Here is a 57,671-nt window from a genome sequence, read left to right as displayed (position 1 = left end):
GTACGCCGCCCCAGCCTGGACGACCTCTACCGCGCGCTGGAAGCCGGGAAGGCTCGTGATGTCGCCGCGTGAGTCCGTGTTCCGTACGGGTGTCCTGGTCCGTCACAACCTGCTGCTGATGCTCCGAGAGCCCGGCCCGCTGCTGAGCAGGATGATCCTGCCGCTCGCCTTCCTCACCCTGCTGCGCCCGCTCTACGTCGCCGCACAGGGGCGGGCCGCGGGCACGGAACAGGCCGTCGTCGGCACCCTGGTCACCTTCTCGCTGCTCGCCCTCGGCATCTCCGGCAACTCGATTCTCACCGAACGGCTCGGCCGGACCTGGGACCGCATGCGCGGAACGGCCCTCCACCCGGCGGAGATGCTCGTCGGCAAGGCCGTGCCCGTCTTCGCCGCTCTCCTCGCCCAGCAACTGCTCATCGTCGGATTCGGCGTGTGCGTCCTGGACATGAGCGTTCCCCATCCGCTCCCGCTGCTGGGCGTCCTGCTCTGCTGGAGTTGCACCCTGCTCGGCATCGGCGCGCTGCTCGGCGTGCTCGTACGGAGCATGGGCGAACTGTCGGCGGCCTACGACATCGGCGGCATGCTGCTCAGCAGCCTGGGCGGCGCGCTCGTCCCGCTCGGCGCCATGCCGGGGTGGATCGCCGCCGCGGCACCGGTCTCTCCCGGGTACTGGGCCGTCCAGGGCCTGCGCGCCGCCGTCGCCGGGGACACGCGCACCGTGGCGACGGCCTGCGGCGTGCTGCTCGTGGTCGCGTCGGCCTCCGGCGCCCTGGCCGCTGTCCGTCTCCAGGGGCGCGGCGGACGTCTGGTCGCGCTGTGATCCGTCCGCCTCCAACGGTCTCCGGGCAGGGTTTCCAGTCGAACAGCACGCTCGTAAGCCGGCTTCAAGGGGTACAGAAGTTCGGCGAGCCGGTCGAGAACGTCGCCGTGCTGCATGGTTGCCGGCGGCGTCACGACGACCTGCCCGAGACGAATCTCCGCCCGGTAACCGGCGTCGTTGAGTTGCATGAACAGTTGCAGCACCTCGTCTGGGAGCTCTTGGGGCTCCTCGTGCTTCCTGGCTTCCTGAGGCCTGTGCTCGTCAGGGACGGAGTCGTCCTGTTGCCGCGGGACGGGGTGGTCGTGCCTGCCGCGGCGGGTCGGCTTCGTAAGGGCCATGTCGCCATCCTCTCCTGCTCCTCAATGTCGATGGTACGGAACGCTCCTGTGCCGACACGGAAGGTAACCGATAAGTGATGGCACCGGTGCCTCAGGAGGCGGGCGAAGTGGAGGAAGCTCCACCGGGGGGGGCACTCCGGTGAATCGGTCATTTGCCGTAAATGTCATACCGACAGGTGGAAGATCTGTTCTGAGAATGATTGTCTCTTTTGTCGGCAGGGCCGGTTCGTGATCGGCTATGAATGGCTTATGTCTGTTCTGCGGATGGCGTTGGTGATGGCCGGTGTCGCGGCGGTGGCCGGGTGCTCGGCGGCGGCGAATCCGCCGGATACCACCCTGCCTCTGGACGCCTACAGTCTTGGTGCCAAGGACAGGGCCCAGGTCCTGCGCGCTCGATTCATGCTGGCCGAGGAGTGCATGCGTCGTGCCGGGCTCGATTTCCGGTTTCCCGCCGTCGAACCGGTGACCAACCTGCACAACATCGATTACATCGGGTGGTTTGATCCCGGACAGGCCCAGAAGTCGGGCTACGTAGGGGAACGCCGGAATGTGAGTGAGGACACGGGAATCCCCATCTACTCGGTCGGCGACGACGAGTTTCGTGTCCTGATGGGAAACGTTCGGCGGTACCACGGGCGGACGGTGCCGCCCGGGGGCTGCATGGCCGAGGCCGACGCGGTTCTGAACCGGGGAGCGCGGGGTGTGGCCCCGGCGGACATCCGGAAGAGGTTTGACGACGACGAGGTCCCGCGTTTCGCCGACAGCGCGTCCGACGCCGCCTCCCGGGACCCCCGGATCGCGGCGGCCGAGCGCGCGTGGAGCGAATGCATGGAGTCGAGGGGTTTCCACTACAGCGACACCGGCCAGGCCGGCGGAGACCCGCGCTGGGCGACGACCGCCAAGGACGACCAGATCGTCAAGCCTCGCGGCACTCAGGCCGAGATCGACACCGCGGTCGCGGACGCGCAGTGCCGGGCCGAGACCGGCTACTCCGACGTCCGCCGCACGGTTTATGTAGAGGCCCAGCAGCGGGTCATCGACCGTGATCGTGCCCGGCTCGGCGTCATCAGGTCGCTCAACGAGGCTCGCCTCGCCAACTCCGCGAAGGTTCTCGGCTCTCAGCGCAGGTAGTGGAACTCGGGCTTCGGGTGCATGAGGAAGTCGTGGTGGGAGATGTTCCAGGCGTACGCGCCGGCCATGGCGAAGGCCACGACGTCTCCGACGGCGAGTGCGGCGGGGACACCGGAGAGCACGGCGAAGCGCTCACGCGCCGTCGGGGCGGTCTGGCCGATGCGTTTCACTTGTAGAACCACGACTGCGACACCCCCAGGGCTCGGCAGGAGGTGGCGTGGTCGATGCCGTGGTCGGTCTTGAGCAGATGAAGGCCGCCACGCTCACCGGCCCATCGCCTCTTTCACCCACAAGACCACTGAGCGCTGGAGAACATCACGCTCGTCTTCCAGCTCAGCGCGGTCCTTCTCCCACGCGGCCTTTGGCGTCTCATGAGTCGTGAAGGGTGCCGGTGTGTGTGTCACGCCGTGCGTCCCGTCGCCGGCACTGGAGTATCGGTGGACCCTGGCCGTTGGGCCACCTGACGCGGCTTGTTTCGGGTTTGTTGCGTCTGTTGTATTTGTCCATCAGCCGCCTGAGCGGCGAAAATCTCGCTCTGGTCGGTTCGACCTGAGCTTGGCACTGAACCAACCCGATTCACGGACCCCGCCGCGCCACGTTGAGGCGTAAATACCGTGTTGCGCGTGAGCGCCCGTTCACAGCGAGTTAACTGCGCCTAGCCGCGCGTGAAACATCCGGCTGGCGTCATCGATCTCACCCCACTTCAGGAGGAGTTTATGCATTCTCCCCCACGCGGCATTCTCGCCGCCCGACGCCGGGCCAGTCGACGGCGACTGGCTTGGCTGCTGACCCCCATCCTTGCTCTCGTAACAATTGGGGTCAGTCCTTCCTCATCCCAGGCGCTTCCGATCGGTGTAGGAACGCCGGTGCAGTTCACGCTAACCGACAACCAGGGTGCGTGGTTCGACACCGGTGCGACGCTGTTCGGCACGCGGTCGCTCGGCGTCGCCGTGACGCCGCGGACCAAGCTCGCGTCGCTGCCGCTGAGCACCGACACACTGCTCAACGGCGATCTCGGCGGCGGCCTGCTCAACCTGCCGCTGCTCAACGGCGACGCACCGCTGATCGGCCAGCTCGGTGTGAACGTCAACAGCCTGCTCAACCTCGACCAGCTCAACTCGGCGGTCGACGCGGCGGGCGGCGCGCTCGGATTCCTGAACCCGACGATCCAGCGTGCCAAGACGCAGATCAACCAGCTCAGCCAGCAGCTGTCGACGGTGCCGGACAGCAGCGCCACCCCGCTCGGCAGCCTGCCCGTGGGGCTCGACCTGATGCGCACGCTCAAGGAGGTCGCCGCGCTGGCGCCCTCGGACCTGAGCCTCGCGCCGAAGGCGAAGTTCGCGGTGGCGGCACCGGCGGCCGCCTCGGCCCACTCGGTGACCAGCCTGATCTGGCCGGTCGGCGCGCAGCCGATCGACCAGAACAGTGCGTTCATCGGCAACGTCGAGGCCAACCTGACCGAACCGGGCCTGTACGCGTGGGCCTGCAAGATCCACCCGTACATGCTCGGCGCTGTGGTCGTGGACGACCCGCTCACGCCCGGCCTGGACTTCGGCAAGAAGCTCAACGTCAACGTCAAGGGCGGCATCGTCGTGCCCAGCTCGGCCGACGTGGTGCAGCAGCTCGTGCAGAAGTTCTTCCGGATCACGACGCCCGACAACTGGCAGGTCTTCAGCAACACGCAGACCAAGAACTGGAACCCCTACTACCCGCCCGCGCCGATCCTGGAGTACGACGCGAACGAGCAGCCGGTGATCATCCCGAGCCTCGACGCGTACTACAACAGCAAGTTCAACGAGGGCGTCACGCTGCCCGCGCTGACCCAGCGGCCGAGCACGCCCGGCGTCGGTGAGCTCTGGGTCGACACCCAGATGGAGCAGTACGCCGGCAAGGTCAAGTCCGGCGCGGCGACCAAGGTCGACGTGCAGAACTGGACCGTAGACCGGAAGGTGGCGCTACCACAGATCAACCTCAACAACCCGCACAATATGTGGTCGGATCGCGCCGGAAAGTACATCTATCAGACGGAATGGTTCTCCGACCGCCTGACCGTGTTCGACCGGACCACGGGCAAGCTCGTGCGAACTATCCAGGTCGGCCCGGACCCATCCCATGTGATGACCCGGACCGACACCGACCAGCTCCACGTCGCCATCAACGCCGGCAACGCGGTGGTCGAACTGAGTCCGGGTGCCACGCAGATCGACAGACGCATCCTGGTGCAGGGTCCCGGCCAGACACCGGCCCACCCGCACGCGCACTGGATGAGCGCCGACGGGCACACCATGGTCACGCCGAACGTCAACCACAACAACTCGACGATCGTCGACGTGCCGTCGGGCTCGATCCAGGAGGTGCAGACCGAGCAGCTGCCCATCGCGACCGGCATGATGCCGGACTCCTCGAAGTACTACGTGGCCAACTTCCTCGGCCAGAGCGTCTCCTGCATCTCGCTGGACGGGCCGGCGTGCCACTCCGACAGCGGCACGAACGTCGGCTACAAGGCCATCAACCTGTGGGCGAACTACGACATGGTGACCGGGGCGACGACCGGGGGCTTCGGCGGCCTGCCGATCCAGATCCCGGTCAGCCCTGACGGCAACGTGGCGTTCGTGGCGAACACGCTCACGAGCAACATCGCCGTCATCGACACCAAGACCGACAAGGTCATCAAGTACCTGCCGTGCGACTCCGGCTGTCACGGCATCAACTTCGGTGCCAAGCGCGGCGGCGGCTACTACGCCTACGTGTCGAGCAAGTTCGCCAACACCCTCGCCGTGATCGACCCCGACCCCAACGGCGACGGCAGCCCCGCCGACTCCACAATCGTCGGCAAGATGGTTCTCGACTCGGCCGCGGGCACCAGCGTGGACGACGTCGTGACCGGCTACAACGGCATGGGCGGGCAGGGCGTCTTCCCCTACCCGATCGTCTACAACGGCTGGGTGCAGAACGCCACGCCGGAGATGGCGGACAAGCTCACGTGTGCCCAGCTCAACCCCATCAACCAGGGGGTCTGCGAGTAACTGCGGGCCCGCACTGCGGGGGAGGGACCGTAAAGCGGACGGTCCCTCCCCCTGACCAGGGCCCCCGATCGCGCACCACCCACGCCGGTCCATTCGGCCGCCGACACGTGGGCGCGTGCATCCCACAGTAGACGAGGAAGTACACCCATGTCTGATACGACCGCGCCGGAGCCCTTCGCGGCCCTCCGGCGTGCCCTCTCCGACGCCTCGCCACCGGTACGGCGGCTGATGCTGATCGGCGTGATCGCGCTCTCGATCCTGGTCCCCGGCGCGGCACTGTTCGCGCCGAAGGCCGCGGGCGCGACGAACCACACGATCGCGATCAAGAACTTCGCGTTCACGCCGGACGTGCTCACGCTGGCACCCGGCGACACGGTCACGTTCGTCAACCAGGAGACAGACGGTACCGTCCACGCCATCCGCGGCGACTTCACGTCCCCGGACCTGCCGCCCGGGGCGAGCTTCATGGTCACCGTCGCCACCGCCGGCTCGTACAACTACTACTGCAGTTTCCACCCGTACATGACCGGCATCATCAACGCCGGAACGGCACCGCCGTCGCCGTCGCCGTCCCGGTCACCGAGCGCAAGCCCGTCGCCGTCCCGCTCACCGAGCGTGAGCCCGTCGCCGAGCGGCAGCCCGGGCACGAGCCCGAGCCCGAGCGTCACTCCGACGACGCCGCCGCCCGGCTCCGCGCCCTGCGACAACCCGGCCCTCGGCGCCGACCAGGGCGATGGCACCCGGCTGGCCGCCTACAGCCTGGTCGGCACCGTCAAGGTGTTCAAGCTGTGCATGTCGCAGACCGACTGGGAGGTCTCGCCCGGGGTGGTGAAGCAGGCGTACACGTTCAACGGCATAGTGCCCGGCCCCACCATCAAGGTCAACGAGGGCGACCAGGTGCGGGTCATCGTGCAGAACGACCTGCCGGAGCACACGGCGGTGCACTGGCACGGCATGCAACTGCCGAACGCGCAGGACGGCGTGCCGGACATCACGCAGCCGCACATCATGCCCGGCAACACCTACACGTACGAGTGGACCGCCAAGTCGACCGGCACGCACTGGTACCACTCGCACATGGGTGGCGGCCAGGTCGGCCGGGGCCTCTACGGCGCGCTCCTGGTGACCCCGACGTTGGGCGACATCGCCGCCGACAAGCACTACACCCTCGAGATCGGCGACGGTTCCAACGGGTTCACCTTAAACGGCAAGTCGTACCCGGCGACCGTGCCGCTGACGGCGGCGGTCAACCAGAAGGTCCACGTCCGGCTGATCGGCACGGGCCCCGAGATGATCCACCCGATGCACCTGCACGGGGTGCCGTTCCAGGTCGTGGCCCAAGACGGCAACAAGCTCGCCTCACCGTACACCGTGGACACGCTCAACGTCGGCGTCGGACAGACGTACGACATCGTGTTCCAGCCCAAAGAGCCCGGGAAGTGGTTGCTGCACTGCCACATCTTCTCCCACTCCGAGGGACCCAACGGCATGATCGGCCTCGTGACGATCATCAATGTAACGCCGTAATCGCCGGCTGAACCCGCCTCCGAACCCGTGCCGGTCAGCCGTGAGCGCACCTGACCGGCACGGGCTCCACATACCGATACGCGCAAGGAGTCCGCGCATGAAGCCCATCCGTGTCGTCGCCGCGACGCTCGTCGCCGGCGTCGCCGTCCTGCTCGCCCCCACCTCGCCGGCGTGGGCCCACGTCACCGTTTCCCCCTCGGTCGCCACCACCGGCGGCTACGGCACGTTCGCGTTCAAGGTGCCCGACGAGCGCGCGGACGCGAAAACGACCCGCGTCGAGGTCGTCTTCCCGGAGAACGCCCAGCTCACCAGCGTCTCCCTGCGCCCCGTCCCGGGCTGGAAGGCCACTGTCGCCACCCGGCAACTGCCGAACGCCGCGTCCGCCGGGCACGACGACGACGAGGCCGCCAACAAGGCCGTCACGGGCATCGTGTGGGAGGGCGGCGCCATCAAGCCCGGCGAGTTCCAGCTCTTCGAGGTGTCCCTCGGTCCGCTGCCCACCACGCCCGGCCAGCTCGTGTTCAAGGCGCTGCAGACCTACAGCGACGGTGAGGTCGTCCGCTGGATCGACATCCCGGAGGCCGGCGCGCCACGGCCCGAACACCCGGCGCCGATGATCGACGTCAAGCCGGTGGACGCGCAGGCCAACGCGCCCGCCGCGCCCGCCGCGCCCGCCGCGCCCGCCGCGCCCGCCGAGGCCACCCCCACCGGCGACAGCGTCGCTCGCCTGCTCGGCTGGGCCGGCCTCGCGCTCGGCGCCCTCGCGCTGCTGACGGCGGCCGCGACCGGGCTGCGCCGGCGCACCCCGGCGCCAGCCTCGGCGCCGCTCGCGGAGGCGGACACCGCGGCGCGGCTCTCGCGATGACCCTCACCAGGACGCGCGGCGCGGGGCTCGCCGTCCTCCTCGCAGGGTTCGCCACCGCCGTGTCCCTCGTGATGGCGAGCCCTGCCTGGGCGCACGCGGAACTGGTCGACGCCGCGCCGGCCAACGGCCAGATCTACCAGGACTCCCCTCGGACGCTGCTGCTGCAGTTCACCGACCCGGTGACCGTGCCGCCGGACGGCCTGCGGCTGTTCGGCCCAGACGGCGCCCGCATCGGCATCGGCGCACCGGTCCACCGCGTGGGCGACGACACGTCGGTGGAGGCCCCGCTGAACGGGAAACTCGCCGACGGCGTCTACACCGTCTCGTGGCGGGTGGTGTCCTCCGACAGCCACCCGGTGCAGGGCGCCTACACGTTCACCGTCGGTACGCCGGGCAGCCGCCCGGCCGCCGTCACGCCCCCGGGCGATCGTTCCGGCGATGCCGCGACGGCGTACGGCGCCGCCCGGTGGGCCGCGTTCGCAGGGTTCGCCGTGCTGCTCGGCACCGCGTTCTACCTGGCGTGGTGCTGGCCGGCCGGTGCGCGGCGACGGCCGGCCCGGCGGGTGTTGTGGGCCGGCTGGGGCGCCAGCCTCGCCGCCGCGATCGCCTCCGGCCTGTTGTACGGGCCGTACGTGGCCGACGGCGATGTGGCGGGCGCCTTCGACCCGCGGCTGCTGTCCACGACGTGGGCCACCGGTCTGGGCCGTGCCCTCGGGATTCGCGTCGCTCTGCTGCTCGCCGCGGCGCCCGCGCTCGTCTGGCTGCTGAACCGCTACCCGGACGCGCCGGACCGCCGCACACGGTGGACGGTCGCGGCGGCGGTGCTCGCGGCCGCCGCGGCGCTCGCCGTGACCTGGAGCATCGCGAACCACAGCGTGACGGGCGAGGCCGGCGGGTTCGCCGTGCCGGTCGACGTCGTGCACCTCGTCGCCGGCTCGGTCTGGCTCGGAGGTCTCGTCGCGCTCGCCATGACGCACGTGCCGACCCGCGACGCCGTCACCCTGCGCGTGGCGGTGCCCCGGTTCTCGCACACGGCGCTGGTGTGCGTGGCGCTCATGGTCGCCACCGGCCTGTTCCAGGCATGGCGGCAGGTCGGGTCGCCGCCGACGCTGTTCGCCACCGCGTACGGCCAGGTTCTGCTGGCGAAGGTCGCCCTCGTGGTCGTGCTGGTCGCGTTAGGCGCCGCCGCCCGCGGATGGGTCGCCCGCCACTACGGCGCGGGCGGCAAGCGGCACCGCGGCGGCCCTGACCCGCACCAGCTCTACGCGTTCTACCGGCGGCTGCTGACCGAGACGGGGGTGGGCGCCGTCGTGCTCGGCCTGTCCGCCGCGTTGGTCGCCATGGAGCCGGCCCGCTCGGCGTTCGCCGAGCACCGCTCGACGGTGGCGGCCGCGAATACGGCGGCGCCCGCGAATCGAGCGGTGCCGGCCGTGCCCACACCCGTGCCGTTCTCGGCCGGCTCCGGCCCCGCCTCGCGCGGTGCGGTGCTGCTCGTGGTATTTCCGCCCAAGGTGGGGCCGGCGCAGCTGCACCTGTCGGTGCTCGACCCGAACGGCGCGCCGCTCAACGTGCCGGAGGTGCACGCCGCCATGACCCTCCCAGACCGGGACCTCGGGCCGATCCCGGTGGAGCTCCAGGGCGCCGGCGGGCACTACATCGGCCAGCTGAACCTGCCGTTCCCGGGTCGCTGGCAGGCCGTTCTCACGGTCCGCACCACGGAGACGGACCAGGCCACGGTTCGCGTCGTGGTCGACGTGAGCGCCTGAAGAACGCGGCCCGCCTCGCCGACTCCGCGAAGGTTCTCGGCTCTCAGCGCAGGTAGTGGAACTCGGGCTTCGGGTGCATGAGGAAGTCGTGGTGGGAGATGTTCCAGGCGTACGCGCCGGCCATGGCGAAGGCGACGACGTCGCCGACGGCGAGTGCGGCGGGGACGCGGCGGGAGAAGACGTCCTTGGGGGTGCAGAGCCGTCCCACCAGGGTCACCGGGCCGTGCTCGCCATCCTCACTTCGGGGCAGTACGGCGAACGGCTGGTCGTGTCCCTTCGTCACGGGGGTCCGCAGGTGGTGGGTTCCGCCGGAGAGTACGGCGAAGCGCTCGCCGTGGACTCGCTTCACGTCGAGCACGGTCGTCAGGTACCACCCGCAGTAGGCGGTCAGGGCCCGTCCCGGTTCCACGCGCAGCGTCTCGCCCGGCCGGGCGAGCGCCCGCAGGCCCGCGCCGTACGCCGCCCAGTCGAACCGCTCCTCGGGACGGGTGTAGGAGACGGCCATCCCGCCGCCGAGGTTGAACTCCCGCAGGCCCAGGCTCCTGCCGTACCCGAGCACGGCCTCGGCGAGGGTGAGCAGGTCGGGGGCGGCCAGGCCGCTCGCGAGGTGGGCGTGGACGCCCCGCAGCCGCAGCGCCCCCCGCCCGCCCGGCAGCCGCTCTGAAAGCCCGCCTGAGGCGGCGTCGGCGGGGGTGGGACGGCCGAGGAGGGCCAGGCATTCGGCGACCCCGTCCGGGTCCATGCCGAACGGCGTGGCGCCGCCGCCCATCGCGAGGGCCGCGCCGGTGACGGGCACGTCGAGGTTGACCCGCAGCAGCACGTCCGCCGGCCCACGCAGGCGCCGCAGTTCGGCCGGGCTCTCGACATGCCACCGGTGTGCCGAGGGGGCCAGGGCCAGCTCCGCGCCGGTCTTGCCCGGCCCGCCGAAGCTCAGCCGAGCGTCCGGCAGCAGCGCCCTGACGTGCTCGAACTCGCCGCCGGAGGAGACCTCGAACCCGTCCGCGTAGGGCGCGAGTGCACGCAGCACCTCAGGGTCGGGGTTGGCCTTGACGGCGTAGCAGAGCTCGGTCCCCGCCAGGGCAGCCCGTACAGCCGCCGCGTGGCGGGCGAGCCCGGCGAGGTCGTAGACGTAGGCGGGCACGTCGTCCAGCGACTCGGCGGCCCGCCGCACGCCCGATGGGACGTCCATGCTCATCCGCGCCCCCTGGCGTGGGTCGGCTCGGGCCAGAGCGGGCCGAGGCGGGGCCCGGGCGGCGCGAGCGGGTTGGCGACGTGCACGTATCCGGCATCCCGGTCGGCCGCTCTCGCCCACCGTACGGTGAGGTTCGCCTTGGCGGGCAGCGGCGCCCCCGCCAGCAGCCGGGTCAGCGGCACGAGGGCCTCACAATCGGCAGCGTGGCTGGGCGCGTGGTCAGCCACGTAGCGCTCCAGGGACGCGCGGGCGGCGGCCCACAGGTCCCGCAGGAGACGGTCACCTCCCGCGTCCGCAGTCCGGTCCGTCGCCGCGTCGGCCACGGTGGCGGCCACGGTGGCGGCGACCTCCGCGAGATGGTTGACGAAGAGGCAGTAGGCCACCCGGTCCCAGCCGCGCCCGGCGTCGTACGACAGGGAGCCGGCGACCTCGTCCCGCAGGCCGGTCAGGTCGTGGCGGCCGGTGACCAGCTTGGTGCCCTCCAGGTCGCGGAAGACGACCTCGGCGGGCAGGCCGTCCGCGTCGAACCCGACGAGCACGTTCTGCACGTGTGGTTCGAGCACGACGCCGTGCCGGACGTACGAGTCGAGCACCGGGTATGCCACACGCTCGACGTATGCCTCGAACCAGGCGACCGGGTCGGCCGCCCGGCGGACCAGGACGGCCTCCGGCACCCCTTCGCCGCCCGCGGCCAGGGCCGCGGCGAGGACCGGGGTGACTCCCGGCCCGCACAAGGCCCACGGCCCGGTACGGACGATCACCGAGAGCCCTTCGAGCAGCCGCGTGCCGAGTGCGGCCGACCGGTAGCCGGGCTCGGGCAGCCAGCGCGTGCCGGGAAAGCGTTTGTCGAGCAGTTCGAAGACGGGGGCGAGCCGCCGGGTCAGCTCCACCGCGCCGGCCAGCTCGTACCACGCGTTCTTGCGCACGCAGTTGGTGATCCGCATGTCCAGGCTGAACTTCAGGCACACGCCGGCCCCGGGGTCGTACACGGTCCGGACCGAGGACGTGGGCACGACCATGCGGGCGCCGGGCCCGAGGTCCACGAGCCGCCCGTCCGCGAGCGGCTCCCGCAGCTCGGCGGCCAGCAGGCGGAGCTGCCACGGATGGGCGGGCAGCGGCAGGTAGCCCGGCGGCGCCTCGCCGAAGCCGCCCAGCGCCGTCGTGTCGCCCTCCTGGGCCACCAGGTCGGCGCGCACCCCGAGCAGCCGCGGCGCGAACCGCGCGTGCGCCTCGGGCGCGTAGTCCAGCCAGCCGTCGCCCGCGCGTGCTTTCGGCGCGGGGTGGAACGGATGCCCGGCCACGAGGGCCTGCTCGGAGGCGAGCCAGGGGTCGGCGGGCGGGGCGGCCCGCTCGCGGGCGGCCAGGATCGCGGCCGTCGCGTCGCGCCCGGCGCGGACCTGGTCGGCGAACTCCTCGTTGTCGCCGTCGAGATCGCCTACCACGAGATCGAGGAGGGAGGGCAGGCCGAGGGGCCGCCACCGCCCCTCCGCCAGGTATTCGGGCGGGCCGTCGAATCGCAGGGCGATGCCCCCGCGCGCGCGGACGCGCACCGGCGTCCCGGCCACCCGGAGCGTCAGATGCGGCCCGGCGGCGCGCACGTCGCCGCGTGGGCCGCCGACCTCACGCAGCCAGCAGCGCAGCAGCGCCCCCAGCGCGGTCTCCTCGGCTGCGAGATCCGAAGCTGTGAGCTCCGCAGCTGTGAGATCCGCGGCTGTGGGGTCTACGGAGCGGGCGCCTCTCAGATAGTTGGGGCCGGTCGTGCCGTAGAACTTGTTGACGTCCCGGGCCCCGGTGCGCTCCTTGGCGACGAGCGTCCCGGCGACCACCATCGACTTGCCGGTGAGGCGGGCGGCGTCGAGCGTGCGGGCCCGCAGCAGCCGGGCCATCGGGTCGTCCCCGTACTGCTCCAGCGCCGCAGCGAGCGCCCGCCGGACCGGCGCGGCGCCGGAGTGGGGCAGCAGGCCGTGGGCCACCGCCATGGCGGCCAGGTGCAGCGTGATCGTCACGAAGACGTCGGCGAGCGCGTAGGGGTCGTCGGTCAGCATGCGCGCGTCGTCGAACTCCGGCGCGTCCAGCCCGGCGGCCCGCAGCCGCCCGGGGGAGGCGAGCAGCCCGTCGTTGTCCTTGACCAGCAGCCGCATGGGCCCGTCGCCGAACAGCAGGGCCAGGTTCTGCTGGTGGGCCTCCAGCGCGACGCCGTACCGCACGAAGAGTGTGACGTTCCAGGCGAACAGCGCCGCGAGGTAGTCGTCGAGCAACGCGCGCACGTCGCCGCCGTAGTGCCGGTCGGCCACCTCGTGCGCGACGAGCCGGCCGTCCCCGTCCGGCAGCGGCGCGAGGAGGGCCGCGACCGGGACGATCTCCCCCTCGGGCAGCCCGCGGACCAGCCAGCCCAGGTATTCGTGCCCCGCGTGCCCGTACGTCTGCTCGTCGGCGAGCGTGGCGCGCAGGGCGGGCTCGCGCAGCAGGATCCGGCGCAGCAGCGACTCGGCCAGCGCCCCGTCGAGCAATGTTCCCGGCTTGATCGACCTGCGGTTGCGCAGGCCGAGCGTGCTGGTGGGCAGCGGCACCTTGAGATGGACGCGCGGGCCGGCCTCGACCGTCCGCATCGACAGGGTCGGCCGCACGACCAGGTACGGACGCCGCCCCGGCACCAGCCAGGGAAGCCCGGGCGCCGCCCCAGGAAGACCCGCCACGAGCGGCTCCGCCAGGGGATGCACGGGGAACAGCACGTGCGTACGAGCGAGGCCGGGCGGCAGCCCCACGTCGCCGGGCCGGGGCCACCACTCGGGCGGCTCCGGCCGCGACAGCGTCGCGAGCTCCCGGGGCACCGCCGTCCAGCGCATCGCGAACTCGGGGGCGAACTCCGGCGCGTACGACGGGAGGTCGCCGGGGGAGACGCCGAGGCGGCAGCGGGCCGTCGGATAGAGCGGATGGTCCACCGAGGCGGCCAGCGACTCGTAGCGGATCAGCCCGTCCCGCCCGCGCAGCCGCCGGTCCACCTCGCCGCGCAGCCGGTGCCGGGCCGCCAGGGCCGCGAGCGTCTCGCGGCACTCCCGCGCGAAGGCGGCGACCCCATCGGCGTCGGCCGGGTCGGCGACCTCCCGAAGCGTGTCCAGCACCTCGGCCAGGCTCAGGCGCTCGTCCGGGGCCGTCGAGAAGTCCTGGAACGGGCTGCCCGGCGTGAGGCCGGCCCGCCGCCCCGAGGCGAGGACGATCGCGACGCCGTCCCGGTCGCGGGTCACCCGGGAGGAGATGCCGCCGTAGTCCTCCCGCAGCAGCGCGTCGAGCACCCGGGCGGCGAGATAGTGCTCCGCGGTCATGCGAGCACCCAAGGGTGCTCCTTCCGGAACGCGTCCACGGCGGCGTCGACGCGCTCCCGGTCCGGGCCGACGGCGCGGAGCAGGCCGAGGTAGTCGCGGTTGGTCCCGGTCACCTCCACGTGATCGCCGACCTCGCGCAGCGCCCGGTGCCACAGCCGTACGCCGTCCCCGGCGTCCGGCGCGGAGAGGCCCGGCGCGGAAAGGCCCGGCGCGGAAAGGCTCAGCGCGGGGAGATCCGGCGCGGGAAGGTCCGGCGGCGCGGCGGTGACCGTGCCGGAGCGCTCGGCCACGAGGCTCACGACCGACCCGTACGCCGGACGCGGGCCGTCCATGCCGAACAAGTCGGCGTCGAACGCGGAGAGGGGCTCGCCGGCGTGGATCCGCAGGATCCACTCGTGCAGGGGCACGCCGAGGAGCTCGGCCAGCAGGAAGTCGCAGGTGTCGCCGATGAGCCGATAGTTGATCTCGATGATGCGCGGGCCGTCCCGGGTGACGGCGTACTCGGTGTGGCACACGCCGAAGCCGACGCCCACGGCGTCCAGCGCGGCGTTCAGGTGGGGGAGATGCCCGGCGTCCGGGGGCCGCCAGTCCAGGCGCTCCTCGATGAATCGCGGCGGCGGGCCGAGCGTGGTGGCGAACCCGCCGAGGACCCGCCGCACACCCCCGCCGCCGCTGTGCCGGCCGCCGTCGGCCTCACGACCGGCGCCACGACCGGCGCCACGGACGCCGCCGCCACCGTCGCCGAGGGTTTCCAGCGTGCGCACCGGCCCGTCCAGGAACTCCTCGGCCACCAGGACCTCGGCCGGGCGGCGCTCCCGGATCTCCGCCACCGCCGCGCGCAGCGCGTCCGGGCCGTCGACGAGCACGACGTCCTCGCTCGCCACGCCGAGCGCGGGTTTGACCACCACCGGGTACGGCAGGTCGAGCGGGAGGTCGCCGCCGGGAGGGATCCGTACGGACCTGACCGGTTCCACGGCGGCGAGGGCGCGGCGGGTCAGCGCCTTGTTCTTGGCGGTGACACAGGCCCGCCAGTCCTTGCCCGGCAGGCCGAAATACTCGGCGGCGAGCGCGGCGGGGGCCTGGAGGTGGTCGGAGTTCGAGAAGATCACGCCAGGCGGGTGATGGGCGGCGACGGCGTCGATCACGGCCCTGGCGTCGCGGACGTCGGCCGCGACGACCTCGCATCCCGGGTACCCGGCATACCGATCAGGTTGGTCGGTGAGTATCGTCACGTCCCAGCCCAGCGCGGCCGCGGCGGGAAGGAAACCGCCGGTCACCGAGTCGGTCGGGTTGAGCGTGGTGAGGTACAGCCGCACCGGCCCTCCGATAGGTAAGGCTAACCTAAGTGAGTGCATCCTAGCGCGGTGGCGCGGGGAACGGGCTTGACGGGGAGATTGCCGCGGCGGCGCCAGTGGAAGGATGACGGGGTGGAAATCGCGGACGGACTGCTCGGCCCCCTGCTCCTCGCGCGGAGCGCCATCGACCGGTCGGCGGCCCTGCGCGGCGACGAGGAGTGGCTGCGGCAGGCCTGGGAGGCGGAGAAGACGAGGGTCCTCCTCGTCCAGGACGGCCGCACGCTGATCCGCCGCTTCACCGACGGCGCGGCGCTGGTGCTCACCTCTCCGGCGGAGGCGCCTGAGGGCACACGTTATCTCCTCGGCGTGGACGAGGACGGCGTGCCCTACTTCGCGGTGAACGCGCCGCTGCCCGAGCCCGCCCAGGGCGCCGGCGACGCGGTGGGCCTGCGGGAGGCCGCGGTGCTGCTCGACGACCGCGACGCGGGGCTGCTCGTCTACGCGGTGGCCCTGGAGGCCTGGCACGCCACCCACGAGTTCTGCCCCAGGTGCGGCGGCCCCACGAACGTGACGGCCTCGGGGCACATGCGGGTGTGCCCGCGTGACGGCAGTCAGCACTTCCCCCGCGTGGACCCCGCCGTGATCATGCTGGTCCACGACGACGAGGGCCGCGTACTGCTGGCGCGCGGCCCGGCGTGGCCGGCGAACCGGATGTCGGTGCTCGCCGGGTTCGTCGAACCCGGCGAGTCGCTGGAGCACGCGGTGGTGCGCGAGGTCCTGGAGGAGGTCGGCATCGCCGTCGTCACCCCCCGCTACCTGGGCAGCCAGCCCTGGCCGTTCCCGCGCAGCCTGATGCTCGGCTTCTTCGCCCGCGCCGTCACGACCGACCTGCGCCCCGACCTGGACGAGATCGCCGAGGCCCGCTGGCTGTCCCGGGAGGAGCTCGCGGCCCAGGTGCGGTCGGGTGAGCTGCTCCTGCCGACCGAGGTCTCGATCGCCCGGCGGATGATCGAGACCTGGTACGGAGGGCCGATCCCCGACACCGGCTGGTAGGTCGTCAGCAGGCGCCCTGGAGGTGCCGCTTGACCTCGGCGACCGAGGGGTTCGTCATGGTGTGGCAGTCGGTGACCACGGTCGGCACGACCTGGTTGCCGTTGTTCACGCTCATCACGAACTCGGCGGCGTCCGGGTGGCGCTCGATGTCGACCTCGCTGAAGGCGATGCCCTCCCGCGTGAGCTGGCTCTTCAGCCGCTTGCAGGGGCCGCACCAGCTCGTGGTGTAAACCGTGAGCGCCATCTTCGTCCCTTTCCCGGGCAGCTTCGTGGGCAACGCGTTGATCGAGCAGTCATGGCAACATCGCGGACGCCCCGGCTGTTCCCGGTTCTTCGCCGGTCCTCCGGTCAGCGGGCCGGCTGCGCCAGCCGGGCGGCGATCCACGCCCGGACGGTCTCGGCGACCCCGGGCTCACGGTAGAGCGGCGCGCTGTGGAAGGTGCCGGCCATCGTCTTGACGGTCATCGGGACCCCGACGTTCTCCAGCGACTCCTTGAGCACCTCGCTCTGGTACGGCGGCACGAACTCGTCGGCCGAGTGGACCGCGAGCATCGGCGCGTCGCCGGGGGTGGCGTGGAACGGCACCTCCATGCTCGACCAGACACGCGGGCACCGGGCCGGGGAGCAGCCTCCGGCCAGCAGTACCGCGGCCCGGCGCAGTTTGCGCTGGTCGAACGTGCCGGCCGCGGTGCCGTCCTCGTACGCCGAGAGCGGCGAGACGGGCGGGGAGATCCCGACGACCCCGCGCAGGCCCGGCCGGCCGTCGCCGTAGGTGCCGACGGCGGCGGCGAGGTGACCCCCGGCGGAGAACCCGAGGAGCACGTAGCGCCCGGGGTCGGTGTTGAAGAGGGCCGGGTGCCTGCGAACGGCGGCGACCGCGGACAGGACGTCGGTGCGCTGGGCCGGCCACGGCGCGTCGCCGGACAGCCGGTAGTCGAGGTTGACGACGGTGTAGCCCTGCTGGACGTAGTAGCGGGTGACCGACGTCATGTACTTCTTGTCGCCCCCCGACCACCAGCCGCCGTGGACGACGAACACGGCGGGACGCCGCGGGCCGGTGGGGTGCCACCACACGTCCATGATCTGGCGGGGGTGCGGGCCGTACGAGTAGGTGTGCATCCTCGCGCCGGCGGGCGGCGTGGGAGACGCCGAAGGCGAGGCGCTCGCGGAGGGCGTGGGCGGCGTCGACGGCGTGGCCGACGCGGACGACACCGGAGAGGCGGACGGAACCGGAGTGGCCGACGGCTGAGGTGCGGGGTTGCCGGCGGGGGCGACGGCGGCGGCCACGGTGGCGGCCCGCGCGCCGGGCGAGGTGAGCATCAGCGCGGCGAGGGCGGCGGCGCCCATGCCCATGGCAGTTCGGACCGCGGTTCCCACGGCGTCATCCTCCCCGATGTCGCGTCCATGTCGCGTCGCTGTCGCGTCGTGCCCCGACCGGTCAATGGGACACGCTCGGTCTGCTGCTGCAAGGATGATGCCAGTAACAACGTCCGCCACGCATGTTGGGAGCGGCTCCTTGGACGTCCTCGACGGTCTGGATCCCGAGCAGCGCGAGGTCGCCCAGGCGGTGCGCGGACCGGTGTGCGTGCTCGCGGGCGCGGGCACCGGCAAGACCCGTGCCATCACCCACCGCATCGCGTACGTCGTGCAGACGGGGGTCGTCGATCCGCAGGGGGTGCTCGCGGTCACCTTCACGACCCGTGCGGCGGGCGAGTTGAAGCAGCGGCTGCGCCGGCTCGGCGCGCCGGGGGTGCAGGCCCGCACGTTCCACGCGGCGGCCCTGCGCCAGCTCAGCTACTTCTGGCCCCGGGTGATCGGCGGCGATCCGCCGCAGGTGGTCGAGTCGAAGCTGCCGCTGCTGATCGAGGCGGCCCGGCGGCTGCGCAGGAACCCCGAGCGCGGCGAGTTGCGCGACGTCGCGAGCGAGATCGAGTGGGCGAAGGTCACCCAGGTCGCCCCGGAGGACTACCCGGCCGCCGCCGTCAAGGCGCGGCGCACCCCGCCGATCGCGCCCGAGGAGGTCGCGCGGCTGTACGAGGGGTACGAGAGCGTGCGCCGCCAGCGGAACCTGATCGACTTCGAGACGATCCTGGAGCTCACCGCGGCCGTGATGACCGAGCACCGGGAGGTCGCGGCGCAGATCCGCCAGCAGTACCGCTACTTCGTGGTCGACGAGTTCCAGGACGTCAACCCGCTGCAGAAGCTGCTGCTCGACACGTGGCTCGGCGGGCGCGACGACGTGTGCGTGGTGGGCGACCCCAACCAGACGATCTACTCGTTCACCGGCGCCACGCCCCACTACCTGACGAACTTCGCCGTCGAGCACCCCTCGGCGGCGGTGATCCGGTTGGTGCGCGACTACCGGTCGACGCCGCAGGTGGTCACGCTGGCCAACCGGGTCATGGCCCGCTCGCCGCACCGGCTGGAACTGGTCGCCCAGCGGCCGGACGGCCCCGAACCGGTCTTCACCGAGTACGACGACGAGCAGGCCGAGGCCCTCGGCGTCGCGCTCACCGTCAAGAAGCTGATGGCCGACGGCGTGCCCACCCGCGAGATCGCGGTGCTGTTCCGGGTGAACGCCCAGTCGGAGGCGTACGAGCAGGCGTTCAACGACTCCGGCGTGCCCTACCTGCTGCGCGGGGCGGAGCGGTTCTTCGAGCGCCCCGAGGTGCGCCAGGCCGTGGTGCTGCTGCGCGGCGCCGCGCGGTCGGCGGGCGAGGAGCCGCTGGCGCCCGCCGTGCACGCCATCCTCTCGGGCATCGGGCTCACCGCGGAAGCGCCCGGAGGTGGCAAGGCGAGGGAGAAGTGGGAGTCGCTCAAGGCCCTCGCCGACCTCGCCGAGGACATGGCGGCCGAGGGCGCCGACCTGCCCCGCTTCGTCGGCGAACTGGAGCGCAGGGCGGCCGAGCAGCACGCGCCGCCGGTCGAGGGCGTGACGCTCGCCTCGCTGCACGCCGCCAAGGGCCTGGAGTGGGACGCGGTCTTCCTCGTCGGCCTCACCGACGGCATGGTCCCGATCGTCTACGCGGAGACGCCGGACCAGGTCGAGGAGGAACGGCGGCTGCTCTACGTCGGGGTCACCCGGGCCCGCGAGCACCTGCACCTGTCGTGGGCCCTCTCCAGGTCGCCCGGCGGGCGGCGCGCCCGCAGGCCGTCCCGGTTCCTCGACGGCCTCTCCCCGCGTACGGCGAGCGTGAGCCGGGCCGAGCGGCCCAGCGGCGGGGGGAAGGGCAGGCGCGCGGCGGCGGTGCCGCTGCACTGCCGGATCTGCGGCAAGACGCTGTCCGTCGCCGCCGAGCAGAAGCTGGGCCGGTGCGCGACCTGCCCGGCCGACTACGACGAGGCGCTGCTCGAACGGCTCAAGGCGTGGCGGACGACGGCGGCGAAGGAGGCCAAGGTCCCCGCGTACGTCGTCTTCACGGACGTCACCCTGCAGGCCATCGCGGAACGGGTGCCCACCGCCGAGGAGGACCTGCTTGCGATCGCGGGAATCGGGCGCGTCAAACTTGAGCGGTACGGCGACGCGGTCCTGGGGCTGTGCCGCGGCGACGGTAGTGTTACCGGCGAGTATTCCCCCGCCTGAGCTGGAGGCCTCCCGTGAACTCGGCCCTGAAGGAGCTGCTGGACCTGCTCGACCTGGAGCAGATCGAGCTCGACATCTTCCGGGGGCGCAGCCCGGAGGAGCGGTTCCAGCGGGTCTTCGGCGGTCAGGTGGCCGCGCAGGCGCTCGTGGCGGCCGGGCGCACGGTGCCGGGCGACCGGATGGTGCACTCGCTGCACGCCTACTTCATCCGGCCGGGCGACCCCGACGTGCCGATCGTCTACAACGTGGAGCGGGTGCGGGACGGCCGGTCGTTCACCACCCGGCGCATCACGGCCATCCAGCACGGCAAGGCGATCTTCTCGATGTCGGCGTCGTTCCACGTCGAGGAGCAGGGGGTGAGCCACCAGGCCGCCCGGATGCCGGAGGCGCCGGCCCCCGAGACGCTGCCGACCTTCCAGGAGCGGATGCGCGACGTCTTCGGCGACGAGCCGGGGTGGCGCGACCTGCTGTCGAAGCCGCGCCCGGTCGACGTCAGGTACGTCAACGCGCTGCCCTGGGAGGCAGCCAAGGACCCGAGCCTGGTCACCCCCGAGAACCGCGTCTGGTTCCGGTACGACGCCGACCTGCCCGACGACCCGCTGCTGCACATCGTGCTCGCGGCGTACGCCAGTGACTTCACGCTGGTGGACACCGTGCTGCTGGCGCACGGGCTGGCCTGGGGTTCCTCCGCCGTGTCCGGCGCGTCGCTGGACCACGCCATGTGGTTCCACCGGCCCTTCCGGGCCGACGACTGGCTGCTGTACGCCCAGGAGTCGCCCTGGTCCGGGGCGGCGCGCGGGCTCGCCCGCGGGCAGATGTTCAGCGCCTCGGGGGAGCTCGTCGTCTCCGTGGTCCAGGAGTGCCTGATCCGGGTGTCGCCGGAGCCACATCCTCGTGTCACGAAGTCGTGAAAATCGCAGGTAGAAAATAGGTTGCCCGGTCTGCCGCGGCGGTTTAGGGTCTTGGACAAGTCAGCCGGACGCTCCTGCCCGGCCGAGACGCACGACGAACAGTAGAGCGCAGAGAAATGGAGGTGAGTCCAGTGAGGAACATGACGACGTCCCGTGTGCTGTGGCTCGTCTCCGCGCGCCCGGCCGCCGTTGTCGCGTCGACTGTCACGCCGGCTGGAACGCCGGTGAAACTGCGGCGTGACGAGGCCGTCGCCGCCCTGGCTCCGGTGAGCGGAGTCGCGGGCTCGGCTGTCTTCGGCGCGTTCGCCGGCCGGACCGGCCACAGCACCCCCACCCACCTTCCGGTGTACGTGAACCGGCCGATGGGTGATGAGCAGATCCGCGCCGCCGCTCGCGGCGGCGCCGCCCAGGGTCCGCACCACGCCTGGAGAGAACCAGTCATACCCTGACCGGTCTCCCTCTCCGGGCCGCGGATCCGCACCAGGATCCGCGGCCCTTTTGTTTGTCGGCCACGAATCCACACCCCGCAACGAGGACACCAGACCAGAAACACTCGAAGAGGTGACGCAGATGGCGGCCCCGGTCATGGACCTGATCGAAGCCGAAATCCCCTGCCGTACCGAGCCCGACCTGTGGTTCGCCGAGTCTCCCGAGGACGTGGAGTTCGCCAAGGCGCTCTGCGGCGGCTGCCCGATCCAGAAGGCCTGCCTGGCCCGCGCGCTGGAGCGCGAGGAGCCGTGGGGCGTCTGGGGCGGAGAGCTCATCCTGCGGGGGGTCGTCGTACCCCGCAAGCGTCCCCGTGGGCGCCCGCGCAAGACCCCCGTCGCCGCCTGAACCGCACGACATCGAATCCGGAAGGAAACCGACCGAAATGAACATCGCCCCCATGACGACCATGTATCTGAATCAAGAACTGGTACACGAGCGAATACGAACCCTCCACCGCGAGGCGGAGCAGGAGCGGCTCGCCGGCCGGGTCAGGAGCGTCGAGAAGGCGCGCCGGGAAGTAGAGCGCGCGTCCCGCCGGCTGCGGTCCGCGCTGGCGCGCGTCTGACGCCGTGACCGGAGCAGAGTGAACAGAGGAGGCCCGGGCCGGGGTGACCGGCCCGGGCCTTCGCCCATATCGGGCATCTAACCCGGCCTGCCGCAAAGAATGGGTCATCGGCCGCGCAGCAGAGCGCCTGCCACGGGAGGTGCCCCGGGCCGCGGGGTATGAGCCGGACGGCCGCCGACGACGCCGGGCGGAAGCGACGGCATGTGGCGGCCAAGTGGGCAGACGAGCGGCGGACGGGATGCGGATGAGCGACAGAGCGAGAAATTTCCGCGGCCCGACCGCCAGAGCACGGCGGCCAGCCGCCACCACGATCACCGACCCGACCACCGGCCCGAGCACCGGTCCAGTCGCCGCGGGTTTGGTCGCTGCCGGTCTGATCGTCGCTGGCCTGCCGTTTCTCGCCGTGCAGCCGGTCGGCGCCGCGCAGCTCCCTCCGGGCCTGCGGACGGTTCGGCACGCCCATGCTCATGCCCGCGCTCACGGCAATGATCACGGCGGTGGGCACGGGCGCGGGGCGACCCAGAGCACCGGCGGCACCGGCACCTCGAGCTCGCCCAGCATCGGCAGCCCCGCACGGCAGGTCGCGACCGGGCGGCGCAACGTGAACGCTCCGGCTGCCAACAGCGCCGTCACGTTCGCCGGTATCCAGCAGGTGTCGAGCGTCAGCGTCTTCACCAACACCGTCAACGGCAACTGCAGGCGGGGCATCAACCGCTGCGTCATCAACCAGACGCTGCGGGCCGTCGAGGGCCGTGGCGGCCGGGCCCACGCCGGATAGAGCATTGTCCGCCACCGTTCACCGGGGTGGAGGGAGCGGAGCGGAAGGGAGCAAGGACCGCAGCTAAGGCCCAGCGAAGCGGGCTTCGCGAGGACCGGAGGTTCCTTGCGGCGCAGTGACCGACCGGGCCAGGGCAGTGACGGACCGGGCCAGGGCAGTGACGGACCGGGCCGGTCAAGTGCCTGACCAGGCCAGGGCAGCAACGGACCGGGCCAGGGCAGCGACCGACCAGGCCGGTTAAGTGCCTCACCAGGCCAGGGCAGTGACTGGCCTGGCCAGAGTTCGCGGGCGTCCCGCTAGCCGAGGGCGAGAGGGGTGGTTTCAGGGGCGCCGGGGTCGTCGGCGAAGCCGGGGACCCAGCGGACGACCTCGTCCCGGAACCTGGCGGTCGCGCCGAGTTGGCACAGCACGCCGACGCCAGCGGCGTGAACGCGGTGGATCAGCACGTAGGACGCGGGGAGGTTGAGCTGGCGGACCACGTTGTTCGGCCGTAGGTCGGCCACGTTGGCCGCCTGCTCGCGCAGCCACTCCCTGCTGAAGGTGAACTCCTCGACGCGGGTGGGTTCGACGTACGGTGCGAGGAACGCCCGCAGGGCGTCGACGTCCACCTCGATGTGCGGGCGGATGAAGCCCTCCGCGCGGAGCCCGTGCACGACGGCGTCCATGTCGCCCTGGTTGAAGATGCGGGTGAGCCTACCGAAGGCGACCGGGTGGCCGCCGGGCATCCGGTTGACGGCGCCGAAGTCCAGCACGCCGAGCCGCCCGTCCTCCATCAGCCGGAAGTTGCCGGGGTGCGGGTCGGCGTGCAGCATCCCCACCCGGGCAGGAGAGCAGAACAGGAAGCGGACGAACAGTAGGCCCGCGTGGTTGCGCTCCTCCTGTGTGCCGTCGGTGATGATCTTCGACAGCGGGGTCCCGGTCATCCACTCGGTGACCAGCACCTGCTCGTTGGCGGCGATGACCGCCGGGACCCGGAAGTCGGGGTCGTCGCGGAACTCCTCGGCGAAGGCCTGCTGTGCCTCGGCCTCCTTGAAGTAGTCGAGCTCCTCGGCCACCCGCTCCTTGAGCTCGGCCAGGACCGGTTTGAGGTCCAGGCCCGGCAGCAGCGCGCCGAACAGCTTGCCCAGCCGCGAGAGCTGGTTGAAGTCGGAGATCAGGGCCTTGCCCGCGCCGGGATACTGGATCTTCACGGCGACCTGGCGGCCGTCGTGCCACACCGCGCGGTGGACCTGCCCGATGGACGCCGCGGCGCTCGGCCTGTCGTCGAACTCCAGGAAGTTCTCCCGCCAGTCGTCGCCGAGCTGTTCGGTCAGAACCCGGTGTACGACGGAGGCGGGCAGCGGCGGCGCGGCGTCCTGCAGCTTCGTCAGTGTCGCCCGGTACGGGCCGGCGATCTCGGGCGGCAGCGCCGCCTCGAAGATCGACAGAGCCTGGCCGAGCTTCATGGCGCCGCCCTTGAGCTCGCCGAGGACCTTGAAGACCTGGTCTGCCGTGCGTCGCTGGATCTCCTGGGCGACGATCTCCGCGGAGGCGCCGCCGATCCGCCTGCCCAGTCCGAGCGCGGTACGGCCGGCGAACCCGAGGGGAAGCGTCGCGAGCTTGGCCGAGCGTGTCACGGCACCGTGGGGAACGTCACTCACTCAACCATTCTTAGCGATGGCGGGGCCTTTCGACCACAATTCCCTGTTCGTATCACCCACAGGAGCCCGGGGACGCCAACGGCGGGCGAGGATTCCGTCAGCTGTGTCTTTCATCACATTCATGGCCGATCTTCCTTGTGGAGGCCGGCGACGTCGTCGCCGAGGCAGCCGCAGCCGGGGTGGGCGGCGAGGCGGCGGTGCCGCCAGCGCCAGGCGGGCGACACCTCCGTCAGGCCGCCCGGCACGCTCCCCTCGTCGAGATACGCCAGTGCCTGGCCGGCGGCCTGCGCCGCGACCAGGCAGGACAGGGCGACGTCGCAGGCGATCTCACCGGCGGGGTAACCGCCGAGCCGGGCGCCCACCACCGGCCAGGACGGGTCCCGGTCACGGCGGGCGAGGTCGAGACACCGCAGGCAGGGCGTGAGGCCGGGGACGACGAAGGGGCCCGTCGAGCCGTACCCCTCGAAGGCGCAGGCGAGCAGGTGCGGCACGCCCGAGGCGACGATCTCGCCGACCAGCGTGGCGCTGAGCGGGATGGTCGGGGCGAGGATCACGAGGTGGGGGCGCGCGCCGCCGTCCGCCAGGCGGGAGGCGGTCCGGCCGGGCCAGGCGTTGACGCCGGGGGAGATCCGCCGGGCCGCCAGCACCGCGGCGTCCTCCCGGGACATGCCGGTGTCGCTCCGGCCGAGACCGCCCGGGACCACGTCGCCCGGCCCGGCCACGGCGGGATCGACCACGCAGATGTGGCCGACGCCGGCGGCGGCGAGCAGGGTGACGACCTGGGCGCCCACCCGGCCGGCGCCGTACACGCGGACCCGGGCCGCCCTCCTCGCGGCCAGACCGCTCACGCCGCCGTCGGAGCAGGTGAGCGAGAGCCTGTCCAGGTCGGGGCGGAGCCGGTCCCGCTCGGCCGGCGGCAGGTCGGCGAGCGGGCCGGGCCGGGTCGCGGCGTCCTCGATGAGGCCGTGGGCGGTGAGCCGGGCGACCACCTCGTGGGCGGACGCCTCGTCCAGCCCGCTGCCGGCCACCGCCTGCCCGAGCGTGCGGGTGCCGTCGAGCCCGTCGATCAGGCGGCGCACCGGTGGTTCGACACCGGTGAGGACGACGGCCCGCAGCGGGTGGACGCCGAACTGCAGCGTGCGGCCGTCCCGCTCGACCCTGCGCAGGACGGGCTTGAGGCGTGGTCGAACGGTGTGTCCCATAGTCGCCAGACCTTGGCACAGCCGGGCGCGGCCCGGCGCCGGAACGGTCGGGGCTGTGGATAATTACCGGGGTGATCGTGGTTGGTGAACATCCGCAACCCCGTAACTTCCACGCCCGCAAGGTAACGTTCGCCCGATTGACCAGGGAGAACGTGTACCACCCCCTGTGGAAATCGGCGTCTGTCGGCTACCTTTCATATGTGCCCCCCGAGACAGTCGAGGTTCGTCGGAGCGCACGACGGCGGCGAACCGTTTCCGCGTACCGCGATGGCGACAAGACCATCGTGCTGCTTCCGGCCGGTCTGAGCACGACCGACGAGGAGCAGTGGGTACGCCGCATGCTCGACCGGCTTGCGGCCAAGGAGCAGCGAAGACGTCCGAGCGACGACGACCTCCTGGAACGGGCGAGCGAGTTGTCCGCGCGCTACCTGGACGGCAAGGCCGTCCCGGCGAGTGTGCGGTGGGTGGAGAACCAGCTCCACCGGTGGGGTTCGTGCACGCCCGACCACGGCACGATCAGGCTCTCGGTGCGGCTGCGGGGCATGCCGGCCTGGGTCGTCGACTACGTCATCATGCACGAGCTCGTCCATCTGCTCGTGCCGAGTCACGGCCCGCGCTTCTGGGCGCTGGTCGAGCGCTACCCTCGCGCGGAACGTGCCAGGGGGTTCCTCGAGGGTTTCTCGATGGCGGCCAACGGTTCGACGGAGGAATGTTGACCCGCGTGGCCGCGGTGCTGGTCACCCCCGGCATGGCCGGCGCGGCTCCGCCCGGCGTGGACCCGGCCGAGTTCCTGACGGCGATGGCCGAGGACACCTACGAGATGATCGCCGGGCTCGAACTCGTGCGGCCGGTGATCCTGTCGGCCGGAGTGCCGGGGCTCGCCGAGATCGCCTGGCCGGGCACGCCGGTCCTGACGATCGGCTCGCCGACCGGCGCCTTCGCGGCGCTGGCCGCGCTGTACGAGGCCGGGGCGGAGACAGCGGACGAGGCGGTCGTCGTCAGCGGTGACGCCCCCGACCTCCCGCCGCTGCTGATCGGCAAGCTGTTCCGCGAGCTGGGCCGGGCGGACCTCGCCGTCTGCCCGGCCGAGGGCGGCGGAGCCGTGGCCGTCGCGGCCCGCCTGCCGGTCCCCGGCTGGGCCGCGCCCGATCTCGACGAGCCGGACGTCGTCGCCGCGATGCGCCGCCGGGCGCCGGGGCCGCGCATGGTCGCCACCGGTCCCGGCTGGCACCGCCTGCGGAAGCCGGAGGACGTGGCCCGCCTCGACCCCGGCCTCGAAGGCTGGGACAACACCCGCGCTCTGCTCATGTGACCGCCGGCCGGCCGGGGACCGGTAGTCCGGGCCCGGCGGGAGGCCGGTGCCGTCACAGGCGTCCGGGCAGGCGGATCTCGGCGAAGAACGCGCGGTGGTCGCTCCCCGGGACGGCGTGGACGCCGGTGTCCACGGCCACCGCCCTCCGGTCGTACAGCACGTGGTCGATCGTGATCAGCGGCGGGAACCGCCTGTTCGCGGGCCAGGTGGCCGCCAGGCCGTTCCCGGTCGCGCCGGCCGCGTCCACGTACCCGCGCGCGAGGACCGCGCGCAGCGCCGCGTGGTCGAGGCTCGCGTTGAAGTCGCCGGCCAGCACGCGTACGACGCCGGGGGAGGCGGACGGCAGCGCCGCCAGGTCGGCGGCCCACAGGGCCACGTCGCGGACGACCGGCGAGAGGGTGTGCACGTCGACGATCTCGACGGGCGGCCCGGACGGCAGGGCGATCCGGGCCCGCGGCATGTTGTGGCTGCCCTCGGGCGCGAAGTCCGGCAGCCTGGTCAGCGGGTGCCGCGAGTAGACGCCGCTGCCGGACGCCCCGGGAGCATCCTCCAGATGCCGGTACGGCAGCAGCCTCCCCAGGCCCGCGTCGTCGAGCGCCTCGACGGCCGCGGGCGTGAGCTCCTGCGTGCTGAGCACGTCCGGCTTGAGCCTGCGGACCAGGCCGACCACGGCCTCGGCGTCGCCGACCCCGTAGAAGAGGTTGGCGGTGAGAATCCGCAGCACCGGTCCGGTGGCGGAGGTGGCCGTCGGCGCCGTTCCGATCGCCCGGGGCAGGACCACGGCGGCCAGCGCGGCCGTCGTCGCGATCGCGGTGACGATCACGGCCCGGCGGCGGCCGGCCAGCGCGGCCAGGACCGCCACCGTCGACGCGGCGGCGACGTACGGCGTGCCGGTCATGAGCGCGACTCCCGCACCGGCGGCGTCGAGACCGGCCAGCCGGGCCACCGCCCACAGGGTGAACGGCGTCACCGTGAGCCACGCCAGCGGAGGGGAGACCCGCAGCATCCGGCGGGGCGGAACGACGATCTCACCGCCCACGTCCACCTTGGTCATGAACCCGACCCTAATGAACGCCGTCGAAAGCGGGCGTAACGCTGACGTGCGTGTATGGTGCGGAACGGTGCTCAGGCGCGCAGCAGGGCCAGGGAGCGGCGGACCAGCCGCCGGGTGGCCTCGTCGCTCAGCTCCGGGATCTCGTCCACCGGGAACCAGCGCAGGTCGAGCGACTCGTCGCTGATCACCGCCTCGGCCCCCGGCGGCGCGACCGCGCCGTACTCGACGTCTAGGTGCCAGCTGTGCGGTGGGTGGCACCACACCTTGTGCCGGTCGACGGCGAGCGGGCCGTCCAGCAGCACCAGCCCGGGGATGCCCGACTCCTCGGTGGCCTCGCGCAGGGCGGCCTCCCCGAGCGTGGCGTCGGACGCCTCGCAGTGCCCGCCCATCGGCAGCCACATTCCGGCCTTGGCGTGCAGGGTCAGCAGCACCCGAGCGCCGTCGTGCGAGAGGACGGCCGTCGTCGCCGTCAGGTGCGCCGGCACGCACTCGCGCCACATCGCGTCCTCGTGGGCGTCCAGGTGCGCGAGGAAGTCCGCGCGGAGCCGTTCCTCTTCCGGGGTGGGGGCCGTCCACCCGGTCAGCACGGCCCACGCGTCACGGTTCAGGCTCACCGGCGCAGCCTACCGGCCGCCGCCGGTCCCTCTATCGGTCGCGCTCCGGGCCGGGACCGGACTCACCGGACTCACCGGACTCACCGGACCCGCCGGGCTCACCCGACTCCCCGGGCTCTTCCAGGGCGGACAGGTCGAAGGCGGCGCCGCCCTTCACGAACGGCTCGGGGTTGTCGAGGTCGTCGGCCGTGGGCATCAGGTCGGGGTGGCCCCAGACGGCGTCCCGGCCGTCGACGCCGCGCTCGTCGCCGAGCGCCCTCCACAGGGCGGCCGCCTCACGGAGCCGCCTCGGCCGCAGTTCCAGTCCCACCAGCGTCGCGAAGGTCCGCTCGGCCGGTCCGCCCGTGGCGCGGCGGCGCCGTACGGTCTCGGCCAGCGCCGCGGCGGACGGGAGCTTGCCCTCGGCGGCGGCGTCCACCACCGTGGCCACCCAGCCCTCGACTAGCGCCAGCGCGGTCTCCAGGCGGGTGAGGGCGGCCTTCTGCCGCTCGGTCTCCTCGGGCTTGAGCAACTCGCCGCCGCCCAGGACCTCCTGGATCCGCTCCGGGTTGCTGATGTCCAGCCCCTGGAGCTTCTCCTCCAGCGCGGACACGTCGACCGTGATGCCCCGGGCGTACTCCTCGACTGTGCCGAGCAGGTGCGCCCGCAGCCACGGCACGTGCTGGAACAGCCGGTGGTGCGCGGCCTCGCGCAGCGCCAGGTAGAGCCGGATCTCGTCCGAGGGCGTCTCCAGGCCCTTGCTGAAGGCGGCCACGCCGCCCGGCAGCAGGGCGGCGGCGTCGGACAGCGGCAGGCCGATGTCGGAGGAGCCGACGACCTCCCGGGCGAGCGAGCCGAGGGCCTGGCCGATCTGCTGGCCGACCATCATGCTGCCCATCTGCTTCAGCATGCCCATCAGCGGCCCGGCCACGGCCTGCGCCTCCGGCGGCAGACCGGCGGCGCCGAGCGTGCCGCCCATCGTCTCCACCATCTGGGCGGCGACGGGATCGCAGAGCTGCTTCCACACTGGGATCGTCTTCTCGATCCACTCCGACCGGCTCCAGGCCTGGGGCGCCGTCACACCGCCGGGCAGCGGGGTCACCTCGTTCAGCCAAAGGTCGGCCAGGTTGAGGGCCTCGGCGATCTGCCGCCGCTCGCCCTCCATGACGCTCGGATCACCCTCGGCGACCACGGCGTGCCGTGCGATGTTCTTCGCCATGTCCCAGTTGACGGGCCCGGCCTCCGGCGAGGCCGACAGCATGTCGGCGAACTGCCGCATGGCCGCGGCCATCTGCTCCGGGCTGCCGAACATGGCGAACGGATTGTCGTTGGGGTCGTTTTCGCGACCTGGCAGGTCAGTCACCGCGCCACCTCGTGCAGGATGGAGGAGTCCACATCCGCCACGTTAGCCGCCGTGGGGCGGATCAGTGCAAAGTGAGGACCTCGTGCCTACCTCGAAACGCCTGCGTCCCCCCGTCGTCGCGGTCACGGGCGCCGCCTCCGGTCTCGGCCGTGCGTTCCTCGCGAAAGTGGCCTCGTCTGCGGATTTCCGCCGCGTGGTGGCCATCGACGAGCAGCGCGGAGACGTCCAGGACGTCACCTGGCGAGTCCTCGACATTCGTGATCCGCTCTTGGCGAACCGGATCTCCGACGTGGACGTCCTGGTGCATCTCGGCGCGGACGAGTCGCTCGACACCGACGCCGCCGAGCGCCGGCGCTACAACATCCGGGCGGCCCAGACCGTGCTGACGGCCTGCGCGGCGGCGCGGGTGCGCCGGGTCGTGCTGGTGACGAGCGCGATGGTGTACGGCGCCGCCGCCGACAACCCGGTCCCGCTACAGGAGGACGCCCCGGTCGCGGCGGAGCCCGACACCGGCCTGGTGGGCGACCACCTGGAGATCGAGGCACTGGTACGGCGGTCGCTGCGGGCGCATCCCGGCCTGGAGGTGACCGTGCTGCGGCCCGCCGCCCTGGTGGGGCCGGGCGTCGACACCGTCATCACCCGCCACTTCGAGGCGCCCCGGCTGCTGGTGGTGAAGGGCTGCCTGCCCCGCTGGCAGTTCTGCCACGTCGACGACCTGGTGTCGGCGCTGGAGGCCGCCGCGCTCGGCCGGGTCTCCGGGGTGGTGGCGGTCGGCTCGGAGGGCTGGCTGGAGATGGACCAGGTGGAGGAGATCTCGGGCCTCAAGAGGTTCGAGCTCCCGGCAGGGGTGACGTTCGGCACCGCGCAGCGGCTGCACCGGCTTGGCATCACCCCGACCGCGGCCACCGACCTGCACTACGTCGTCTATCCCTGGGTGGTCGACGGCGTGGCGCTGCGGGAGGCGGGCTGGAAACCGGCCTGGTCCAACGAGGCGGCCCTGCGCGAACTGCTCGAACTGGTCGAGGGCAGGCACGCCGTCGTCGGCCGCCGCCTGTCGGGCAAGGAGGCCACGATCACCGCCGCCGGCGCGACCGTGGCGGTCATCGGCACCGCCGCGATCGTCCGCGCCGCCCGCCGCAAGCGCCGTACCTGATCCCTGGCCGGTGGTCCCGGTCCCCGGTCACGTGAGGTTCACGTACTACCCTCGGGACGGTGGACGTCATCCGATTGCTGGGGATCCGGGACACCCCCCTGTCCGTCGACGAGGTGCTGGGCGCCGTCGAGGACCACGCGGCCGGAGGTACGGCGGTCTTCGTCGGGACGGTGCGCGAGCAGGACGGCGGCAGGCCGGTGACGCTCCTGTCGTACTCGGCGCACCCGTCCGCCGAGGAGCACCTGCGCAGGGTCGCGGAGAAGGTGGCCGCCGATCATCAGGTGACGGCGCTGGCGGCGGTTCACCGGGTGGGCGACCTGAGGCTCGGCGAGATCGCCGTGGTCGTGGCCGCCGCCTGCCCGCACCGCGCCGAGGCGTTCGACGCGTGCCGAAGGCTGATCGACGATCTCAAGCGCGAGGTGCCCATCTGGAAGCACCAGGTGTTCGCCGACGGCGGCGCCGAATGGGTCGGTGCCTGCGAATAGAGCGGTCCGGAACGCATAGAGTTCGTCCATGTCCCGACGCGCTCTGACCCTGCTGGTCGCGGGTTTCCTCACGCTCGCGTTCGCGGTGATCGGCGCCATGGTCCCGGTGCCGTACGTAGTGCTGAGCCCCGGGCCGACGGAGAACACGATCGGGGACGTCAAGGGCAAGCCGGTCATCTCGATCTCGGGGCATGAGACGTACCCGACGCAGGGCAGGCTGAGCATGGTCACCGTCGCCTACCAGGGCGGGCCGGGCAACCGCCTCGACCTGGTCACCGCGCTGCGCGGCTGGCTCGACCCCACGGTCGCGGTGGTGCCGGAGGAGACGCTGTTCCCCAAGACCTCCACGCCGAAGGAGGTGGAGGAGCAGAACACCCAGGAGATGACCGACTCGCAGCAGTGGGCCACCGCCGCCGCGCTGAACGCGCTGAAGATCCCCATCGAGAAGACCGTCACGGTCGTCTCGACCAACAAGGGGACGCCCGCCGACGGGAAGCTCAAGCCCGGCGACGAGATCACCGCGGTGGACGGCGCCCCGGCGACCGCGCTGGACTCCGTCGCGGGAGCCGTCCGCAGGCACAAACCAGGCGAGCAGGTGACGTTCAGCGTCAAGCGTGGGGGGTCGGAGACGCAGATCCCGGTCTCCACCATCGCCGGCAAGGACGGCACGACGATCGTGGGCGTCCAGATGCGGTCGAGCTCCTACCGGTTCCCCTTCAAGGTCGACATCAGCGTCGGCGACATCGGCGGGCCCAGCGCCGGGCTGATGTTCTCGCTGGGCATCTACGACAAGCTGACCCCGGGGGCGCTCACCGGCGGCATGTCCATCGCCGGCACCGGCACGATCCAGCCCGACGGGATAGTCGGCCCCATCGGCGGGATCGAGCAGAAGATGGTCGGCGCGCGGCGGGCGGGCGCCACGGTGTTCCTCACCCCCGCGGACAACTGCGCCGACGCCGTCAAGGCCGTGCCCGAGGGGCTGCGCCTGGTGCGGGCCGACACCCTCGAAAGCGCGGTCAAGGCCATCGACGCGCTGCGTGACCACTCGGGCGACGTGCCCTCCTGCCCCGCGGGCTGAGCGTGCGGCGGGCGCGTGGGCGGCTGACCTGGCCCTTCCGCTCCCGTCCCGCGTTCGTCACGTGGCGACGGGGCGCCACCATAACGATCAGATCCGTTACCGCGGGCACGCTCCCCGCGGTGTAGGTTTCCAAGCACGGACCGTTTGCGCCGCGACAATCTGACACCCATCTGAGTTTCCGACAATCCGAGACAAGGGGTTGAGCGTTGAGCTTCCGGAGCCCCGGAGCCGGACGGGCGGTGCGCTTGCCCCGACGGCCGCGCCTGCTGATACCCGTACTGATCGCCGTGGTGGCGATCGTCGTATTACTGCTCGTCTTCGCGGGGATCTACACCGACTACCTCTGGTACGACTCGGTGCACTTCTCCTCGGTGTTCTCCACGATGCTGCTCACGCAGGTGCTGCTGTTCGTCGTGGGTGCCGCCCTGATGCTGGCCATCGTGGGCGGCAACATGGTGCTCGCGCACCGCACCCGCCCGATGTTCGGCCCGGGGATGTTCGGCGCGCCGCAGGGCGCCGACCGCTACCGGGTGGCCCTCGACCCGCACCGGCGGCTGGTCTTCCTGGTCGGCATGGGCGTCCTCGCCCTGTTCACCGGATCGTCCACGGCCGGGCAGTGGAAGACCTGGCTCCTTTTCGCCAACGCCACGCCGTTCGGCCAGAAGGACGCCCAGTTCGGGCTCGATCTCTCGTTCTTCATGTTCACGTATCCGTTCCTGCGGATGCTGCTGAACTTCCTGTTCACCGCCGTGATCCTGTCGATCATCGCGGCCACCGCCGTGCACTACCTGTACGGCGGCTTCCGCATCTCCTCGCCCGGAGGGGTGCACGCCACCCGGGCCGCCCGGGTCCACCTGTCGGTGCTGCTCGGCGTGTTCGTCCTGTTGAAGGGCGCGGCGTACTTCCTCGACCGGTACAGCCTGGTCTTCTCCGACCGGGGCAAGGTCTTCGGCGCCTCCTACACCGACGTGCACGCCGTGCTCCCGGCCAAGGGGATCCTCGCGGCCATCTCCATCATCTGCGCGCTGATCTTCTTCGCCGGCGTCATCCGGCCCGGCGGGATGTGGCCGGGAGCGGCGTTCGGGCTCCTCGTCCTGTCGGCCGTGCTGATCGGCACCGTCTATCCCTCGCTGGTCGAGCAGTTCCAGGTGCGGCCGAACCAGCAGAGCAAGGAGCAGGCGTACATCCAGCGCAACATCGACGCGACCCGGAAGGCGTACGGCGTCGATACGGCGAAGGTCACGGAGTACAGCGCCAAGACCGACACCGACGCCTCCGTGCTGCAGACCGAGGCGTCGGCCATCCCCGGGATGCGCCTGCTCGACCCCAGCCTGCTGTCGCCGACCTTCCAGCAGAAGCAGCAGGTCCGCGGCTACTACCAGTTCCCCGAGCAACTCGACATCGACAGATACACGGTCGACGGCAAGCTGCGCGACACCGTCGTGGCGGTCCGGGAGATCGGCCTCCCGCCGGAGGGCCAGCGCAACTGGATCAACAGCCACCTCGTCTACACGCACGGCTTCGGCTTCGCCGCCGCGCCCGGCAACAAGGTGGACAGCAGCGGTCTGCCGGTCTTCAGCGAGAAGGACATCCCGCCGGTCGGCGACCTCGGCGACTACGAGCCCCGCGTCTACTTCGGGGAGCACTCGCCCGACTACTCGATCGTCGGCGGCCCGAAGTCGGCCAAACCGATCGAGCTCGACTACCCCCAGCAGGGGCAGCAGGGCGACGACCGGCAGAACACCACGGGCCAGGTCAACAACACCTACGAGGGCAAGGGCGGCGTCTCGGTCGGCAACTTCTTCCGCCGCCTCCTCTACGCCGTGAAGTACGGCGAGACCAACCTGCTGCTGAACTCCAATATCAACTCCGAGTCGCGCATCCTCTACAACCGTGAGCCGGTGGAGCGCATCCAGCAGGTCGCGCCGTTCCTCACGCTGGACCGCGACCCGTACCCGTCGGTGGTGGACGGGCGCATCGTCTGGATCGTGGACGCGTACACGACCTCCGACTCCTATCCCTACTCCGAGCGCAAGAGCCTGGAGTCGCTGACGACGGACGTGCAGAGCAGCCGGCTCGGCGTGCCGCAGGTGCCCAGGGACGAGATCAACTACATCCGCAACTCGGTGAAGGCCACCGTGGACGCCTACGACGGCACGGTCACGCTCTACGCCTGGGACGAGAAGGACCCCGTCCTCCAGACCTGGCGGAAGGCCTTCGGCGGCGTCGTCAAGCCGGCCTCGGAGATCAGCCCGGACCTGCGCAACCACCTGCGCTACCCGGCCGACCTGTTCAAGGCCCAGCGGGAGATCCTGACCTCCTACCACGTCACCGACGCCAACGCGTTCTTCGGCGCGCAGGACTTCTGGAAGGTCCCCGAGGACCCGGCGACCCAGAAGAGCAAGCAGCCGCCGTACTACGTGACGATGAAGATGCCGGGCAGCGACACCGAGCGGTTCTCGCTGACGACCACGTTCGTGCCCAACCAGCGGCAGAACATGGCGGCGTTCATGGCGGTCGACGCGACCGCCGCGACACCGAACCCGCGACTGGAGATCCTCCAGTTGCCGAGCACGACCCCGGTGCAGGGTCCGCCGCAGGCGCAGAACCTGTTCGAGTCGAACCCCACGGTCTCGGAGCGGCTCAACCTGCTGCGCGGCACCGCCGGCGCGACCGACGTGCTGTACGGGAACCTGCTCACGCTGCCGTTCGGCGGTGGCCTGCTCTACGTCGAGCCGGTCTACATCCAGCCGCGTGCGGAGAGCTCGGGCAAGTATCCGACGCTGCGCAAGGTCCTCGTGCTGTTCGGCGAGAAGGTCGGCTTCGGCGACAACCTGAGCGAGGCGTTGCAGCAGGTGTTCGGCGGCACCGTGGCCACGCCGCCGGAGCAGACGCCCGACCAGCAGCCCAACCAGCCGCCGGACCAGGTCGCCCAGCCGCCGGCGAACTCCTCGGCACTCGCGTCCGCGCTCGACCGGGCGGAGCGGGCGTTCCAGGACTCGCAGAAGGCGCTGTCGGACACCCCGCCCGACTGGAAGGCGTACGGCGACGCGCAGAACGCGCTCAAGAAGGCGCTGGACGACCTGGCCAAGCTCAAGGTGGCAACGCCGTCGTCGACGGCGACCCCGGCCCCGAGCGGGAGCGCCGCACCGAGTGCGAGCGCGAGCCCGAGCGGCGGTCCCTCGGCCGCCGCTCCCACCCCGGCGCCGAGCGGCTGAACCGGTCCGGAGCCTCGCGCCCACCGCGGCGCGAGGCTCCGGTTTGCCTCCCGGCCCGTGGCGGGATAGTCTCGTAGAGCCGACGCGGGGTGGAGCAGCTCGGTAGCTCGCTGGGCTCATAACCCAGAGGTCGCAGGTTCAAATCCTGTCCCCGCTACTCAAGTCGAAGGCCCGGTGCCCGGAAACGGACACCGGGCCTTCGCGTTGTGCGGAGTCCGCGAGGTTGATCGTCACCCCGGACGCCTTCGATGGTGATATGTCCCGATTATCCACATTTGTGTGCGTCGGTTAGCGTATGCGGCGTACTGGACACTGAGTCGGATGACGCGCGCCCTGGGCGGCTTGTCCTCCTGCTGTGGCCGTCGATCGTGAGAACGAGGAGTATCCCCTTGAGCAGTCCCGTCCTGGAACCCGCGGCGCAGGCGTTCGTGGAGGCCACCGCGAACCCGCCCTACCTGTTCGACCTCGGACCGGTGGACGGCCGCAAGACGGTGGACGAGGTGCAGAGCCCGGAGATCGAGGTGCCCGGGACCGAGAAGGAGAGCCTGGGCGCGGTGACGGTCTTCCGGCCCACCGGGGTGGCCGGACCCCTTCCGGTCGTGCTCTACATCCACGGCGCGGGCTGGGTGTTCGGCAACGACCACACGCACGACCGTCTCGCCCGTGAACTGGCGCTCGGCGTCGGCGCCGCCGTGGTGTTCGTCAACTACAGCCTCTCGCCCGAGGCGCGCTATCCCGTCGCCACCGACGAGAACTACGCCGCCCTGCGCTGGGTGGCCGAGCACGGCGCCGAGCACGGGCTCGACCCGGCCCGCATCGCCGTCGCCGGCGACTCGGTCGGCGGCAACATGACCGCGTCGCTCACCCTGACGGCGAAGGAACGCGGCGACGTGCGACTGGCCGGTCAGGTGTTGTTCTACCCTGTCACCGACGCGAGCTTCGACACGGGCTCCTACCACCAGTTCGCCGAGGGCTACTTCCTCCGGCGGGACGCGATGCAGTGGTTCTGGGACCAGTACACGACCAGCGAGGAGCAGCGGGCCGAGATCACCGCGTCTCCGCTGCGGGCCACCGCCGAGCAGCTCGCCGGTCTGCCGCCCGCCCTCGTCATCACGGCGGAGGCGGACGTGCTGCGCGACGAGGGCGAGGCCTACGCGGCGAAGCTGCGCGAGGCGGGCGTGCCCGTCACCGCGGTCCGTTATCTCGGCGTCATCCACGACTTCGTCATGCTGAACGCCCTGCGTGACACCCACGCCGCCGGGGCGGCCATCGCCCAGGCCGTCGCGTTCCTGCGCGGCGTGCTCGCGCAGCCCTGATCGCCTCGGTCGCGGCTTCGCGCCGCTGAAGCCGAAGGCCCGGTGCCCCGGGAACGGGCACCGGGCCTTCGCGTTGCCAGGAGCACGCGGGGTTCTCTAGCGTCGTGGTGTGAGTGGAGTGTTGACGGTCACCGAAGCCACGCCCGAGGACGGGGACGTGGTCGGCGAGATCCACGCGGAGTCGTGGCAGGCGGTCTACGTGGGGTTCTTCTCCCCGGAGTTCGCCGCGGAGGCGATCAGGCATCGGCGTGGCAAATGGCGTGACGTGCTTCTCCAGAAGAGGGACACCGTCCTGCTCGGCGCGCTGGACGGCCGGCCGCTCGCCTTCACCTACTTCGGCTCCTCGCCGGCACGGCCGGAGGCCGCGGAGATCTTCGGCTGCTACGCCCATCCGGACGGCTGGGGAACCGGTGTCGCCAACGCGCTGATGGCCGCGACCCTGCGCAGGATCGGCGAACAGGGCTTCGGCCGGGCCCACCTCTGGACGCTCCGGGACACCCCGCAGGCGCGCCGGTTCTACCGGAAGAGCGGCTTCACCGAATCGGGCGCGATCCGCGACCACGACTTCGGCGACGGCAACCCCATCGAGCAGGTCGAGTACGAGTTGTCTCTCCCCTGACCCCGGAAGTGGCCACACGAGACGCGGGATGGTGCCGTGACCGGCCACCACGCCGATGGAACCTCGGGAAGAGCGTGAACAGTCGAAAGATCTTTGAAATGATGGCCGGGTACCGTTCCGCGTGGCCCGGGTGGAGGGGGTGAGGCGAGTGTCCTACAGCCCGAAGCTCGCCGCGGCGCTGTCGGGCGCCACACTTCGCCAGCTCGCCCACTGGCGGAAGGCGGGCTCGCCCCGCGGGGCCCTCCTCGTTCCTGAAATTTCCGCTGTCCGCCCTGTCCTGTACTCGTTCAGAGACGTGATGGCGTTGCGAACCTGCGTCAAGTTGCGCAATGACGCTTCGCTGCAGAAGATCAGAAGGGCGCTGGACACGCTCCGCGACGATCTGGGAGAGCGCGATCACCTCTCGGCGTACCGTCTGGTCGCGGATGGCAGCAGCATCTACCTGGCGGAGCCGGCCCAGGCCGTCGACCTCGTCTGCAGGAAGAAGAACATCGTCATCCACGAGATGGTGGACGTCCTGCAGCCGTTCTACCGCGATGGGCGTCATATCCCCGACCTCCTGCGGCCCCGTGATCACATGACGGTGGATCCGGCGGTCAGGGGCGGGATTCCAGTGATCGAGGGCACAAGGGTGCCCTATGACGAGGTCGCCGCGCTTCTGCGGGACGGTGTTCCCGCTGATCGGGTTCCCGACTATTACCCGAGTGTCACGGCTACGGCCGCGCTGGAGGCTGCGGACTTCGCCAACTATGTCGACAGTTACGACCCGCCCAGAGGACCACGTGAGGCTGCTGCTGGATGAGAACGTCCCCAAGCCGCTCCAGCAGGCCCTCACTGCTTTCGTCCTGAACCACGAGATCGTTCATCTGCTCGATCTTCATGGCTGGTCCGGAACCCGCGACGAGAGCCTCTATCCGCGTGCGGCCGCCGAGGGATTCCACGCGGTCGTGACAAACGACGGGCGGCAGATGCAGCGGCCAAGGGAGGTCGCGGCCATCGCGGCCTCAGGTCTGCACCGGATCGAGTACCCCCATAGGCACCAGGGGCTGGCAGGGATGGGAATCGCCATCGCTACGGTTGCCGCGGGGCTCCCCGGTGCCTTGGCTCTGTTACAGGAGGCGGACGGGCAGAGGCTGATCGCACTGCGGAGTATCGATCCCACATCGAAGGCTCGGCTGCATGTGATCGACCCCCTGGCGAATCCGCCCAAGTTCTGGGTCTCTTCCGCAGGGTGATCCGCGCGGCCGGCGAACTTCGCGCTCGGTGCCGCGCGCATCGTCCGGGGGGAAACGATTTGGTGTTGGCTGCGCGGGGTGGGTAACATGGAGACACAACGACGCGGGGTGGAGCAGTTCGGTAGCTCGCTGGGCTCATAACCCAGAGGTCGCAGGTTCAAATCCTGTCCCCGCTACCAAGTTCGAAGGCCCGGTCTCCGGAAACGGAGGCCGGGTCTTTGCTTTGTGCCGATGCCACGGCCGGATGTGCCGGCACGGTCGTTTTTCCGGGTTTGTCGTGGGGCGACAACATTCTGGTGATAGATGTCGCACTGTGACATTGAGGCGGCACCCCCCGGTAGTGAAGGCTCCCCGCATGCAGGCCCGCATCACCTTGGAGGACGTCGCCGCCCTGGCCCGGGGCTGCGCCGTGCTCGGCACCGGCGGCGGCGGTGACGTGCGCCCCGGCGCCATCGCCGCCCGGCGCGCGATCCGCGAGCACGGCGAGGTGCCGCTCGTGTCCCTGGACGAACTGCCCGATGACGCCCTCGTGCTGCCGTTGTCGGGCATCGGCGCGCCGACGGTCAGCCACGAGATGATCCACGGCGAGGACGAACCGGTACGGATCGCCGAGGAGGTCGAGCGGATCTTCGGCCGGCCGCCGGCCGCCGTGATGTCCTCGGAGATCGGCGGTGGCAACGGGGTCGCGCCGGTCGCCTGGGCGGCGCGGCTCGGCCTGCCGCTGCTCGACGCCGACGCCATGGGCCGGGCGTTCCCCGAGGTCCAGATGGTCTCGATGTACGTGGCGGGCATCCCGGCCGACCTCGTGGTCATGGCCGACGTCGCCGGCAACGTCGTGACGATCCGGCCGGTCGACGGACTGTGGTCGGAGCGGATCGCTCGGGCCGTCTGCGTGGCGGCGGGGTCGAGCGCGCTGATGGCCGACTACGTGCTGACCGCCCGCGAGTGCGCGGGAGCGGTGATCGAGGGAACGGTGAGCCGGGCGATCGCGGTGGGCCGGGCGACCGAGGGCGCCGCCGACCCGCTCGCCGCCCTCACCGCCGAGCTGGGCGCCGTACGGCTGCTCACCGGCAAGCTGGCCGATCTCGACCGCCGGACCACCGGCGGCTTCGCCCGCGGCACGGCGACGGTCGAGGGCACCGGCGACGACCGGGGCAGGACGCTGATCCTGGAGATCCAGAACGAGAACCTCGTCGCCCTGGAGGACGGCCGGGTCCGGGCCATGGTGCCCGACCTGATCACGGTGGTCGACACCCAGACGGCGACGGCGGTCCAGACCGAGGCGCTGCGGTACGGCCAGCGGGTCACCGTGCTCGCCTGGCCCTGCGATCCCCTGTGGCGTACGCCCAAGGGCCTGGAGACGGCGGGCCCGCGCGCCTTCGGCTACGACCTCGACTACCTGCCGGTGGAGAAGATCGCATGAGCGAGCGAATCGGTGACCGCGGCGCGGTGCGCGCATGCGACTCCGAGCCGTCGGGCGAGGAGGTGGCATGAGCGCGAGCCTGCGCGTCGGGATCGACGTGGGCGGCACCAACACCGACGCGGTGGTGCTGGACGACGACGACCGGGTGCTGGCCACGGCCAAGCGCCCCACCAGCCCTGACGTCACCGAGGGCCTGCGCGCGGCGCTCGACGCGGTCCTCGCCGGGCTGCCCGACCCGCGCCTGGTCACCCGGGTGATGCTCGGCACCACCCACGCGACCAACGCGATCCTGGAGCGGCGGGCGCTCGGCCGGGTCGCCGTGCTGCGTCTCGGCGCTCCCGCGACCACGTCCGTGCCGCCGCTCAGCGAGTGGCCGGACGACCTGCGCGACACCGTGGCGGCCGGGACGGCGATCGTCCGGGGCGGTTACTTCGTCGACGGAAGCGAGATCGCCCCCCTGGACGAGGACGCGGTGCGGAGGTTCGTGGCCGGCACGCCCGCCGACGCGGTCGCCGTCACCGGCGTGTTCAGCCCGGCGAGCGCCGACCAGGAGAACCGGGTCGCCGAGATCATCCGGGGCGAGATCGGCGACGTGCCGGTGAGCCTCAGCCACGAGATCGGCTCGCTCGGCCTGCTGGAGCGCGAGAACGCGACCGTGCTCAACGCCGCGCTGTACGGCGTGGCGCGCGACGTCACCGCCGCGCTGCGCGAGGCCCTGGAGGCGAGGGGCCTGGAGGTGGAGACGTACTTCGCGCAGAACGACGGCACGCTGATGGCGGTCGGCTACGCCGCGCGCTACCCGGTGCTCACCATCGGCTCGGGCCCGGCCAACTCGCTGCGCGGCGCGGCGTACCTGTCGGGCGTCGCCGACGCGATCGTCGCCGACGTCGGCGGCACCTCGACCGACCTCGGCGTGCTCGTGGGCGGCTTCCCCCGGGAGTCGGCCGCGGCGGTCGAGATCGGCGGCGTCGCGACGAACTTCCGGATGCCCGACATCCTGTCGATCGCGCTCGGCGGCGGCACGATCGTCGGTGCGGAGCCGCGTTCGGTGGGCTACCGCATCGGCGCCGAGGCCCTCGTCTTCGGCGGCTCCACGCCGACCATGACCGACGCGGCCGTGGCGGCCGGGCGGGGCGTGGTCGGCACCCACCCCGTCCCCGGGGAGTGGCGCGACAGGCTGGAGCGGGCCGTACGCGCCGCCGACGAGGCCGTCGCGGACGCGGTGGACCGAGTGGCGCTGGGCCGTTCGCGTCCGGGCCGGGCCGACCGGCCGCTCGTGGCGGTCGGCGGCGGCGCGTTCCTGCTGGCCGAGCGGGTGCCGGGGGCGCGCGAGGTGATCCGGCCGGAGCACGCGGAGGTCGCCAACGCCGTGGGGGCGGCCATCGCGCTCGCCAGCGGGCGGATCGAGACGATCATCCCCGCTGCGGGGGGCGGGAGCGCCAGGACTAGATTGATCGACAACGCCAAGGAGGAGGCGGCCGCGAGGGCCGTCGCCGCCGGGGCCGACCCCGAGTCTGTCCAGATCGTCGAGCTCAGCGAGATCCCCCTCAGCTACCTGCCTGAGCCCGCGGTGCGCCTGCACGTCAAGGCCGCCGGCCCTCTCGCCCGGCTGGCCGGATAGGAAAGGAACCCCCCTCATGCGCTGGCACAAGCGTCTTCTCGCGGCGGGAGCCGTGGCCGCAGTGACCCTCTCCGCCGCCGCCTGCGCCGGTGGGCAGGTCCGCGGCGCCGCCGACTCCACCGCGCCCGTCCCGTCGGCGGGCGGGGCCGGGAGCGCGGCCGACACCACGTTCACGTACGTCCCCAACCTCGACGTCGTCACCGACTGGGACCCCGCGAGCTCGTATTCCAACGAGATCATCGCGATGCAGAACATCTACGAGTCGCTGACCCGGTACAACCCGCAGACGAAGAAGGCCGAGCCGCGCCTGGCCTCGTCGTGGACCTCGTCGCCCGACGGCAAGAAGTGGACCTTCACCCTCCGGCAGGGCGCGACGTTCCACACCGGAAAGCCGGTGGACGCCGCCGCGGCGAAGGCGTCGATCGAGCGCACCATGAAGGAGGGCCAGGGCGCGGCCTACATCTGGAGCGCGGTCAAGAAGATCGAGGCCAAGGACGCCACGACGCTGGAGTTCACGCTCAAGTACCCCACCCCGCTCGACCTGGTCGCCTCGGCCGGCTACGCGGCGTACGTCTACGACACCACGGCGGCCTCCGGCGACCTGAAGAAGTGGTTCGGCGAGGGCCACGACGCGGGCTCCGGGCCGTACACCATCGAGAGCTGGCAAAAGGGCAAGGAGACCGAGCTCACGCTCAAGGCCTTCGACGGCTACTGGGGCGGCTGGGACGGTCCCCACTACAAGAAGCTCGCCTTCCGCGTCACGCCCGAGCTGACCACCGCCTGGCAGCTCCTGCGGGGCGGCGAGGTGACGTTCGTCCAGCGGCTCAACGCGCAGCTGTTCGGCGAGGCCGCGAACACCGGCACGGTGCAGACCTCCCAGACGCCGTCCTTCCAGAACCTGCTCGTGCTGTTCAACACGGCCGACGGCCCGCTCAAGGACGTGAAGCTGCGCCAGGCCCTGCAGAAGGCGATCGACTACGACGGCCTAGTGGCGGCGCTGAAGGGCGCGGGCGTGGCCGCCAGCGGCCTGGTGCCGGAGGGCCTGCTCGGCCACACCCAGAGCATGACCCCCAAGCAGGACCTCGCGGGCGCCGAGGCGCTGCTCAAGGAGGCCGGCTACGGCCCCGGCGGCAAGCGGCTGGAGCTGTCGCTGACCTACGCCCAGGGCGACAGCGACCAGGAGCTGCTGGTCACGCTGCTCAGCTCGGCCCTCGACAAGCTGAATGTCAAGCTGTCGGCCAAGCCGCTGCAGTGGACCACCCAGTGGGACCAGGGCAAGGCGAAGGACCCCGCCAAGCGGCAGGACGTCTTCGTCATGTACTGGTTCCCCGACTACGCCGACGCCTACTCGTGGTTCGTCAACGTCTTCCACGGTGAGGACGCGGTGCAGTTCAACCTCTCCTACCTGAAGGACGCGGCGGTCGACAAGGAGATCGACGGGCTGCCCGCGCTCACCGCGACCGACCAGCCCGCCGCGGAGAAGGCGTACTCCGGCCTCCAGGAGAAGATCATCAACGAGAAGGCCGCGGTGGCCGTGCCGTACGTGCAGACCTACCAGCGGGCGTTCGCCAAGTCGGTCCAGGGCTACACGGACAACCCGGCCTATCCGAACGTGGTGTTCGCCTACGACCTGAAGCCCGGCGCCTGACCATGCCGGGGTACCTGATCCGCCGGCTCGGCCAGGCCCTCCTGGTCGTGGCCGGCGTGATCGTCCTCACGTTCGCCGTCATGCGCCTGGTCCCCGGCGACCCGGCGGTGGCGTACGCGGGACCCAAGGCGACGGCGGCCGAGCTCGCCGACGCCCGGCGGCGGTTCGGGCTGGACGACCCGCTGCCGGTGCAGCTGTGGAACTACGTGCGCGACCTGCTGGGCGGCGACTGGGGGACCAGCCTGCACACCCGGCGGCCGGTGCGCGACGACCTCTTCCAGGCGTTCCCCGCCTCCCTGGAACTCGTCGGCGCCGCGCTGGTCGTCGCGCTGGCCGCGGGCATCCCGCTGGGGATCGCCGCCGCCCGCTACAAGGGCCGCCTGCCCGACCTGTCCGTACGGCTGTCGTCCATGCTGGCCGTCTCGGTCCCGGTGTTCTGGCTGGCGCTGGCCCTGCAGACGGTCTTCGCCAGCGGCCTCGGCTGGTTTCCCGTCGCGGGGGAGTACGACGCGTCGCTCGACCGGACCAGCCCGCTGCACCTCTACACGAACGTCACCGCCGTGGACGCGCTGATCACCGGCAACTGGCCGATCCTGACGAGCACGCTGTCGCATCTGGTGCTGCCCGCCCTCGTGATCGCGGCGTACCCGGCGGGGGTGGTCGCCCAGATGACCAGGGCCGCGCTCATCGAGGAGTCGTCGCGCGAGCACGCCCGGCTGGAACGCGCGCTCGGCTTCGGGGAGACCGCCGTGCTCACCCGCTTCTCCCTGCGCCCGGCGCTGAACCCGGTGCTGGCGCTGATCGCGCTCGTCTTCGCGTACTCGATCGTGAACGGCTTCCTCGTGGAGGCCGTCTTCAACTGGCCGGGCCTCGGGCGGTACGCCGCCGACTCGATCCGCTCGCTCGACACGCCGGCCATCGCCGGGGTGACGCTGCTGGTCGCCGTGCTGTACGTCGTCGCCAACCTCGCCGTGGACCTCCTCCAGGGCGTGGTGGACCCGAGGGTGAGGGCGCGATGACCACCCCCGCCCTGCCCGTCTACCGCCGTACGCCGCTGCGGCGCCTGGCCGGGGTGGACCGGCTGGCGGTGGCGGGCGGCGTGCTGCTCGGGATCGTCGTGCTCGCGGCGCTGCTCGCGCCGTGGATCGCCCCCTACCCGGACGACGGCGGCTCGGCCACGCATCCCCTGGAGTCCCTGCTGCCGCCGGGCGGCGACCACTGGTTCGGCACCGACCAGGTCGGCCGCGACGTGTTCAGCCGGGTCCTGTTCGGCGCCCGCACCTCGCTGTTCATCGCCGTCGCGGTACTTGCCGTCAGCGGCGTGGCCGGGGTCCTCCTCGGAGTGGTCGCGGGGTACGCCGGCGGCTGGGCCCGCGACGTGATCATGCGGGTGACCGACGTCTTCCTCGCCTTCCCCGCCCTGCTGCTGTCGCTGGCGCTCGCCGTGGTGCTCCAGCCGAGCGTGACCACCGTGATCGTGGCGATCGCGATCACCTGGTGGCCCTGGTACGCCCGGCTCACGGCGTCGGTCGCCGCGTCGGTGTCCACCCGGGGGTTCGTCGACTCCGCCCGCTGCCTCGGCGTGCCCGCGCCGCTCATCGTGCTGCGGCACGTGCTGCCCAACTCGCTCACGCCCGTGCTGGTGCAACTGTCGCTGGACGGCGGCGGGGTCATCCTCACCGCCGCCGCGCTGTCGTATCTGGGCCTCGGGGCCCACGAGCCGACCCCCGAGTGGGGCCTGATGGTCCAGCAGGGCCAGTCGCTCTTCACCACCGACTGGTGGGTGGTGACCTTCCCCGGCCTCGCCATCCTGGTCACCGCGTTCGCGTTCAACGTGCTCGGCGAGGGGCTGAGGGCGAGGCTGGCCCGATGAACCTGATCAGCGTCAGGGATCTCGTCGTCCGGATCGGCGACCGGGTCATCGCGTCGGTCCCCGAGCTCGACGTCGCCGCCGGGGAGTGCGTGGCGATCGTCGGCGAGAGCGGGTCGGGCAAGACGACGACCCTGCTCAGCACGCTCGGTCTCGTCCACGGCGCCGACGTCGCGGGGAGGATCCGCGTCGGGGAGGTCGACGTGCTCACGGCGAGCCCGGCGCGGCTGCGGGAGATCCGCGGTTCGCGGGCCGCCCTGGTCGTGCAGAGCCCGCAGGCCGCGCTCAACCCCACCATGCGCCTCGGCACGCTGATGCGCCGCGCGCTCGCCCGGCACGGGGTGAAGGGCGCGCGGGCGCGGGAACGGGCCGAGGAGGCCGTCCGCGCGGTGCTGCTCGACCCCGAGATCCTGCGCCGCCATCCCCACCAGGTGTCCGGCGGCCAGGCGCAGCGCTTCGTCATCGCGCTGGCCCTCGCGCTCGGCGCGCAGGTCCTGCTGGCCGACGAGCCGACCAGCGCGCTGGACGTCACCGTGCAGGCGGAGGTGGTCGCGGTGCTGCGGCGGCTGCGCGACGAGCGCGGCCTCGCCGTGCTGCTGGTCTCCCACGACCTCGCGCTGGTCTCCACGATCGCCGACCGGGTCGTGGTGATGCGCGACGGCGCGGTGGTGGAGAGCGGGCCCGCCGCCGACGTGTTCGCCCGGCCGCGCGACCCCTACACCCGCGAACTGATCGCCGCCGTCCCCCGGCTGCCCGAGCCTGAGGAGGGGTCGTGACGTTGCTCGCCGCCGAGGGGGTCACCCTCGCGTACGGCACGACGGCGGTGGTCCACGACGTGAGCCTCACCGTGGACGAGGGCGGGGTGGGCCTGATCGGGGAGAGCGGCTCGGGCAAGACCACGCTCGCCCGCGCCCTGCTCGGCCTCCTGCGTCCGCGCTCCGGCGTCGTCCGGTACGGCTCCCGCGACCTGGCCGGGCTCGGCCGCGCGGGCCGGGCGGAGTTCCGCCGGGCCGTGCAGCCGGTCTTCCAGGACGGCAGCGAGGCGCTCGACCCCCGCATGACCGCGGGGGCGTCGATCGCCGAGGCGCTGACCACCCATCACCGCGTGCCCAGGGACGAGCGGCGGGACCGCGTGGCCGCGCTCCTCGCCGGCGTGGGGCTCGATCCCGCGCTGGCCGGCCGCAGGCCGCACGAGATGTCCGGTGGCCAGCGGCAGCGGGTTGCCATCGCCCGCGCCCTCGCCGTGGAGCCCCGGCTGCTGGTGCTCGACGAGCCGACGAGCGCGCTCGACGTCACCGTGCAGGCCCGGATCCTCGAACTGCTGGAGGGCCTCGCCGCGGACCGCGGGCTGGGTTATCTGCTCATCACCCACAACCTCGGCGTCGTGGGGCGGCTGTGCCGCACGTCGTCGGTGCTCTTCGCCGGGCGGGTGGTCGAGTCGGGCCCGACCGCGGACCTCCTCACCCGGCCGGCCCACCCGTACACCCGGGCGCTGCGCGACGCGGTGCCGCGCCTCGGCGGCGAGCCGCCGCGTACGGCCGGGCGCACGGAGGCGGCGCCGGCCCCCACCGGCTGCCCGTTCCGGCTGCGCTGCCCCTGGGCGGCGGACCGCTGCCGGGACGAGGCGCCGGAGCTTCGCGAGCTGGCAGGACGTAAGGTGGCGTGTCACCGCGCGGAGGAGGTGCTGACCACCCCGGCCTCCTCGGTCGCGCGCGTCCCCCGCGACGGAGGAGAGGCACCCGATGCGCCGCGTCAGTGACCTGCTGAGGACCCCCGCGGGCCGGAGGCTGACGCTCGTCGCCGGGCCCTGGGACGCCCGGGAGGTCGACAGCGTCGTCCTCGTCGACGAGATGCGCGAACTCGCCGCGGCGGCCCCCGGGGCGCTTGCGATCCTGTCCCGCCACGCCATGCGGTCGTGCGACGTGGCCGGCGCGCTGCGCCTGGCCGGAGGCCGCGGGCTGGCCGGGATCGTGCTGCCCGGCCCCTCGGGCACCTCCCCGGAGATGGTGGAGGTGGCCCGGCGGGAGAGGGTCGCCCTGCTCGCCGGGGCCTCCGACCACTCCCTCTCGGACACCGTGCTCGGCCTCAGCGCCGCCGTGCGCGCCGACCCCGGGCTGCTGCTGCGCCGTACGCGGGAGGCGATCGACGGGCTCGGCGCGATGGAGGGCGCGGGCGAGGACGACATCCTGCGCGCGGCCTCCGCCTCGGTCGGGGTCGCCTACCGGGCGTCCGGCCTGGCCGCGCCGGGGGCGAACGCCACGGTGATCCGGATCGGCGGACGGCCGGACGGCTACGTGTGCTGGGACGGCGAGGACCCCGCGGCGGCGATCGTCGCCCAGGTCGTCGCCACCACGCTCGGCCGGGTGCGGGCCGCCGCCCGCGAGACGGAGGCGGCCCGCGAGCGCGCGCTGCTGGCCCTGCTCGGCGCCAGGGACGGCGGAGCCGCCGCCCGCCGCGCCCGGCACGCCGGCGTGCCCGTCGAGGGCTGGCACGTGGCGGTGTTCCTGCGCGACCCCGCCGCCGGAGTGACCGATGCCGTGCTCCGCGAAGTGCGCAGGACGGCCGGCGCGACCCTGCCCGGCCTGCTGGGCCTCGGCGAGGCCGCCGACCTGGCCGCGCCGCCGCTGGTCACCCGCTGGCAGGACGGCGTGCTCGTGGTCCTCACCACCGACGAGCGGACGACCGCCCGCGCGCCCGCCGGAGGATCGCCGGACCTGGGCACGGGAGTGGGGACCTGCCAGTCGGGGCCCGACGGGCTGCGCCGTACGGCGTCGCAGGCCCGCGCCGCCGCCGCCCGCGCGGAGGCGGGGCAGGCCGTGGCGTTCGACCGGCTGGGGGTGCACGCGCTCCTCGCGGAGCTGGGCGGCAGCGAGAGCGCCCTGATGGCCGCCCGCGACCTGCTCGCCCCGCTGGAGCGTCTCGGCGCCCTCAGCGCACACGCGGTGCCCACGCTCAAGGCGTACCTGGACTGCTGGGGCTCCCGGACCAGGGCGGCGGAGCTGCTCAGCCTGCACCCCAACGCGGTGGCCCACCGGATCAGGCGCATCGCCGAGACCCTCGACGCCGACCTGTCCGATCCGCAGACCCGGTTCGCGCTCCAGCTCGCCTGCCACGTGGTGCTCGACCACGACTGTCTCCCGGGGACAACAACGTCGATCACGTCGTCGTGAGGGCACATCGACGCGGCGTGCGCCTCGATCTACCGTGCCGGGCATGACCACCGTGATCGGAGTGGACGTCGGCGGCACCTTCACCGACCTCGTCCTGCACGACGCCGCGACCGGCGAGATCAGGGTCGCCAAGCGGCCCACGACGCCGGCGGCGCCGGAGCGCGGGGTGCTCGCCGCGGTCGACGCGGCGGTGCCGCCGGACCTGCTCGCCCGCTGCCGCCACTTCGTCCACGGCACCACCGTCGGCCTGAACGCGCTGCTCGAACGGCGCGGCGCGACCGTCGGCCTGATCACCACGGCCGGGTTCCGCGACGTGCTGGAGATCCGCCGCGGCGACCGCGACGACCCCTACGACCTGTTCTGGACCCCGCCGCCGCCGCTCGTGCCCCGCCGGCTGCGCCTGGAGGTGACCGAACGGGTGGCCGCCGACGGCTCGGTCGTACGGGATCTGGAGCCGGAGGACGTGCTCCGGGCCGCGGAGGTGTTCGCCGCCGAGGGCGTGGACGCCGTCGCGATCGTGCTGGTGAACTCCTACGCGAACGCCGCGCACGAGACGAGGGCCGCCGAGTTGCTCGCGCGGGCCGGGTTCGCGGGGCCGGTCTCGCTGTCGCACGAGGTCTCGGGGGAGTACCGGGAGTACGAGCGCACCTGCACCACGGTCGTGGACGCGTTCGTCCGGCACCGGATGGGCCCCTACCTGCACGACCTCGACCGTGAGCTGCGGACCAGGGGCTTCGCCGGCGACCTGCTCGTCACCCGCTCCGGCGGCGGGGCGCTGACGCTGGCCGAGGCCGCGGCCCGGCCGTTCGAGACGATCCTGTCCGGCCCGGTGGCCGGGGCCGCCGCGACCGCCCGCCTCGCCGCCTCCCTCGGGCCCTCCCTCGGCATCGGCACGGCCGTGGCCGCCGACGTGGGCGGCACCAGCTTCGACACCGCGCTCGTCGAGGACGGGCGGCTGCCGCTGCTCTATCAGGGGGAGGTCGTCGGCCTGCCGCTGCAGAGCCCCTGGGTGGACGTGCGGTCGGTGGGCGCGGGCGGCGGGTCCGTGGCGTACGCCGACGCGGGCGGCCTGCTGCGGGTCGGCCCGCGCAGCGCGGGCGCCGACCCCGGGCCCGCCTGTTATGGGCGCGGCGGGACCGAGCCGACGGTCACCGACGCGGCCCTGCACCTCGGCATGATCCCGCGCGGGCACATCTCGGGCGGCATCGAGCTGTCCGAGGACGCGGCCGCCCGCGCGCTCGCGCCGCTGGCGGGCCCGACCGGCATCGACGGCGTGGACGCCGTCGCGGTGGGCGTGATCAGGATCGCCGCCGCGCACATGGCGCAGGCCGTGCGCGGCGTGACCGTGGAGCGGGGCGTGGACCCGCGCGGCGCGGCCGTCGTCGCCTTCGGCGGCGCCGGGCCGGTGTTCGGCTGCCTGCTCGCCGACGAACTCGACGTGGACGTCGTCGTCGTGCCGCCCAACGCGGGCAACTTCTCCGCCGTCGGCCTGGTGCAGGCCGACGTCGTCCGCTCGGCCGCCCGCACACTGGTGCGTCCCCTGGACGACGCGGCGCTGCCGGTGATCGAACGGCTGGCGGAGACGCTCTTCGAACGGCTCGCGCAGCCGGAGGCCGTCCGAGAGGTCGACCTCGACCTGCGCCACCGGGGACAGGAGCACACGCTGACGATCCCGGTGCGGCCGGCGGAAGACGACGTGGCGGCCGTGTCCGCCCGGTTCTCCGAGGCCTACCACCGGGCCTTCGGCCACACGCTGCCCGACCCGCTGGAGGTCGTCACCGTACGGGCGACCAGCCGGGTCGTGCTCAGCGACGCCCGCCCTCTGGTGCCGGCCCCGCCGTCGGGCGAGGGCGGGGCCGGGCGGGGGACGACACGGCTGTGGTCGTTCCGCCGGGAGTCCTTCGCGGAGGCTCCGGTCGTCCGCCGGGAGGACCTGCGCGGCGTGACCGAGGGCCCCCTGCTGGTGGTGGAGCCGACCGCGACCACCTACGTGGACGCCGGCTTCGCCGTGGAGACGCACGAGAGCGGCAGCCTCGTCATCACAAGGAAGGACCGGCGATGACAGTCGTCCGCACCCGCTACGCGGAGGTCCACCCCGGGCTGGGCGACGGCGCCGACCCGGTCACCACGGAGATCATCCGGCAGGGCCTCAACGCGGCGGCCGACCAGATGAAGCAGTCGCTGATCCGCACCGCGTTCTCGCCGATCATCTACGAGGCGCTGGACTTCGCGGTCGCCTTCTACGACGCGGACATGTGCATGCTGGCGCAGGCCCCGACGCTGCCCGCGTTCATGGGCACGCTCGGCTTCTGCGTCCGGGAGGCCGTCGAGGGCGTCGGCGGGCCCGCCGCCCTCAGCCCCGGCGACGTCATCCTCTACAACGACCCGTACGGCACGGGCTCGCATCCCCAGGACGCGGCGATGGTGGTGCCGATCTTCCATGAGGACGTGCTGGCCGGCTACTCCGTGATCAAGGCCCACTGGCTCGACATCGGCGGCAAGGACCCCTACTGCACCGACACGATCGACGTCCACCAGGAGGGCACGATCTTCCCCGGGGTCAAGCTGTACGACGCGGGGCGCCTCGTCAGCGACGTCTACCGGATGATCCTCGCCAACAGCCGGATGCCCGAGATGGTCATCGGGGACATCAACGCGATGGTCGCCGGGGCGCGGACCGGGGCCGAGGCCCTCGGCGCGCTCGTGCGGCGGCACGGCCTCGGCACCTTCCGCCGGTGCGTGGCCCGGATGTACGCGCACGGCGAGGCGCTGGTGCGCGGCTGGTTCGAGCGCCTCCCGGACGGCGTCTACCAGGCGTCCAGCGTCATCGACTCCGACGGCGTCACCGGCAGGCCGATCCCGTTCGGCGTCGAGGTCGTCGTGGACGGCTCGTCGGTGACGGTCGACCTGACCGGCTGCCCCGACCAGGTGGGCGGGCCGGTCAACTGCCCGCTGCCCTCGACGGTGGCGGCGGTGCGGATCGCGGTGTCCTTCCTCGCGGGGGCGGGCGAGCAGCCCAACGAGGGTCACTTCCGCCCGCTGGAGCTGCTCACCCGGCCCGGCTCGCTGTTCCACCCCCTGCGGCCCGCGCCCTGCTTCATGTACGGCATTCCGTCCGACCACGCCATCGAGCTGATCATCAGGGCGCTCGCCGGGGCCGTGCCGGGATCGGTGCCCGCCGCGAGCGGCGGGGACATCAACGCCCTGGTGTGGTGGGGCAACCGCGAGGCCACCGGCGAGCCCTGGGCGGACGGCGCGCCGCACCCGGTGGGCCAGGGCGCCTCACGGTCGGCCGACGGCGCGAGCGCGCTGATGTACATCTCCGAGTCGGCCACCCGCTTCACCCCGGCCGAGGTCTGGGAGGCGCGCAACCCCTGGCGGATCGAACGGCTCGCGCTGGCCGAGGACTCCGGCGGCCCGGGCCGCCACCGCGGCGGGCTCGGGCTCGACCTGTCCTTCCGGGTGCTGGAGGACCAGTACCTCACCTCGGGCCTGGCCAGGACCGCGCTCGCGCCCTGGGGCCTGGAGGGCGGCCTGCCGGGCCGGCCGAACCGGCTGACCGTGGAGTATCCCGACGGGCGGGCCGAGGAGTTCTCGCTGAAGACGCGGATCTTCCTGCCCAGGGGCGCGGTCGTGCACCTGCGCACCGGCTCGGGCGGCGGGTACGGCCCGCCGGAGGAGCGCGACCCGGAGGCCGTGCGCGCGGACCTGCGGGAGGGGTACATCACCCCCGGGCACGCCCGGCGCCACTACCCCCACGCGGTCGGAGAACCGGGGATCACAGGGCCTGCAGTCCGCCGATCACCTCGGTGAGGAGCTTCTCGGTCGGGAAGCGCGCGACGTTGGCGGGCGGGCGCACCTCCACGAGCCCCTGCTCGTGGAGGTCGCCCACGAGCACCCGTACGACGCCGAGCGGCAGGTCGATGGCCACGGCGATGTCCGCCAGCGACGCCGCACGCGCGCACAGGCTGAGGATCATCCACTGCTCGGGACCGAGGCTGACCGGCGTCGGCCCGCCGATCGCGGTCACGATCGCGACGATGTCGATGTCCTTGTTGGACGGCCGGACGCGCCCGCGAGTCAGGGCGTAGGCCGGGACGACGGGTCCCGCGTCCTCGTCCAGCCACTGGTCCTGCATGCGGTCGCTCACCTCGGGTCCTCCTGGCCGGCGTGCTTGTCGTTCTTGGGCCCCCGGTTGAACGAGGCGAGAATGATGTCCTCCGGGGTGACCTCCTCCGTCTGCAGGCGGGTGAGGTCGTCGTCCTTCGGATAGACCATGAGCGCGGATGGGATCAGCACGATGGCGGTCGTTCCTCCGTATGGCGAGGGCCGAAGGGTCACGCGGATGTCCCGCCGGGCGGCCAGGCGCGCGACGACGAACAGCCCCATGCGGTCGGTGTCCGCGATGTCGAACTCCGGGGCGTTCGCCAGGCGCCCGTTCAGCTCCGCGAGGCGTTCCTTGGTCAGCCCGAGCCCGCGGTCCTCGATCTCCACGGCGAAGCCGGTGCCCACGATCTCGCCGCGTACCGCGACCGGCGTGTGCGGCGGGGAGTAGACCGTGGCGTTCTCGATCAGCTCGGCGATCAGGTGGATGACGTCGGCCACCGCGGACCCGTCGAGCCCGTGCTCCTCCATCGGCAGCACGTTCACCCGGGCGTAGTCCTCCACCTCGGCCGCGGCGCCGCGCACGACGTCGTACATCGGGACGGGCTTGCGCCAGGCGCGGCCCGGGGCCGAGCCGGACAGGATGATCAGGCCCTCCGCGTGGCGGCGCATGCGGGTCGTCAGGTGGTCGAGCCGGAAGAGTTCCTCCAGCATGTCCGGTTCGGTCGCGTGCCGCTGCATGCCGTGGAGCTGGGTCCGCTGCCGGTGCAGCAGCGTCTGGCTGCGCCGGGCGAGGTTGAGGAAGACCTGGCTGACCCCGCGCTGCAGGCGCGCCTGGCCGATGGCCGCCTCCACCGCGGCCTCCTGCACGGTCGAGAAGGCCCGCCCCACGTCCTGGATCTCGGCGGTCCCGCCCATGGTCCGGATCGGCGGCGCCTCCGACGCCACGTCGACGTCGTCGCCGCTCCTGAGCTTGGCCAGCACCTGGGGCAGCCGCTGGTTGGCGAGGTCGAGCGCGGCCTGCCGCAGCCCGGCCAGCTCGCGGGCGAGGCGGCCGCCGACGCGCATCGAGATGAGGATCGAGGCGACGACCGCGAGGAGGCCGAAGCCGCCGGCCAGCACGGCCCGCCGCAGGATCGAGTCGGCGATCGGCGCGGCGCGCCGGGCGAGCAGCGACGCCGCCTCGGTCTGCGCCTTCTGGAACGACTCGGCGAGGTCGTCGGAGGTCGACTGCCAGACCCGCTGCGTACGCGGCGAGATCCGCGGCGCGCTGATGATCTGCTCCTCCTGGAGCCGCAACCGCTGGTAGAGGGGCGTGGTGATCAGGTTCACGTGGAGCTGCCGCAGGCTGGTGTCCAGCTCGGGCAGCGCCTGGTCGATGAGGAACCGCCGGTTGCCCACGAGCTGGGTGAACAGCTTGCGCTCCTCGTCGGTGAGCCCGCCCGACGCGGCCGCGGCCAGCGCCTGCTCCCGGGTCAGCAGCTCCTTGGCGTACCCCAGCGAGATCACGACCCGCGACTGCTGGTAGATCGGGATGTCGTTGATCAGGGCGAGGCTGTAGTGCATCCGGTAGATCGCGTCGCTGACGAGGTTGTAGGTCTCGATGGCGTGCAGCCGCTCCGACAGCCCCTCGTCCACCTCTGCGCGGATCTCGTCCACCCGGGCCAGCCCCTGCAGCATCTCGTCCACCTGCGCGCGCATGGCGGTGGTGGTGGCCGAGCGGGACTCCCGGGAGAGCGCCAGGGTGCGCACCCGCTCCCTGGCGGCGTTGGTGCGCTGGCGCTGGAGGCCCAGCGCGGTGCGGTCGCTCTCGCTGCGCGAACCGAGGGAGCGGGCCGTCGCCAGCCGCTCCGCCTGCAGTTCGACGATCAGGGAGTCGGCGGGCTGCCGCAGCGTGGACCACAGCGTGTTGTACGTGCGCAGGCTCAGGCTCTCCTCGATGGTCACACCGGCGGTGACCGCCCACAGCGTGACCAGAGAGAACAGGGGGACGAGCAGCAGGCCGATGATCCGGGACCTGATCGGCCGGTCACGCCCGCGCGCACTCATGGCACCTCGCCACGTGAGGTACAAGCCTCACATTAAACACTTTTGCGACAGAGATAGAGGTTAGCAGTGAGATCGCCAGCACGCCGCCCTCGTGATCAATTGCCGGAAATATCACGTCCAATCGTGATCTTGCAGTAGGTTCGATCATGATAGACACCGGAAAGGACCCGCCCGCATGCGCCGTTTCCTCGTCCTGGGAGTGATGGCGGTGCTGGCCCTCACGGGGTGCGGCGGGGGTGAGCCCGCCGCGATCTCAGCCGCGGGGCTGCCCTCGGCGAAGGACTCGACCTTCGTCTACCTGCACCATCTCGACATCGTCACCGACTGGGACCCCGCCAGCTCCTACTCCAACGAGATCGTCGCGATGGAGAACATCTACGACTCGCTGACGATGTACAACCCCCGGACGAGGCGGGCCGGCCCGCGCCTGGCCGTGGCCTGGACGTCGTCGGCCGACGGCAAGACCTGGACCTTCACGTTGCGTGACGGCGTGGTCTTCCACACCGGTCGGCCGGTGGACGCGGCGGCGGTCAAGGCGTCCGTCGAGCGCACCAAGCGGCTGGGCGCCGGAGCGGCCTACATCTGGGACTCCGTCCAGCAGATCGTCGTGCGGGACCCGCTCACTGTGGAGTTCCGGCTCAAGTACGCCGCCCCGCTCGACATCATCGCCTCCTCCGGCTACGCCGCGTTCGTCTACGACACCCACGCGGCCGGCTCGGGCGACCTCGGGAAGTGGTTCCAGGCCGGCCGCGACGCGGGCTCGGGGCCGTACACCGTGGCGAGCTGGAAGAAGGGCAGGGAGAGGGAGCTGGTCCTGCGGGCCTTCGACGGCTACTGGGGCGGCTGGGACGGCCCGCACTACCGGAACGTCGAGTTCCGCGTCACCCCCGACCCCGCCAGGGCGTACCGGATGCTGCTGCGGGGCGAGGCGAGCTATGTGCAGCGGCTGAACACCGAGCTGTTCCTGCGGGCCAAGGCGACCGCGGGCGTGCGGACGATCCAGGTGCCGTCGTTCCAGAACATGCTCGTGCTGTTCAACACCGCCTCCGGCCCGCTGGCCGACGTACGGCTGCGCAAGGCGGTGCAGAAGGCCATCGACTACGACGGCCTGATCGCCCGGATGAGGGGAGCGGCCGCCCCCGCCTCCGGCCTGGTGCCCGAGGGCCTGCTCGGCCACGTGCCCGGGCGGCGGGCCCGGCAGGATCTGGCCGGCGCCGCCGAGCTGCTCGCCCAGGCGGGGTACGGCCCCGGCAGCGCGCCGCTGCGCCTCACTCTGACCTACGCCGAGGGCGACGACGACGAGGCCCTGCTCGTACGCCTGCTCACCCAGGCGCTCAAGCCGCTGAACGTCCAGGTCCAGGCCAAGGCGATGCAGTGGAACGACCAGTGGAGCCGGGGCAAGGCCACCGATCCCGCCAAACGCCAGGACATCTTCGTCATGTACTGGTATCCCGACTACGCCGACGCCTATTCGTGGTTCCTGAACGTCTTCCACAGCGCCGAGCCGGTGTCCTTCAACCTCACCTACCTGAAGGACAAGAACCTCGACGAGCGGATCGACAACCTCCCGTCACTCGTGACGAGCGACCGCGTGGCGGCGGAGAAGGCGTACGCCGACCTCCAGAAGAGGCTCGTCGAGCAGGAGGCGGTGGTCGCCGTGCCGTGGGTGTCCACCTATCAGCGGGCCTACCTGGGCAACGTCCAGGGCTACACCGACAACCCGGCCTACTCCAACGTCGTCTTCGTGCACGACCTCATCCCAGGAGGGTGAGCGGCGGCGCAGGGATGAACGGCGGGTGACTCAGCTCCGGAGCCGGCGGCTGACGCCGCCGCAGTGGGGGCCCCGGGGCGCGCGGGACCGCGGGGGAGCCGGCTCGTCGAGGTGGGTGAGCATGGCCTGCGCGCCCGCGGCGTCCGCCAGGATCCGCGGCGCCTGCTCCCCGTCGGGAAGCTGCCCGTGCCTGGCCAGCTCGTGCTCCAGGAAGGTCAGCGGCGCCTGGTCTCCGACGACGTCGGCGGCGACGGTGGCGCGAGCGGCGGTGAGCAGCCCGAGATAGTGCGAACGCAGGATCGCCTCGCGCGTGCGGAGCTGCTCCAGATCGTCGAGCAGGGCGTGCGCGAGCTCGAGCAGGTCGCCCGCGCGGGCCGGCTCGGCCGCGATGTGGGCACGGATGTCGTCGAACTCCGACCGCATGATGATGGCCACCTCCAGCGGCGGAAGTCCGGGCGGCCGGGTTGGCGCCGAACGGAGACTTCCGCGTCTTGTACGTACCGCGGGGCGATTGCGGGCGGCTTGACGTTTGGTTGACCGGGTAGGCGACGTCCCCGCGGGACCGTCACCGGACGAGGAGCGACGAGTGCGTCCGGAGCGTTGTCCCGCACGTCGCACCTCCCCGATCCTCCGCGCCACACCGGCGTGATCGCCGCAGCGCTAAGTAGATGCCTGAGGACCGGATCTGGTTGTCCGCGCGCGCCCTCGCGTTTCGAGAGATCCGCTACGCGCCGGATCTCGTGCCCGTCGACCCACCCCTCGACCTGCGGGAATAGGTCCGGCCCCGGGAGCGTTCCTCTCGGGCTGGGTCATGGTGCTGCCGGAGCCTGGTAATCTTCTGGTGTCGGCGCGGTCCGGCGCACTCCTCTTCGATCACCTGGGTGGTTGTGTTGTGTGTGCGCGGCCGGTTGGCCGGCGTCTCCTGTGGCTTCTGGGTCTTCGAACCGGTGGTTTTGCGTCGGGGTGAGGGTTCGGGTAAGTTAGAGGGGTTGCCCCGGAAACGGGGCGGTCGAATTCCTGTCGGTTGGCGGGTTTCGGGTCAAGTCGGTTCTGAATAGGGCGGATTTGACACGGAATGGCCGGTC

General features: G+C 72.1%; 49 protein-coding genes and 2 tRNA genes (1 of these 51 running past the window's edge). 37 read left to right on the top strand and 14 right to left on the bottom strand.

The genetic code is table 11. The features are described 5' to 3' along the window. From FED44_RS29315 to FED44_RS29305, 3 genes are all read left to right on the top strand, one after another. Positions 1 to 72, top strand: partial view of an ABC transporter ATP-binding protein gene (locus FED44_RS29315; protein WP_138462738.1) — the 3' end only. 780 nt of this gene lie to the left of the window's left edge; only the last 72 of its 852 coding nucleotides appear in the window; its start codon lies beyond the left edge, outside the window; it ends in the stop codon at positions 70 to 72. Further along, complete coding sequence (locus FED44_RS29310; RefSeq protein ID WP_138462737.1) at positions 59 to 820, top strand: ABC transporter permease; 762 nt, start codon at positions 59 to 61, stop codon at positions 818 to 820. The genes FED44_RS29315 and FED44_RS29310 overlap by 14 nt, the downstream gene beginning before the upstream one ends. A gap of 566 nt (positions 821 to 1,386) precedes the next feature. Next, a complete protein-coding gene (locus FED44_RS29305; RefSeq protein WP_154956608.1) occupies positions 1,387 to 2,289 on the top strand; it encodes a hypothetical protein in 903 nt (300 codons plus the stop codon). Here the strand turns inward: FED44_RS29305 and FED44_RS29300 are convergent. Continuing rightward, positions 2,277 to 2,459, bottom strand: a complete 183-nt coding sequence (locus FED44_RS29300; RefSeq protein WP_244302367.1) for a hypothetical protein — start codon at positions 2,457 to 2,459, stop codon at positions 2,277 to 2,279. The two genes, FED44_RS29305 and FED44_RS29300, sit on opposite strands and share 13 nt — an antisense overlap. Before the next feature lie 696 nt (positions 2,460 to 3,155). Here FED44_RS29300 and FED44_RS29295 point away from each other — a divergent pair. From FED44_RS29295 to FED44_RS29280, 4 genes are all read left to right on the top strand, one after another. Next, a complete protein-coding gene (locus tag FED44_RS29295; protein ID WP_208759258.1) occupies positions 3,156 to 5,315 on the top strand; it encodes a hypothetical protein in 2,160 nt (719 codons plus the stop codon). A 147-nt stretch (positions 5,316 to 5,462) separates the two neighbouring features. Then, entirely contained in the window at positions 5,463 to 6,842 is a 1,380-nt protein-coding gene (locus FED44_RS29290) for a multicopper oxidase domain-containing protein (RefSeq protein ID WP_138462735.1), read from the top strand. 97 nt (positions 6,843 to 6,939) lie between these two features. Next, positions 6,940 to 7,707, top strand: a complete 768-nt coding sequence (locus tag FED44_RS29285) for a YcnI family copper-binding membrane protein (RefSeq protein ID WP_138462734.1) — start codon at positions 6,940 to 6,942, stop codon at positions 7,705 to 7,707. Continuing rightward, on the top strand, positions 7,704 to 9,473 hold the full coding sequence (locus FED44_RS29280; protein WP_138462733.1) for a copper resistance CopC/CopD family protein: 1,770 nt from the start codon (positions 7,704 to 7,706) through the stop codon (positions 9,471 to 9,473). The genes FED44_RS29285 and FED44_RS29280 overlap by 4 nt, the downstream gene beginning before the upstream one ends. A gap of 43 nt (positions 9,474 to 9,516) precedes the next feature. Here the strand turns inward: FED44_RS29280 and FED44_RS29275 are convergent, their stop codons facing one another. Genes FED44_RS29275 through FED44_RS29265 form a run of 3 tightly spaced genes read right to left on the bottom strand, consistent with a single transcriptional unit; the run spans position 9,517 to position 15,304 of the window. Next, a complete protein-coding gene (locus FED44_RS29275; protein WP_138462732.1) occupies positions 9,517 to 10,662 on the bottom strand; it encodes a type III PLP-dependent enzyme domain-containing protein in 1,146 nt (381 codons plus the stop codon). Positions 10,663 to 10,664: 2 nt separating this feature from the next. Beyond that, the gene (locus tag FED44_RS37780; RefSeq protein WP_244302366.1) at positions 10,665 to 14,000 is read right to left on the bottom strand and encodes an IucA/IucC family protein; all 3,336 of its coding nucleotides are present in this window, start codon (positions 13,998 to 14,000) and stop codon (positions 10,665 to 10,667) included. Next, positions 13,985 to 15,304 carry an ATP-grasp domain-containing protein gene (locus FED44_RS29265; RefSeq protein ID WP_138462731.1) on the bottom strand — a complete coding sequence of 440 codons (1,320 nt, stop codon included), beginning with the start codon at positions 15,302 to 15,304 and terminating at the stop codon, positions 13,985 to 13,987. Before FED44_RS29265 ends, FED44_RS37780 begins: the two co-directional genes overlap by 16 nt. Before the next feature lie 117 nt (positions 15,305 to 15,421). On the opposite strand from FED44_RS29265, the gene nudC reads away from it, so the two are divergent. Then, on the top strand, positions 15,422 to 16,336 hold the full coding sequence (nudC, locus tag FED44_RS29260) for an NAD(+) diphosphatase (protein ID WP_396698595.1): 915 nt from the start codon (positions 15,422 to 15,424) through the stop codon (positions 16,334 to 16,336). A 4-nt stretch (positions 16,337 to 16,340) separates the two neighbouring features. Here nudC and FED44_RS29255 read toward each other — a convergent pair whose 3' ends face one another. Continuing rightward, positions 16,341 to 16,580 (bottom strand): mycoredoxin, encoded by a 240-nt coding sequence (locus FED44_RS29255; RefSeq protein ID WP_111697897.1) that lies wholly within the window; start codon positions 16,578 to 16,580, stop codon positions 16,341 to 16,343. Positions 16,581 to 16,684: 104 nt separating this feature from the next. Next, on the bottom strand, positions 16,685 to 17,713 hold the full coding sequence (locus FED44_RS29250) for an alpha/beta hydrolase (protein WP_244302365.1): 1,029 nt from the start codon (positions 17,711 to 17,713) through the stop codon (positions 16,685 to 16,687). Between the two features lie 139 nt (positions 17,714 to 17,852). Between FED44_RS29250 and FED44_RS29245 the strand changes: the two genes are divergently transcribed. The 6 genes from FED44_RS29245 (at position 17,853) to FED44_RS29225 (ending at position 22,662) form a co-directional block, all read left to right on the top strand. After that, complete coding sequence (locus FED44_RS29245; RefSeq protein ID WP_244302364.1) at positions 17,853 to 19,919, top strand: ATP-dependent DNA helicase UvrD2; 2,067 nt, start codon at positions 17,853 to 17,855, stop codon at positions 19,917 to 19,919. Between the two features lie 14 nt (positions 19,920 to 19,933). Next, on the top strand, positions 19,934 to 20,830 hold the full coding sequence (locus FED44_RS29240) for an acyl-CoA thioesterase (RefSeq protein ID WP_138462729.1): 897 nt from the start codon (positions 19,934 to 19,936) through the stop codon (positions 20,828 to 20,830). A gap of 140 nt (positions 20,831 to 20,970) precedes the next feature. Then, positions 20,971 to 21,279 carry a hypothetical protein gene (locus FED44_RS29235; RefSeq protein ID WP_111697893.1) on the top strand — a complete coding sequence of 103 codons (309 nt, stop codon included), beginning with the start codon at positions 20,971 to 20,973 and terminating at the stop codon, positions 21,277 to 21,279. Between the two features lie 121 nt (positions 21,280 to 21,400). After that, entirely contained in the window at positions 21,401 to 21,664 is a 264-nt protein-coding gene (locus tag FED44_RS29230; RefSeq protein ID WP_111697892.1) for a WhiB family transcriptional regulator, read from the top strand. A gap of 37 nt (positions 21,665 to 21,701) precedes the next feature. Further along, positions 21,702 to 21,884 carry a hypothetical protein gene (locus FED44_RS36110; protein WP_111697891.1) on the top strand — a complete coding sequence of 61 codons (183 nt, stop codon included), beginning with the start codon at positions 21,702 to 21,704 and terminating at the stop codon, positions 21,882 to 21,884. 244 nt (positions 21,885 to 22,128) lie between these two features. Continuing rightward, positions 22,129 to 22,662 (top strand): hypothetical protein, encoded by a 534-nt coding sequence (locus tag FED44_RS29225; protein WP_138462728.1) that lies wholly within the window; start codon positions 22,129 to 22,131, stop codon positions 22,660 to 22,662. A gap of 296 nt (positions 22,663 to 22,958) precedes the next feature. Here the strand turns inward: FED44_RS29225 and FED44_RS29220 are convergent, their stop codons facing one another. Further along, on the bottom strand, positions 22,959 to 24,302 hold the full coding sequence (locus tag FED44_RS29220) for an ABC1 kinase family protein (protein WP_111697889.1): 1,344 nt from the start codon (positions 24,300 to 24,302) through the stop codon (positions 22,959 to 22,961). A 119-nt stretch (positions 24,303 to 24,421) separates the two neighbouring features. Then, on the bottom strand, positions 24,422 to 25,504 hold the full coding sequence (locus FED44_RS29215; RefSeq protein WP_138462727.1) for a ThiF family adenylyltransferase: 1,083 nt from the start codon (positions 25,502 to 25,504) through the stop codon (positions 24,422 to 24,424). A 200-nt stretch (positions 25,505 to 25,704) separates the two neighbouring features. On the opposite strand from FED44_RS29215, the gene FED44_RS29210 reads away from it, so the two are divergent. Next, positions 25,705 to 26,220 (top strand): M48 metallopeptidase family protein, encoded by a 516-nt coding sequence (locus FED44_RS29210; protein ID WP_111697887.1) that lies wholly within the window; start codon positions 25,705 to 25,707, stop codon positions 26,218 to 26,220. Next, positions 26,214 to 26,816, top strand: coding sequence for an NTP transferase domain-containing protein (locus FED44_RS29205; protein ID WP_111697886.1), 603 nt, complete (start codon positions 26,214 to 26,216; stop codon positions 26,814 to 26,816). The genes FED44_RS29210 and FED44_RS29205 overlap by 7 nt, the downstream gene beginning before the upstream one ends. 52 nt (positions 26,817 to 26,868) lie before the next feature. Here FED44_RS29205 and FED44_RS29200 read toward each other — a convergent pair whose 3' ends face one another. The 3 genes from FED44_RS29200 to FED44_RS29190 form a co-directional block, all read right to left on the bottom strand. After that, positions 26,869 to 27,870 (bottom strand): endonuclease/exonuclease/phosphatase family protein, encoded by a 1,002-nt coding sequence (locus FED44_RS29200; protein WP_111697885.1) that lies wholly within the window; start codon positions 27,868 to 27,870, stop codon positions 26,869 to 26,871. A 71-nt stretch (positions 27,871 to 27,941) separates the two neighbouring features. Further along, positions 27,942 to 28,484, bottom strand: coding sequence for an NUDIX hydrolase (locus FED44_RS29195; RefSeq protein ID WP_111697884.1), 543 nt, complete (start codon positions 28,482 to 28,484; stop codon positions 27,942 to 27,944). Positions 28,485 to 28,515: 31 nt separating this feature from the next. After that, positions 28,516 to 29,826, bottom strand: a complete 1,311-nt coding sequence (locus FED44_RS29190) for a zinc-dependent metalloprotease (protein WP_396698539.1) — start codon at positions 29,824 to 29,826, stop codon at positions 28,516 to 28,518. An 82-nt stretch (positions 29,827 to 29,908) separates the two neighbouring features. Between FED44_RS29190 and FED44_RS29185 the strand changes: the two genes are divergently transcribed. The 20 genes from FED44_RS29185 to FED44_RS29090 all read left to right on the top strand — a co-directional run bounded on the left by FED44_RS29185 (position 29,909) and on the right by FED44_RS29090 (position 52,475). Further along, complete coding sequence (locus FED44_RS29185; protein ID WP_244302363.1) at positions 29,909 to 30,979, top strand: NAD-dependent epimerase/dehydratase family protein; 1,071 nt, start codon at positions 29,909 to 29,911, stop codon at positions 30,977 to 30,979. Positions 30,980 to 31,038: 59 nt separating this feature from the next. Next, complete coding sequence (locus FED44_RS29180; protein WP_138462725.1) at positions 31,039 to 31,464, top strand: molybdenum cofactor biosynthesis protein MoaE; 426 nt, start codon at positions 31,039 to 31,041, stop codon at positions 31,462 to 31,464. Positions 31,465 to 31,492: 28 nt separating this feature from the next. Continuing rightward, entirely contained in the window at positions 31,493 to 32,542 is a 1,050-nt protein-coding gene (locus tag FED44_RS29175; protein ID WP_111697881.1) for a YlbL family protein, read from the top strand. A 239-nt stretch (positions 32,543 to 32,781) separates the two neighbouring features. Continuing rightward, the gene (locus FED44_RS29170; protein ID WP_244302362.1) at positions 32,782 to 35,760 is read left to right on the top strand and encodes a UPF0182 family membrane protein; all 2,979 of its coding nucleotides are present in this window, start codon (positions 32,782 to 32,784) and stop codon (positions 35,758 to 35,760) included. 83 nt (positions 35,761 to 35,843) lie between these two features. Beyond that, positions 35,844 to 35,917, top strand: a tRNA-Met gene (locus FED44_RS29165). Between the two features lie 226 nt (positions 35,918 to 36,143). Next, entirely contained in the window at positions 36,144 to 37,076 is a 933-nt protein-coding gene (locus FED44_RS29160; protein WP_244302381.1) for an alpha/beta hydrolase, read from the top strand. Between the two features lie 109 nt (positions 37,077 to 37,185). Beyond that, positions 37,186 to 37,695, top strand: a complete 510-nt coding sequence (locus FED44_RS29155) for a GNAT family N-acetyltransferase (RefSeq protein ID WP_244302361.1) — start codon at positions 37,186 to 37,188, stop codon at positions 37,693 to 37,695. 148 nt (positions 37,696 to 37,843) lie between these two features. After that, positions 37,844 to 38,497 carry a DUF433 domain-containing protein gene (locus FED44_RS29150; RefSeq protein ID WP_138462724.1) on the top strand — a complete coding sequence of 218 codons (654 nt, stop codon included), beginning with the start codon at positions 37,844 to 37,846 and terminating at the stop codon, positions 38,495 to 38,497. Continuing rightward, positions 38,478 to 38,930, top strand: a complete 453-nt coding sequence (locus FED44_RS29145) for a PIN-like domain-containing protein (RefSeq protein ID WP_138462723.1) — start codon at positions 38,478 to 38,480, stop codon at positions 38,928 to 38,930. The genes FED44_RS29150 and FED44_RS29145 overlap by 20 nt, the downstream gene beginning before the upstream one ends. Before the next feature lie 102 nt (positions 38,931 to 39,032). Continuing rightward, a tRNA-Met gene (locus FED44_RS29140) sits at positions 39,033 to 39,109 on the top strand. 176 nt (positions 39,110 to 39,285) lie between these two features. Then, positions 39,286 to 40,353, top strand: coding sequence for a DUF917 domain-containing protein (locus tag FED44_RS29135; protein WP_167521627.1), 1,068 nt, complete (start codon positions 39,286 to 39,288; stop codon positions 40,351 to 40,353). Between the two features lie 67 nt (positions 40,354 to 40,420). Beyond that, the gene (locus FED44_RS29130; protein WP_138462721.1) at positions 40,421 to 41,974 is read left to right on the top strand and encodes a hydantoinase/oxoprolinase N-terminal domain-containing protein; all 1,554 of its coding nucleotides are present in this window, start codon (positions 40,421 to 40,423) and stop codon (positions 41,972 to 41,974) included. Positions 41,975 to 41,990: 16 nt separating this feature from the next. Further along, positions 41,991 to 43,622: an ABC transporter substrate-binding protein gene (locus tag FED44_RS29125; RefSeq protein ID WP_111697875.1), complete on the top strand. Its 1,632-nt coding sequence runs from the start codon at positions 41,991 to 41,993 to the stop codon at positions 43,620 to 43,622. Between the two features lie 2 nt (positions 43,623 to 43,624). Continuing rightward, a complete protein-coding gene (locus FED44_RS29120; protein ID WP_138462720.1) occupies positions 43,625 to 44,641 on the top strand; it encodes an ABC transporter permease in 1,017 nt (338 codons plus the stop codon). Next, positions 44,638 to 45,495: an ABC transporter permease gene (locus tag FED44_RS29115; RefSeq protein WP_138462719.1), complete on the top strand. Its 858-nt coding sequence runs from the start codon at positions 44,638 to 44,640 to the stop codon at positions 45,493 to 45,495. Before FED44_RS29120 ends, FED44_RS29115 begins: the two co-directional genes overlap by 4 nt. After that, positions 45,492 to 46,268, top strand: coding sequence for an ATP-binding cassette domain-containing protein (locus FED44_RS29110; RefSeq protein WP_111697872.1), 777 nt, complete (start codon positions 45,492 to 45,494; stop codon positions 46,266 to 46,268). Before FED44_RS29115 ends, FED44_RS29110 begins: the two co-directional genes overlap by 4 nt. Further along, positions 46,265 to 47,251, top strand: coding sequence for an ABC transporter ATP-binding protein (locus FED44_RS29105; protein ID WP_111697871.1), 987 nt, complete (start codon positions 46,265 to 46,267; stop codon positions 47,249 to 47,251). The genes FED44_RS29110 and FED44_RS29105 overlap by 4 nt, the downstream gene beginning before the upstream one ends. After that, the gene (locus tag FED44_RS29100; protein ID WP_138462718.1) at positions 47,235 to 48,662 is read left to right on the top strand and encodes a helix-turn-helix domain-containing protein; all 1,428 of its coding nucleotides are present in this window, start codon (positions 47,235 to 47,237) and stop codon (positions 48,660 to 48,662) included. The genes FED44_RS29105 and FED44_RS29100 overlap by 17 nt, the downstream gene beginning before the upstream one ends. Before the next feature lie 43 nt (positions 48,663 to 48,705). Then, entirely contained in the window at positions 48,706 to 50,724 is a 2,019-nt protein-coding gene (locus FED44_RS29095) for a hydantoinase/oxoprolinase family protein (protein ID WP_138462717.1), read from the top strand. Next, on the top strand, positions 50,721 to 52,475 hold the full coding sequence (locus FED44_RS29090) for a hydantoinase B/oxoprolinase family protein (protein ID WP_111699572.1): 1,755 nt from the start codon (positions 50,721 to 50,723) through the stop codon (positions 52,473 to 52,475). The genes FED44_RS29095 and FED44_RS29090 overlap by 4 nt, the downstream gene beginning before the upstream one ends. Here the strand turns inward: FED44_RS29090 and FED44_RS29085 are convergent. Together FED44_RS29085 and FED44_RS29080 are read right to left on the bottom strand one after the other, a co-directional pair. Then, positions 52,441 to 52,812: a DUF742 domain-containing protein gene (locus tag FED44_RS29085; RefSeq protein ID WP_111699571.1), complete on the bottom strand. Its 372-nt coding sequence runs from the start codon at positions 52,810 to 52,812 to the stop codon at positions 52,441 to 52,443. The genes FED44_RS29090 and FED44_RS29085 overlap by 35 nt on opposite strands. Beyond that, a complete protein-coding gene (locus FED44_RS29080) occupies positions 52,809 to 54,815 on the bottom strand; it encodes a sensor histidine kinase (RefSeq protein ID WP_111699570.1) in 2,007 nt (668 codons plus the stop codon). The genes FED44_RS29085 and FED44_RS29080 overlap by 4 nt, the downstream gene beginning before the upstream one ends. Before the next feature lie 175 nt (positions 54,816 to 54,990). Here FED44_RS29080 and FED44_RS29075 point away from each other — a divergent pair, with 175 nt between their 5' ends. Continuing rightward, positions 54,991 to 56,586, top strand: coding sequence for an ABC transporter substrate-binding protein (locus FED44_RS29075; RefSeq protein ID WP_111699569.1), 1,596 nt, complete (start codon positions 54,991 to 54,993; stop codon positions 56,584 to 56,586). A gap of 30 nt (positions 56,587 to 56,616) precedes the next feature. Here FED44_RS29075 and FED44_RS29070 read toward each other — a convergent pair whose 3' ends face one another. Next, entirely contained in the window at positions 56,617 to 57,009 is a 393-nt protein-coding gene (locus tag FED44_RS29070) for a hypothetical protein (protein ID WP_133305930.1), read from the bottom strand. Positions 57,010 to 57,671: the final 662 nt, after the last annotated feature.

Origin of the sequence: Microbispora triticiradicis, from assembly GCF_005864065.1 — a bacterium.
GTDB lineage: Bacteria > Actinomycetota > Actinomycetes > Streptosporangiales > Streptosporangiaceae > Microbispora > Microbispora triticiradicis.
The sequence above is the reverse complement of the archived record's forward strand: the minus strand, read 5'-3'. Positions and strand labels throughout refer to the sequence as shown.

Coding starts and splice junctions, on each gene's coding strand:
- FED44_RS29310 (WP_138462737.1), top strand. CDS start 59: ATGTCGCCGCGTGAGTCCGTGTTCCGTACGGGTGTCCTGGTCCGTCAC.
- FED44_RS29290 (WP_138462735.1), top strand. CDS start 5,463: ATGTCTGATACGACCGCGCCGGAGCCCTTCGCGGCCCTCCGGCGTGCC.
- FED44_RS29285 (WP_138462734.1), top strand. CDS start 6,940: ATGAAGCCCATCCGTGTCGTCGCCGCGACGCTCGTCGCCGGCGTCGCC.
- FED44_RS29280 (WP_138462733.1), top strand. CDS start 7,704: ATGACCCTCACCAGGACGCGCGGCGCGGGGCTCGCCGTCCTCCTCGCA.
- FED44_RS29275 (WP_138462732.1), bottom strand. CDS start 10,662: ATGGACGTCCCATCGGGCGTGCGGCGGGCCGCCGAGTCGCTGGACGAC.
- FED44_RS29255 (WP_111697897.1), bottom strand. CDS start 16,580: ATGGCGCTCACGGTTTACACCACGAGCTGGTGCGGCCCCTGCAAGCGG.
- FED44_RS29235 (WP_111697893.1), top strand. CDS start 20,971: ATGACGACGTCCCGTGTGCTGTGGCTCGTCTCCGCGCGCCCGGCCGCC.
- FED44_RS29230 (WP_111697892.1), top strand. CDS start 21,401: ATGGCGGCCCCGGTCATGGACCTGATCGAAGCCGAAATCCCCTGCCGT.
- FED44_RS36110 (WP_111697891.1), top strand. CDS start 21,702: ATGAACATCGCCCCCATGACGACCATGTATCTGAATCAAGAACTGGTA.
- FED44_RS29225 (WP_138462728.1), top strand. CDS start 22,129: ATGAGCGACAGAGCGAGAAATTTCCGCGGCCCGACCGCCAGAGCACGG.
- FED44_RS29215 (WP_138462727.1), bottom strand. CDS start 25,504: ATGGGACACACCGTTCGACCACGCCTCAAGCCCGTCCTGCGCAGGGTC.
- FED44_RS29205 (WP_111697886.1), top strand. CDS start 26,214: ATGTTGACCCGCGTGGCCGCGGTGCTGGTCACCCCCGGCATGGCCGGC.
- FED44_RS29200 (WP_111697885.1), bottom strand. CDS start 27,870: ATGACCAAGGTGGACGTGGGCGGTGAGATCGTCGTTCCGCCCCGCCGG.
- FED44_RS29175 (WP_111697881.1), top strand. CDS start 31,493: ATGTCCCGACGCGCTCTGACCCTGCTGGTCGCGGGTTTCCTCACGCTC.
- FED44_RS29135 (WP_167521627.1), top strand. CDS start 39,286: ATGCAGGCCCGCATCACCTTGGAGGACGTCGCCGCCCTGGCCCGGGGC.
- FED44_RS29130 (WP_138462721.1), top strand. CDS start 40,421: ATGAGCGCGAGCCTGCGCGTCGGGATCGACGTGGGCGGCACCAACACC.
- FED44_RS29125 (WP_111697875.1), top strand. CDS start 41,991: ATGCGCTGGCACAAGCGTCTTCTCGCGGCGGGAGCCGTGGCCGCAGTG.
- FED44_RS29120 (WP_138462720.1), top strand. CDS start 43,625: ATGCCGGGGTACCTGATCCGCCGGCTCGGCCAGGCCCTCCTGGTCGTG.
- FED44_RS29115 (WP_138462719.1), top strand. CDS start 44,638: ATGACCACCCCCGCCCTGCCCGTCTACCGCCGTACGCCGCTGCGGCGC.
- FED44_RS29110 (WP_111697872.1), top strand. CDS start 45,492: ATGAACCTGATCAGCGTCAGGGATCTCGTCGTCCGGATCGGCGACCGG.
- FED44_RS29100 (WP_138462718.1), top strand. CDS start 47,235: ATGCGCCGCGTCAGTGACCTGCTGAGGACCCCCGCGGGCCGGAGGCTG.
- FED44_RS29095 (WP_138462717.1), top strand. CDS start 48,706: ATGACCACCGTGATCGGAGTGGACGTCGGCGGCACCTTCACCGACCTC.
- FED44_RS29090 (WP_111699572.1), top strand. CDS start 50,721: ATGACAGTCGTCCGCACCCGCTACGCGGAGGTCCACCCCGGGCTGGGC.
- FED44_RS29080 (WP_111699570.1), bottom strand. CDS start 54,815: ATGAGTGCGCGCGGGCGTGACCGGCCGATCAGGTCCCGGATCATCGGC.
- FED44_RS29075 (WP_111699569.1), top strand. CDS start 54,991: ATGCGCCGTTTCCTCGTCCTGGGAGTGATGGCGGTGCTGGCCCTCACG.
- FED44_RS29070 (WP_133305930.1), bottom strand. CDS start 57,009: ATGCGGTCGGAGTTCGACGACATCCGTGCCCACATCGCGGCCGAGCCG.